The sequence below is a fragment of the Heminiphilus faecis genome (genome assembly GCF_008728965.1).
In the GTDB taxonomy this organism is placed as follows: domain Bacteria; phylum Bacteroidota; class Bacteroidia; order Bacteroidales; family Muribaculaceae; genus Muribaculum; species Muribaculum faecis.
The window spans coordinates 1-57,671 of record NZ_VSMC01000013.1; the positions used below are offsets into that span (position 1 = coordinate 1).

At 50.2% G+C, this 57,671-nt stretch carries 51 protein-coding genes and 5 tRNA genes (1 of these 56 running past the window's edge); 14 read left to right on the plus strand and 42 right to left on the minus strand.

Going from position 1 to position 57,671, the window contains the following annotated elements:
* Window positions 1-306 precede the first annotated feature (306 nt).
* The 6 genes from FW767_RS06925 (at window position 307) to FW767_RS06945 (ending at window position 3,346) form a co-directional block, all read left to right on the plus strand.
* Entirely contained in the window at window positions 307-546 is a 240-nt protein-coding gene (locus FW767_RS06925; protein ID WP_121699975.1) for a hypothetical protein, read from the plus strand.
* 229 nt (window positions 547-775) lie between these two features.
* Window positions 776-1,093, plus strand: a complete 318-nt coding sequence (locus tag FW767_RS06930; protein WP_121699974.1) for a hypothetical protein — start codon at window positions 776-778, stop codon at window positions 1,091-1,093.
* Between the two features lie 5 nt (window positions 1,094-1,098).
* Window positions 1,099-1,248 carry a hypothetical protein gene (locus FW767_RS13130; RefSeq protein WP_205523850.1) on the plus strand — a complete coding sequence of 50 codons (150 nt, stop codon included), beginning with the start codon at window positions 1,099-1,101 and terminating at the stop codon, window positions 1,246-1,248.
* A gap of 328 nt (window positions 1,249-1,576) precedes the next feature.
* Complete coding sequence (locus FW767_RS06935) at window positions 1,577-1,846, plus strand: hypothetical protein (RefSeq protein WP_121699973.1); 270 nt, start codon at window positions 1,577-1,579, stop codon at window positions 1,844-1,846.
* Between the two features lie 29 nt (window positions 1,847-1,875).
* Window positions 1,876-2,517, plus strand: a complete 642-nt coding sequence (locus FW767_RS06940) for a hypothetical protein (protein ID WP_121699972.1) — start codon at window positions 1,876-1,878, stop codon at window positions 2,515-2,517.
* Between the two features lie 4 nt (window positions 2,518-2,521).
* Window positions 2,522-3,346 carry a hypothetical protein gene (locus tag FW767_RS06945; protein WP_121699971.1) on the plus strand — a complete coding sequence of 275 codons (825 nt, stop codon included), beginning with the start codon at window positions 2,522-2,524 and terminating at the stop codon, window positions 3,344-3,346.
* Window positions 3,347-4,125: 779 nt separating this feature from the next.
* Here the strand turns inward: FW767_RS06945 and rpoC are convergent.
* The 14 genes from rpoC to FW767_RS07015 form a co-directional block, all read right to left on the minus strand.
* On the minus strand, window positions 4,126-8,415 hold the full coding sequence (gene rpoC, locus FW767_RS06950) for a DNA-directed RNA polymerase subunit beta' (RefSeq protein ID WP_121699970.1): 4,290 nt from the start codon (window positions 8,413-8,415) through the stop codon (window positions 4,126-4,128).
* Between the two features lie 34 nt (window positions 8,416-8,449).
* The gene (gene rpoB, locus FW767_RS06955; RefSeq protein WP_121699969.1) at window positions 8,450-12,262 is read right to left on the minus strand and encodes a DNA-directed RNA polymerase subunit beta; all 3,813 of its coding nucleotides are present in this window, start codon (window positions 12,260-12,262) and stop codon (window positions 8,450-8,452) included.
* A 103-nt stretch (window positions 12,263-12,365) separates the two neighbouring features.
* Window positions 12,366-12,740 carry a 50S ribosomal protein L7/L12 gene (gene rplL, locus FW767_RS06960; protein ID WP_121699968.1) on the minus strand — a complete coding sequence of 125 codons (375 nt, stop codon included), beginning with the start codon at window positions 12,738-12,740 and terminating at the stop codon, window positions 12,366-12,368.
* A 37-nt stretch (window positions 12,741-12,777) separates the two neighbouring features.
* Entirely contained in the window at window positions 12,778-13,305 is a 528-nt protein-coding gene (rplJ, locus tag FW767_RS06965; RefSeq protein ID WP_121699967.1) for a 50S ribosomal protein L10, read from the minus strand.
* Window positions 13,306-13,325: 20 nt separating this feature from the next.
* Window positions 13,326-14,021 carry a 50S ribosomal protein L1 gene (gene rplA / locus FW767_RS06970; RefSeq protein ID WP_121699966.1) on the minus strand — a complete coding sequence of 232 codons (696 nt, stop codon included), beginning with the start codon at window positions 14,019-14,021 and terminating at the stop codon, window positions 13,326-13,328.
* Between the two features lie 15 nt (window positions 14,022-14,036).
* Window positions 14,037-14,480: a 50S ribosomal protein L11 gene (gene rplK, locus FW767_RS06975; protein WP_121699965.1), complete on the minus strand. Its 444-nt coding sequence runs from the start codon at window positions 14,478-14,480 to the stop codon at window positions 14,037-14,039.
* A gap of 58 nt (window positions 14,481-14,538) precedes the next feature.
* Window positions 14,539-15,099: a transcription termination/antitermination protein NusG gene (gene nusG / locus FW767_RS06980; RefSeq protein WP_121699964.1), complete on the minus strand. Its 561-nt coding sequence runs from the start codon at window positions 15,097-15,099 to the stop codon at window positions 14,539-14,541.
* Window positions 15,100-15,119: 20 nt separating this feature from the next.
* Window positions 15,120-15,314, minus strand: a complete 195-nt coding sequence (gene secE, locus FW767_RS06985) for a preprotein translocase subunit SecE (protein WP_121699963.1) — start codon at window positions 15,312-15,314, stop codon at window positions 15,120-15,122.
* Window positions 15,315-15,328: 14 nt separating this feature from the next.
* Window positions 15,329-15,401: transfer RNA gene (locus tag FW767_RS06990), tRNA-Trp, on the minus strand.
* 49 nt (window positions 15,402-15,450) lie between these two features.
* A complete protein-coding gene (gene tuf, locus FW767_RS06995) occupies window positions 15,451-16,635 on the minus strand; it encodes an elongation factor Tu (protein WP_121699962.1) in 1,185 nt (394 codons plus the stop codon).
* A 93-nt stretch (window positions 16,636-16,728) separates the two neighbouring features.
* A tRNA-Thr gene (locus FW767_RS07000) sits at window positions 16,729-16,800 on the minus strand.
* Between the two features lie 12 nt (window positions 16,801-16,812).
* Window positions 16,813-16,885 (minus strand) — tRNA-Gly (locus tag FW767_RS07005).
* A gap of 7 nt (window positions 16,886-16,892) precedes the next feature.
* Window positions 16,893-16,975, minus strand: a tRNA-Tyr gene (locus tag FW767_RS07010).
* 53 nt (window positions 16,976-17,028) lie between these two features.
* Window positions 17,029-17,102: transfer RNA gene (locus FW767_RS07015), tRNA-Thr, on the minus strand.
* Between the two features lie 228 nt (window positions 17,103-17,330).
* Here FW767_RS07015 and FW767_RS07020 point away from each other — a divergent pair.
* Both FW767_RS07020 and FW767_RS07025 read left to right on the plus strand, forming a co-directional pair.
* Window positions 17,331-19,133, plus strand: a complete 1,803-nt coding sequence (locus tag FW767_RS07020) for an aminopeptidase P family protein (protein ID WP_121699961.1) — start codon at window positions 17,331-17,333, stop codon at window positions 19,131-19,133.
* A gap of 15 nt (window positions 19,134-19,148) precedes the next feature.
* Window positions 19,149-19,706 carry a gamma carbonic anhydrase family protein gene (locus FW767_RS07025; RefSeq protein WP_121699960.1) on the plus strand — a complete coding sequence of 186 codons (558 nt, stop codon included), beginning with the start codon at window positions 19,149-19,151 and terminating at the stop codon, window positions 19,704-19,706.
* 98 nt (window positions 19,707-19,804) lie between these two features.
* On the opposite strand, the gene trpS is transcribed toward FW767_RS07025, so the two are convergent.
* The 11 genes from trpS to FW767_RS07080 all read right to left on the minus strand — a co-directional run bounded on the left by trpS (window position 19,805) and on the right by FW767_RS07080 (window position 34,574).
* On the minus strand, window positions 19,805-20,893 hold the full coding sequence (trpS, locus tag FW767_RS07030; RefSeq protein WP_121699959.1) for a tryptophan--tRNA ligase: 1,089 nt from the start codon (window positions 20,891-20,893) through the stop codon (window positions 19,805-19,807).
* Between the two features lie 323 nt (window positions 20,894-21,216).
* Window positions 21,217-22,146: a DUF5106 domain-containing protein gene (locus FW767_RS07035; RefSeq protein ID WP_150980422.1), complete on the minus strand. Its 930-nt coding sequence runs from the start codon at window positions 22,144-22,146 to the stop codon at window positions 21,217-21,219.
* Between the two features lie 8 nt (window positions 22,147-22,154).
* Window positions 22,155-25,469 carry a DUF4906 domain-containing protein gene (locus FW767_RS07040; protein ID WP_121699957.1) on the minus strand — a complete coding sequence of 1,105 codons (3,315 nt, stop codon included), beginning with the start codon at window positions 25,467-25,469 and terminating at the stop codon, window positions 22,155-22,157.
* 20 nt (window positions 25,470-25,489) lie between these two features.
* Entirely contained in the window at window positions 25,490-26,857 is a 1,368-nt protein-coding gene (locus FW767_RS07045) for a hypothetical protein (RefSeq protein ID WP_121699956.1), read from the minus strand.
* A 27-nt stretch (window positions 26,858-26,884) separates the two neighbouring features.
* A complete protein-coding gene (locus FW767_RS07050; protein WP_121699955.1) occupies window positions 26,885-27,943 on the minus strand; it encodes a FimB/Mfa2 family fimbrial subunit in 1,059 nt (352 codons plus the stop codon).
* Window positions 27,944-28,210: 267 nt separating this feature from the next.
* On the minus strand, window positions 28,211-30,211 hold the full coding sequence (locus tag FW767_RS07055) for a fimbria major subunit (RefSeq protein ID WP_121699954.1): 2,001 nt from the start codon (window positions 30,209-30,211) through the stop codon (window positions 28,211-28,213).
* A 41-nt stretch (window positions 30,212-30,252) separates the two neighbouring features.
* The gene (locus FW767_RS07060) at window positions 30,253-31,683 is read right to left on the minus strand and encodes a DUF3868 domain-containing protein (protein WP_205523851.1); all 1,431 of its coding nucleotides are present in this window, start codon (window positions 31,681-31,683) and stop codon (window positions 30,253-30,255) included.
* Window positions 31,684-31,713: 30 nt separating this feature from the next.
* Window positions 31,714-32,295 carry a DUF3575 domain-containing protein gene (locus FW767_RS07065; RefSeq protein ID WP_121699977.1) on the minus strand — a complete coding sequence of 194 codons (582 nt, stop codon included), beginning with the start codon at window positions 32,293-32,295 and terminating at the stop codon, window positions 31,714-31,716.
* Window positions 32,296-32,848: 553 nt separating this feature from the next.
* Window positions 32,849-33,235 carry a YkvA family protein gene (locus tag FW767_RS07070; protein WP_121699952.1) on the minus strand — a complete coding sequence of 129 codons (387 nt, stop codon included), beginning with the start codon at window positions 33,233-33,235 and terminating at the stop codon, window positions 32,849-32,851.
* A 27-nt stretch (window positions 33,236-33,262) separates the two neighbouring features.
* Window positions 33,263-34,045: an inositol monophosphatase family protein gene (locus tag FW767_RS07075; RefSeq protein ID WP_121699951.1), complete on the minus strand. Its 783-nt coding sequence runs from the start codon at window positions 34,043-34,045 to the stop codon at window positions 33,263-33,265.
* 58 nt (window positions 34,046-34,103) lie between these two features.
* Complete coding sequence (locus FW767_RS07080) at window positions 34,104-34,574, minus strand: Lrp/AsnC family transcriptional regulator (RefSeq protein ID WP_121699950.1); 471 nt, start codon at window positions 34,572-34,574, stop codon at window positions 34,104-34,106.
* Window positions 34,575-34,710: 136 nt separating this feature from the next.
* On the opposite strand from FW767_RS07080, the gene FW767_RS07085 reads away from it, so the two are divergent.
* From FW767_RS07085 to FW767_RS07095, 3 genes are read left to right on the plus strand one after another with little or no spacing between them, the layout of a single operon-like run.
* Window positions 34,711-35,241 carry a GNAT family N-acetyltransferase gene (locus tag FW767_RS07085; RefSeq protein ID WP_121699949.1) on the plus strand — a complete coding sequence of 177 codons (531 nt, stop codon included), beginning with the start codon at window positions 34,711-34,713 and terminating at the stop codon, window positions 35,239-35,241.
* A 22-nt stretch (window positions 35,242-35,263) separates the two neighbouring features.
* Window positions 35,264-36,163, plus strand: a complete 900-nt coding sequence (locus FW767_RS07090) for a metal ABC transporter solute-binding protein, Zn/Mn family (RefSeq protein WP_121699948.1) — start codon at window positions 35,264-35,266, stop codon at window positions 36,161-36,163.
* A complete protein-coding gene (locus FW767_RS07095; RefSeq protein WP_121699947.1) occupies window positions 36,147-36,842 on the plus strand; it encodes a metal ABC transporter ATP-binding protein in 696 nt (231 codons plus the stop codon). Before FW767_RS07090 ends, FW767_RS07095 begins: the two co-directional genes overlap by 17 nt.
* Before the next feature lie 8 nt (window positions 36,843-36,850).
* Here the strand turns inward: FW767_RS07095 and FW767_RS07100 are convergent, their stop codons facing one another.
* From FW767_RS07100 to rplM, 9 genes are all read right to left on the minus strand, one after another.
* Entirely contained in the window at window positions 36,851-37,726 is an 876-nt protein-coding gene (locus tag FW767_RS07100) for a DMT family transporter (RefSeq protein ID WP_121699946.1), read from the minus strand.
* A 9-nt stretch (window positions 37,727-37,735) separates the two neighbouring features.
* On the minus strand, window positions 37,736-40,024 hold the full coding sequence (locus tag FW767_RS07105) for a cation:proton antiporter (RefSeq protein ID WP_121699945.1): 2,289 nt from the start codon (window positions 40,022-40,024) through the stop codon (window positions 37,736-37,738).
* 16 nt (window positions 40,025-40,040) lie between these two features.
* Window positions 40,041-40,766 carry an MgtC/SapB family protein gene (locus FW767_RS07110; protein WP_121699944.1) on the minus strand — a complete coding sequence of 242 codons (726 nt, stop codon included), beginning with the start codon at window positions 40,764-40,766 and terminating at the stop codon, window positions 40,041-40,043.
* 9 nt (window positions 40,767-40,775) lie between these two features.
* Window positions 40,776-41,696, minus strand: coding sequence for a hypothetical protein (locus FW767_RS07115; RefSeq protein ID WP_121699943.1), 921 nt, complete (start codon window positions 41,694-41,696; stop codon window positions 40,776-40,778).
* 79 nt (window positions 41,697-41,775) lie between these two features.
* Complete coding sequence (locus FW767_RS07120; protein ID WP_150980425.1) at window positions 41,776-42,429, minus strand: DUF6291 domain-containing protein; 654 nt, start codon at window positions 42,427-42,429, stop codon at window positions 41,776-41,778.
* A gap of 242 nt (window positions 42,430-42,671) precedes the next feature.
* Complete coding sequence (gene tsf, locus FW767_RS07125; RefSeq protein WP_121699939.1) at window positions 42,672-43,664, minus strand: translation elongation factor Ts; 993 nt, start codon at window positions 43,662-43,664, stop codon at window positions 42,672-42,674.
* A gap of 43 nt (window positions 43,665-43,707) precedes the next feature.
* Entirely contained in the window at window positions 43,708-44,541 is an 834-nt protein-coding gene (rpsB, locus tag FW767_RS07130) for a 30S ribosomal protein S2 (protein WP_121699938.1), read from the minus strand.
* A gap of 132 nt (window positions 44,542-44,673) precedes the next feature.
* On the minus strand, window positions 44,674-45,060 hold the full coding sequence (gene rpsI, locus FW767_RS07135) for a 30S ribosomal protein S9 (RefSeq protein ID WP_121699937.1): 387 nt from the start codon (window positions 45,058-45,060) through the stop codon (window positions 44,674-44,676).
* Between the two features lie 5 nt (window positions 45,061-45,065).
* Complete coding sequence (rplM, locus tag FW767_RS07140) at window positions 45,066-45,545, minus strand: 50S ribosomal protein L13 (RefSeq protein ID WP_121699936.1); 480 nt, start codon at window positions 45,543-45,545, stop codon at window positions 45,066-45,068.
* 379 nt (window positions 45,546-45,924) lie between these two features.
* Between rplM and FW767_RS07145 the strand changes: the two genes are divergently transcribed.
* The 3 genes from FW767_RS07145 to FW767_RS07155 all read left to right on the plus strand — a co-directional run bounded on the left by FW767_RS07145 (window position 45,925) and on the right by FW767_RS07155 (window position 49,273).
* Window positions 45,925-46,995: an SGNH/GDSL hydrolase family protein gene (locus tag FW767_RS07145; RefSeq protein ID WP_121699935.1), complete on the plus strand. Its 1,071-nt coding sequence runs from the start codon at window positions 45,925-45,927 to the stop codon at window positions 46,993-46,995.
* A gap of 231 nt (window positions 46,996-47,226) precedes the next feature.
* Entirely contained in the window at window positions 47,227-48,318 is a 1,092-nt protein-coding gene (locus FW767_RS07150; RefSeq protein WP_121699934.1) for an SGNH/GDSL hydrolase family protein, read from the plus strand.
* A 58-nt stretch (window positions 48,319-48,376) separates the two neighbouring features.
* Complete coding sequence (locus FW767_RS07155) at window positions 48,377-49,273, plus strand: glycerophosphodiester phosphodiesterase family protein (RefSeq protein WP_150980429.1); 897 nt, start codon at window positions 48,377-48,379, stop codon at window positions 49,271-49,273.
* 90 nt (window positions 49,274-49,363) lie between these two features.
* Here FW767_RS07155 and FW767_RS07160 read toward each other — a convergent pair whose 3' ends face one another.
* The 8 genes in view from FW767_RS07160 to FW767_RS07195 are tightly spaced (at most 45 nt apart) and all read right to left on the minus strand, a layout consistent with a single transcriptional unit that may run on beyond the window.
* Window positions 49,364-49,846: a hypothetical protein gene (locus FW767_RS07160; protein ID WP_121699932.1), complete on the minus strand. Its 483-nt coding sequence runs from the start codon at window positions 49,844-49,846 to the stop codon at window positions 49,364-49,366.
* A gap of 2 nt (window positions 49,847-49,848) precedes the next feature.
* Window positions 49,849-51,009, minus strand: coding sequence for an esterase (locus tag FW767_RS07165; protein ID WP_121699931.1), 1,161 nt, complete (start codon window positions 51,007-51,009; stop codon window positions 49,849-49,851).
* Window positions 51,010-51,054: 45 nt separating this feature from the next.
* Entirely contained in the window at window positions 51,055-52,014 is a 960-nt protein-coding gene (locus FW767_RS07170; RefSeq protein WP_121699930.1) for a type I phosphomannose isomerase catalytic subunit, read from the minus strand.
* Between the two features lie 38 nt (window positions 52,015-52,052).
* A complete protein-coding gene (locus FW767_RS07175) occupies window positions 52,053-53,237 on the minus strand; it encodes an AGE family epimerase/isomerase (protein WP_121699942.1) in 1,185 nt (394 codons plus the stop codon).
* 9 nt (window positions 53,238-53,246) lie between these two features.
* A complete protein-coding gene (locus FW767_RS07180) occupies window positions 53,247-54,686 on the minus strand; it encodes an MFS transporter (RefSeq protein WP_121699929.1) in 1,440 nt (479 codons plus the stop codon).
* A gap of 5 nt (window positions 54,687-54,691) precedes the next feature.
* Complete coding sequence (locus FW767_RS07185; protein ID WP_205523852.1) at window positions 54,692-55,861, minus strand: glycoside hydrolase family 130 protein; 1,170 nt, start codon at window positions 55,859-55,861, stop codon at window positions 54,692-54,694.
* A 35-nt stretch (window positions 55,862-55,896) separates the two neighbouring features.
* Window positions 55,897-57,039 (minus strand): glycoside hydrolase family 26 protein, encoded by a 1,143-nt coding sequence (locus tag FW767_RS07190; protein ID WP_121699927.1) that lies wholly within the window; start codon window positions 57,037-57,039, stop codon window positions 55,897-55,899.
* A 23-nt stretch (window positions 57,040-57,062) separates the two neighbouring features.
* Window positions 57,063-57,671: the 3' end of a GH36-type glycosyl hydrolase domain-containing protein gene (locus FW767_RS07195; protein ID WP_121699926.1), read on the minus strand. It continues 1,830 nt past the right edge of the window; 609 of the gene's 2,439 nt are visible here — the last part of the coding sequence; its start codon lies off the right edge, out of view; the stop codon is at window positions 57,063-57,065.

Genomic DNA, 57,671 nt, shown 5'->3' on the forward strand with positions numbered 1-57,671 from the left:
TAGAGAATTAAAAGGGTAAAATAAAATTGACCCCTAACACCAGGACTTTAAAGGGTCAATCATATTATGGCCAAGGTGGGTAAATTCTGTTTGGCCAAAAGGGTCAAAGTAGAGTGGCTTTTCCATACGGTTATGGAACGGAATTTACACCCTCATAAGGTTGACTGCGAGATAAACGATGGTGACGGTTTCGATGATTGCATACTGCGATATGTTGCCGATGGCAAAGAGATATGGAACTTGATATGCACTTGTTATGGCTATCACGGTCAATGGAAAATTGTTTAACCCTAATATGATATGACTATGTGGAAATATCACACGATGATGTACGCCGGCCGCTATCCGATTCAGTTCCGGCAGAACTTGGCCTGCGGCGAGATTGAGATGCGAATTGACAATGCGATGGCGCAAGCTAACGGCTTTGCCGACCTCAACGAGTTAAAGGCTCTCATAGCGGAGCATGACCCCTCAATGCCGGTTCCCGAATGGCTGCGAGTCGATGATTGGGATTCGCCTCTGCGGATGCCGTTCAACCTCAACTGACCTATGAAATGCAGGATTGCCGTGGTTACGGCTTCGGCAGTCCTGTTTTACCCATGCGGTCAAACATGACCCTCTCGCTAATCAATAGAATCATTGTCGAAAGTCAATATAAATCTGGGCGGCAAGCAATGTAATTGATTGAGGGTTAAGTTTGACACCGAAAATGATAGGTCAATAAACTCAACAAAATCAGACTACAACAACAATCAACAATTTTATTTTTAGACTTATGGCACGCAAGAAAACAGGAAAATCAGCTAAGAAAACACCGTGGGAAGTGGCGTGGGAGCTTCGCAAATACCCTGCACAACTGCCCGAAGCGAAGCATAAGAATATGACGAGAGCAGATGTGGTATTCGCCTTGATGATGTGGCTCGGAATGTCAAAAGTTGATGCCTACCTCACGGCATACCCGACCAATGCAAGCCGTGTCAGCGTGGCGGCTATGGCTACTCGCAAATCACAGGAAGATTGGATTGCTGACTACCTCGATGCTCTGTGGAAAGCGGAGTTGAATGGAGAAATTAAGTTTAACCCAATACCTTGATTATTATGAACAAAAAGACAAACGACAAACAGACAGAAACATTTGAATCAATCCGCGAAGAGATTGAGGCACTCACAAATGCAGTAAGAGAACTTATTATTCCCATCTGTGAAATATCCTCATCGCTCCACGAAATCAGCCAAAAGATGGATTGAAGGCTATGTAAGCGTATCAAGTTATGTTTTAGAACATAAGAACGTGCAAAACCAAGCGAAACACTTTGCCAATCGGCGAAATATGACTAAATTTGCGGTGCAGTCCTTCTTTGGGGTATTGCACCCTTACATATTAGCTCAATGCGCCTCTGAATCACCACCTCGGAATGTAACGAGCTAAACAATACACATTGAGAACGTGCCTTACGGCGCGGGCTTTCTCATAGTGTATTAAGGCTTGTGGTGAGCCAAGAGGCGTATGGCGAAAGTCTGCGCTTTTGTTTTATCGGCAAGTGCGCACAGTATTAACATATAATTCATTCTGACAATGGAAGAAGAACAGAAAACACCACTTACCGATTATTACTCCAAACCATATCAAGGTAAGCGATATAGAGAGAATAGCAGCGAATCATTCATAGTTCCTGCCGCTATCAAAATTATTGCGTGGCTTTCCTTGATAGTAGGAATACTTGGTCTTTTCAGTGATATTGAAAACGGCTCTTGGAAATATGGACTTGGTATAATAGCATTCTCTGTTTTCCTATTTGGCTTTACTGCCATTGTGAAGGCTGCCTATAAGTATCTTGATGAATAACCCAATTAACAACTAAAACCTATAACAAAATGGGCTGGATTATATTTTTGATACTCTTAATTCTCGCCATTATACTTGGCGTGAGACATCTTTCTAAAGAGGGCGACAAGATAATGGAGCAACAAAAGGCTCGCGAAGAAAGACAAAAACAAAGACGATTAGCCGCTTGCGAAGAATACGAAAAACAATTAGTCGAACTATCCTCTCGATTGGGAGAGTGTGCCATAAATGAGAATTTAGATGATTGGCGTGAATATAACATATCTTCAAGGGTGCTGATTTTTGAACAGTCAAGTGTTATAATAATCAAATCAAAAGAGTTCAAGTTCTCGGATATATTAGACTATTCATTGGTTGATGATGCCACGAGCGAAACAATCACAACATCAACGGGTACGGCAAAGACTTCTACAGGCAGCATGATAGGTCGTGCAGTTGTAGGCGGTGTACTTACGGGCGGATTGGGAGCAGTCGCAGGAGCGGCTACGGCAAAAAAGAATACCTCTGACAACGCTACAAGTCAAACCATAACAAAGCATAAATACACACTATATATCAACGTGAACAGCTTACAAGAGCCTACCATATCGTTACAGATAGGCGATAACGTTGCAAAGGCTCAAAAACTCGCAGGAATTATCAACGTAATTATTGAACGTAATAAAAACTAAAATCATGAAGAATATAATTGCAATAGCATTATTTGTCGTAGTCTTAAGTGCCTGTACTCAATCATCTCAAAATCCGTTGATAGGACAATGGGAGAGCAATGAAACTTTCGGAGAGGGAAAAGATACGGTTAACTCAAATTTAATCTTTGTTTTTGATGTTGATGGAACTGGATTTGCTGAATTCAAAATCCGAAGTGCATTTTTAGACCCGATATATCGTAAAATGAATTTCTCATACGAATTAGTTGGGGATTCTCTGCAACTGCAATATGTGGGACATGAAGAAAAACTTAATAGCAGAATAAGTGATATTACTGAAAGCAGCTTTGACTTGATTGGTTTTGATGGCGAGGGTCGGAAGTTACATTTTATAAAAAAAGGAGAAGTGCCAGCAAATGCAAAAGACCATAAAATTGCTAAAGATAACCCCAATAAAATATGGATTCTTACATTAGGGCAATCTCTTGATGCAGCAAAAGAAGTTCTTATTGCTAATAATTATGACTATACGGAAGATGAATATGGACTCAAAGGTTCACAAATGCTTAATTACATGGGTGTAGATTGGGATAGATTTTCTATTGCAAAAGACTCACATAACAATGTTAAGCGCATTCTTCTATATAAAGAAGTCTATCCATTATTAACAGAAGATGAAAAACAAAGCCTTGTAGCCTCAGTTGATGAAATATACGGAGAGCATAGATTAGACCAATCTTCTCACGCCAAATTTGGCAATAAGTTTTGGAGTTGGCAAAACGGAGAGTATCATGTGTCGTTTTCTTGTTTGGAAGATATAGGGCATCAAGAACTTGTGTTTGAAAAATAAAAAATTTTTCTGACTCGCACCCCTGCGCCAACGAGAGGGCGACCCGTTACCCCCGGCACCCCTTATGGGGCTGACCTCGACAATCATTCAGAAACTATAAGGCGAGGCTTCCGCATCTGTGGAGGCTTCGCTTCTTTTGATTGATTTCCCTGCGATTCTATGCGTCAAAGATGATGGGTAGTGTTGCGTTTGGCTACCCTTTGGCTACCCGACAAAATAAAAATAGCTGAAAACCATAGGGTTAACAGCTATTTGTGGTGCCCAGAACAATAACTTAACCTTAACACCTATTACACCAATAACAGTAATTAAAAACGCTAAATAACAATTTCTTACATTGCAAAGATAACTCAACGCATTCAAATATTCATTTCATTTTCACATAATATATAATTCAAACCGTACGATTGGTTCACAAGCATACCATATATATCATTCATTCATATACACCAAATCAATCTGCCCGAATCAACAGGTGGCTGTGTCAAAATCAACTGCCCCTTTTTGACTTAGGTCTATAACTGCATATAGATAATTTAATCGTCAAAAGGTATCAATAATTTTTTGATTAAACTATGTTCTGAATAAAATTCATATACAGATTTTTTGAAAGGGTCAAAGAACGGAAGGTGTATTTGCTTTCATAAGAAAATACATGCCGAGGCTTTTCTCAGACGCAAAGCCGACGGAAGATATGACAATATCATAGAACAAAAAAATAACGAGGGGCGATAATCATATGATTATCGCCCCTCGTTATTTATATGAGAAAATAGATTTTATCTTACCTCCTGATGTACGATATCCACAACATCGGGAGCGTCGAATACGGTATCTATGTCGTCTTTACCGGCTACAACGAGATTATTGTACTCGCGAAGACCAGTACCGGCAGGTATCAGATGACCGCAGATGACATTCTCTTTCATACCTTCGAGGGTGTCGACCTTGCCATTTATGGCTGCCTCGTTGAGGACCTTGGTGGTCTCTTGGAATGATGCGGCCGACATGAAGCTCGATGTCTGAAGAGCGGCACGGGTAATACCCTGCAGTATCTGTTCTGAAGTAGCAGGCACTGCATCGCGTACAACAACGACCTTGAGGTCGCGGCGCTTCAGAGCCGAATTCTCGTCACGGAGCTTGCGCGCCGTAATGATCTGACCGGGCTTAACGTTTTCGCTGTCGCCTGCGTCAACCACTACTTTCTTACCCCAGATACGATCATTCTCTTCCATGAACTCACGTTTGTCAACCACCTGCTGCTCAAGGAAACAGGTGTCGCCCGGATCAAGGATATTGACTTTACGCATCATCTGACGCACAATCACTTCAAAGTGCTTATCGTTGATCTTCACACCCTGCATGCGGTATACGTCCTGAACTTCGTTTACGATATATTCCTGCACGGCAGTGGGACCCATGATATTCAGGATGTCAGCCGGAGTGATGGCACCGTCAGACAAAGGAGTACCGGCACGTACATAGTCGTTTTCCTGAACAAGTATCTGCTTGGACAGGGGCACAAGGTACTTCTTGATTTCGCCAAGTTTGGAAGTTACCGAAATCTCACGGTTACCACGCTTAACCTTGCCGAACTTAACCTCACCGTCGATCTCCGATACGATAGCGGGATTAGACGGGTTACGGGCCTCGAACAACTCGGTAACACGGGGCAGACCACCGGTGATATCACCGGCATTACCAGCCGAACGCGGTATCTTGACAAATACCTCACCGGGCTTAACTTCTGCTCCATCCTCAACCATCAGGTGAGCTCCCACAGGAAGCGCATAGGTCTTTAGAACCTGACCGTTGGCATCAAGTATATTGGCTTCAGGCACGCGGGTACGATCTTTAGACTCGATGATAATCTTGTCTTCAAGACCTGTCTGCTCGTCGTAGTCCACGCGATAAGTGATATTGTCGATAAGGTTCTGGAAGCTTATCTTACCGCCTACTTCCGATATGATGACCGCATTGAAGGGGTCCCATTCGCATATCACATCACCTTTGGTAACGGTAGCTCCATTGCTGAAATAGAGCTTGGAACCGTAAGGTATGTTGGCGTTAGTAAGCATCATCTTGGTATTCGGATCGATAATGCGCATTTCGGCAAGACGACCGATGACAACCTCCACTGGCTTACCGTTAGGAGCGACCTCATCAGTGGTTACGGTACGAAGTTCCTCGATTTCGAGAGTACCCTCGTAGCGTGAAGTGATGGTAGATACGGCAGCGATATTGGATGCCACACCACCGACGTGGAACGTACGGAGTGTAAGCTGAGTACCCGGCTCACCGATTGACTGCGCGGCGATGACACCGACAGCCTCGCCCTTCTGCACAAGGCGGTTGTTGGAGAGATTGCGGCCATAGCACTTGGCGCATACGCCTTTCTTAGATTCACAAGTGAGTACCGAACGTATCTCAACCGACTCGATAGGCGATTCATTGATGCGGTTGGCAGCAACCTCGTCAATCTCCTCGCCGGAAGCCACTATAAGCTCACCGCTAATGGGGTCGATAATATCGTGGACGGATACACGACCGAGTATACGCTCAGCCAGTGAAGCCACAACTTCCTCGTTGTTTTTAATCTCCGTGCATACAAGTCCGCGCAGAGTACCGCAGTCCACCTCATTGATGATAACGTCATGGGCGACGTCAACAAGGCGACGGGTAAGATAACCCGCGTCGGCAGTCTTCAATGCAGTATCGGCAAGACCCTTACGGGCACCGTGGGTAGAGATGAAGTACTCAAGCACCGAAAGGCCCTCCTTAAAGTTGGCCAAAATCGGGTTCTCGATGATCTGACCGCCTTCGGCACCTGCTTTCTGGGGCTTGGCCATAAGACCACGCATACCGGCCAACTGACGAATCTGGTCTTTAGAACCACGGGCACCGGAGTCAAGCATCATAAATACAGAGTTGAAGCCTTGGTTAGCGGCAGTCATCTGCTTCATGAGCGTATCGGTAAGACGCGAGTTAACATGCGTCCATATATCGATTATCTGGTTGTAACGCTCGTTGTTGGTGATGAAACCCATAGCATAGTTGTTCATCACTTCCTGAACCTGCTCGTTACCTTCGGCAACCAACTGCTCTTTCTCGGCAGGGATAAGCACATCACCGAGGTTGAACGAAAGTCCGCCGCGGAATGCCATGTAATAACCGAGGTTCTTGATATCATCAAGGAACTGAGCCGAACGGGTGACACCGCAAGTGTTGATAACCTTACCGATGATGTCGCGCAAAGATTTCTTGGAAAGAATCTGATTGACATAGCCAATCTCCTTGGGCACATACTGATTGACAAGCACACGGCCTACCGAAGTATTATCTACAAGGTGCTTTATCGGATTGCCGTCCTCGTCAACGTCATCAACCATCACCGATACGGGAGCATGCAGGGTAACACGGCCTTCATTGTAGGCAATCTGCGCCTCTTCCGGACCGTAGAACTTCAGGCCCTCTCCCTTATCGCCCTTGCGGAGCTTGGTGATGTAGTAAAGACCGAGCACCATATCCTGCGAAGGCACGGTGATAGGCGCACCGTTGGCAGGATTAAGGATGTTGTGAGCACCGAGCATAAGCATCTGTGCTTCGAGAATGGCCTCGTTGCCAAGAGGGAGGTGCACAGCCATCTGGTCGCCGTCGAAGTCGGCGTTGAATGCCGTACATGCGAGCGGGTGAAGCTGGATAGCCTTTCCTTCAATCATCTTGGGCTGGAATGCCTGAATACCGAGACGGTGGAGTGTCGGGGCACGGTTAAGAAGCACAGGATGGCCTTTCATAACGTGTTCAAGAATGTCCCATACCACCGGTTCCTTGCGGTCAACGATCTTCTTTGCAGACTTCACGGTCTTTACAATGCCTCGTTCGATAAGTTTACGGATAACAAACGGCTTGTAAAGCTCGGCAGCCATATTTTTGGGGATACCGCACTCGTGCATCTTCAACTCGGGACCAACGACGATAACCGAACGAGCGGAATAGTCGACACGCTTACCGAGAAGGTTCTGACGGAAACGTCCCTGCTTACCCTTGAGCGAGTCAGAGAGCGACTTCAGCGGGCGATTGGCCTCGGTCTTGACAGCCGAAGACTTGCGCGAGTTGTCGAGCAATGAATCGACTGCTTCCTGAAGCATACGCTTCTCATTGCGCAATATCACTTCGGGAGCCTTGATTTCGATAAGACGTTTAAGACGGTTGTTACGTATGATGACACGACGGTATAGGTCGTTCAGGTCGGAAGTGGCGAAGCGTCCGCCGTCAAGCGGCACGAGAGGACGAAGTTCAGGCGGTATCACGGGCACAGCCTGAAGTATCATCCATTCAGGCTTGTTGCGGTGCTTGGACGCACGGAACGACTCCACAATCTGAAGACGCTTGAGGGCCTCGGTCTTACGCTGCTGCGAGCCGTCGGTGTTGGCACGGTGCCTCAATTCGTAAGACAAAGAGTCGAGGTCCAGACGGGTGAGCAGGTCGTAGACCGCTTCGGCACCCATCTTGGCTATGAATTTATTGGGATCGGTATCTTCGAGCAACTGATTTTCTTTCGGAAGCTTGTCGAGGATATCGAAGTACTCTTCTTCGGTAAGAAGGTCGAGTTCCTGAACATCTTCGGCAGCACCGGGCTGTATAACTACATAACGCTCGTAGTAGATGACGGCATCAAGTTTCTTGGAGGGGAGTCCGAGAAGATAACCAATCTTGTTGGGCAATGAACGGAAATACCAGATGTGGGCCACGGGCACAACGAGTTTGATGTGTCCCATGCGTTCGCGGCGCACCTTCTTTTCAGTCACCATCACACCGCAACGGTCGCACACGATGCCTTTGTAACGGATGCGCTTGTACTTGCCGCAATGACATTCGTAATCCTTGACAGGACCGAAAATCTTCTCGCAGAAGAGGCCGTCGCGTTCAGGCTTGTAAGTGCGGTAGTTGATAGTCTCAGGCTTAAGTACCTCACCGCTCGACTTCTCGAGGATTTCCTCGGGCGAAGCAAGCCCGATGGAAATCTTTGAGAAACCGGATTTTGATTTATTGTCTTTTCTAAAAGCCATATTTTGTATAGTCCTTTCTTACAAATGAAAACTGTTACTGCTCTAAGTTGATGCTCAGACCGAGACCGCGCAATTCATGCAGAAGCACGTTGAGCGACTCCGGTATACCGGCAGGCGGCATGGGCTCGCCCTTGACGATAGCTTCATAGGCCTTGCTGCGACCGGTGACATCATCACTCTTGATGGTAAGAATCTCCTGAAGGATATGAGATGCGCCGAAAGCTTCAAGCGCCCAAACCTCCATCTCTCCGAAACGCTGACCGCCGAACTGAGCCTTACCTCCGAGAGGCTGCTGAGTAATAAGAGAGTACGGACCGATGCTACGTGCGTGCATCTTGTCCTCGACCATGTGACCGAGCTTAAGCATGTAGATAATACCTACTGTAGCAGGCTGGTCGAAACGCTCACCGGTGCCGCCGTCGTAAAGATATGTCTTACCGTAACGGGGCAGACCGGCCTTATCGGTCCATTCATTGAGGTCATCAAGGCTTGCACCGTCGAAGATAGGAGTAGCGAACTTATCGCCGAGTATTGCTCCCGACCAGCCGAGAACGGTCTCGAATATCTGACCGAGGTTCATACGCGAAGGCACACCCAACGGGTTAAGCACGATGTCGACCGGAGTACCGTCGGCAAGGAAAGGCATATCCTCCTGACGCACGATACGCGACACGATACCCTTGTTACCGTGACGTCCGGCCATCTTGTCGCCCACACTTATCTTACGCTTCTTGGCTATGTATACCTTGGCCATCTGCATGATACCGGAGGGAAGCTCATCACCTATTGAGATATCGAACTTCTTGCGACGCAAATCGGCATCTATCTCCTTTGACTTGCGAAGATAGTTAACAATCGTAGCGCGAATAAGGTCATTTTTATGAGCGTCATTGGTCCACTTGGACAGATTGACGGTATCATAATTGATGCCTTTAAGAGCGGCGGGGGTAAACTTGGCACCCTTGGCTATGATATCGGCGCCGAGGAAATCCTTGACACCCTGCGAAGTCTTGCCTTCGGTAAGCACCATGAGTTTGTCCACGAGCACATCCATGAGCTCGGCCTGCTTTGTTTCGTACTCCTCATCGAGTTTCGGAAGCTGCGCATTTGCGCTCTTGGTCTTTTTCTTTTTGGCAGCACGCGAGAAGAGGTTTGTGCCAATCACGACACCTTTCAGTGAAGGAGTGGCTTTAAGCGAAGCATCCTTCACATCGCCGGCCTTGTCACCGAATATAGCGCGAAGCAGTTTCTCCTCCGGGGTAGGATCAGACTCGCCCTTAGGCGTAATCTTACCTATCATTATATCGCCGGGCTCTACATGAGCTCCGACACGTATTATACCACGCTCGTCAAGGTCCTTGGTGGCATCCTCGCTTACGTTGGGGATATCGCTTGTGAGTTCCTCCATACCGCGCTTGGTCTCGCGTACTTCGAGTGAATACTCATCGACATGCACCGAAGTGAGTATATCCTCACGCACCACGCGCTCGTTGAGCACGATGGCGTCCTCGTAGTTGTAACCCTTCCAAGGCATGAACGCCACTTTGAGGTTACGTCCGAGAGCAAGCTCGCCATTTTCGGTCGAATATCCTTCAGTAAGGATCTGACCGGCAGTAACACGCTGACCCTTCTCACATATAGGACGCAGGTCGATGGTAGTGCTCTGGTTAGTCTTCCGGAACTTGGGTATATGATATTCTTTTACAGAATCTTCAAATGCTACAAACTCCTCATCCTCGGTACGGTCGTAGCGTATGCGGATAACAGTAGCGTCGACAAATTCGATAACACCGTCGCCCTCGGCTGTAATCTGCGTACGAGAGTCGCGGATAAGCTGTCCTTCGAGGCCGGTGCCGACAATCGGCGCCTCGCTGCGCAACAGAGGTACTGCCTGACGCATCATGTTGGAGCCCATCAACGCACGGTTGGCGTCGTCATGCTCAAGGAACGGGATGAGCGATGCGGCTATAGATGCAATCTGCGTAGGCGACACATCCATAAGATTGACCTCGCCGGGAGCCACAATGGGGAAGTCGGCGTCAAGACGCGCTTTCACACGGTCGCGTACAAATGTACCGTCGGGGTTAAGCGGAGCGTTGCCCTGCGCGATAACCTGTCCCTCCTCCACCTCGGCAGTCAAATATACGACTTCGTCGTTGTTGATGTTGACCTTGGCGTCATCGACCTTGCGGTAAGGAGTCTCGATGAATCCGAGGTCGTTGATCTTGGCATAGACGCACAATGACGATATAAGACCGATGTTAGGACCTTCAGGAGTCTCGATAGGACAAAGACGTCCGTAGTGGGTATAGTGCACGTCGCGCACCTCAAAACCGGCACGCTCACGCGACAGACCGCCGGGACCGAGGGCCGACATACGACGCTTGTGAGTCATCTCGGCCAAGGGGTTGGTCTGGTCCATGAACTGTGACAGGGCATTGGTGCCGAAGAATGTATTGATCACCGACGATATGGTCTTGGCATTGATCAAGTCGATGGGAGTGAAGTCCTCGTTGTCGCGGACGTTCATACGCTCGCGTATAGTACGTGACATACGTGCCAAGCCGACACCGAACTGATTGTATAGCTGCTCGCCCACTGTACGCACGCGGCGATTGCTCAGGTGGTCGATATCATCGACATCGGTCTTGGAGTTGATAAGTTCGATCAGATACTTGATAATGGCAATAATGTCCTCTTTTGTGAGAACCTTGACATCCATCGAAGTGCCCAGACCGAGCTTCTTGTTGATGCGGTAACGGCCTACCTCGCCGAGGTCATAACGCTTCTCCGAGAAGAAAAGGTTGGTTATGACTTCGCGGGCCGAAGCATCATCCGGCGGCTCCGCGTTGCGCAGCTGCCTGTATATATATTGTATAGCCTCCTTTTCGGAGTTACTGGTATCTTTCTGCAGAGTGTTGAATATGATCGAGTAATCGCTTGTGTTGGCGTCCTCTTTGTGCAAAAGAATAGTCTGCGCCCCAGACTCGATTATCTCATCTATATGCTCCTCTTCAAGCACGGTCTCACGGTCGATAACCACTTGGTTACGCTCAATCGACACAACCTCGCCGGTATCCTCATCGACGAAGTCCTCCACCCATGTTTTGAGCACACGGGCGGCAAGCTTGCGTCCCACAGCTTTTTTAAGATTGGTCTTGTTGACCTTGATCTCCTCGGCAAGGCCGAAAATCTCGATAATGTCCTTATCGCTTTCAAGACCAATAGCACGAAGCAATGTGGTGACGGGAAGTTTTTTCTTGCGGTCAATGTATGCATACATGACATTGTTGATGTCAGTAGCAAACTCTATCCAAGAACCACGGAACGGTATGATACGTGCCGAGTACAGCTTGGTGCCGTTGGCATGTGTACTTTGTCCGAAGAATACACCGGGCGAACGGTGCAACTGGGATACAACAACACGCTCGGCTCCGTTAATCACAAAGGTGCCTTGCGCAGTCATATAAGGAATCGGGCCAAGGTATACGTCCTGAATCTTCGGGGCGAAATCCTCGTGATCAGGGTCAGTACAATAAAGTTTCAACTTGGCTTTTAGGGGAACGCTGTAAGTAAGACCTCGTTCCAGACACTCCTCGATAGTGTAGCGCGGAGGGTCTATATAATAATCGAGGAATTCGAGCACATAGTTGTTGCGGGTGTCCACGATAGGGAAGTTCTCTGCAAACACTTTGTACAAGCCCTCATTGTTTCTTTTTTCAGGAGGTGTGTCCAGCTGCAGAAAGTCCTGAAACGACTTCAGCTGTACCTCGAGGAAATCAGGGTAAGGAAGCGGGTTCTTTACCGAGGCAAAATTTACACGTGGTTTTGTTAAAGAGACTGACATTTAGAAAAAACGTTAAGAGAAACTCAACTTAAATTATAGCACAAAAAGGTTAAGAATCACTGTTATATGATTCTTAACCTATCTACCTGATTAACAGGCAATATTATTTAAGTTCAACTTCAGCGCCAGCTTCTTCCAACTGCTTTTTGAGTCCTTCGGCGTCAGCCTTGGCGAGACCTTCCTTAACTGTGCTGGGAGCACCGTCAACAAGTTCCTTAGCTTCCTTCAAGCCAAGACCTGTGAGTTCCTTAACGAGCTTAACGACTGCAAGCTTGCTTGCGCCGGCTGATTTAAGGATAACGTCGAAAGAAGACTTCTCTTCAGCGGCGGGTGCACCTGCTGCAGGACCGGCTGCTACAGCAACAGCTGCGGCTGCGGGCTCAATGCCGTACTCGTCCTTAAGGATTTGAGCAAGTTCGTTTACTTCTTTTACTGAGAGGTTAACTAATTGTTCTGCAAAAGCTTTTAAATCTGCCATTTTTGTATGATTTAATTGAGTTATTTTTCTGTTTTAATTATTCTTTGTTGGAGAGTGTCTCGAGGATGCCGTGGAGCTTAGTGCCACCGGAAGTAAGAGCGGAAACCACATTCTTGGCGGGCGACTGGAGAAGAGCGATAACATCGGCGATGAGCTCGTTCTTGCTCTTGATGCTTGCGAGAGTGTCGAGCTGATCTGCGCCGACATATACAGTCTCTTCAACATAAGCAGCCTTCAGGCGGGGAAGTGCGGCGTCCTTGTTTTTCTTCAGGACATCCTTGATAAGTTTGGCGGGAGCATTTCCAACATTTGAAAACATGACGGATGTAGCACCTTCCAAGCAGGGATATAGTTCGGAATAATCTCCTTCAATCTTCTCAAGAGCTTTGTGAAGAAGAGTATTTTTAACTACGAGGAGCTTTATATCGGCTGCATTACACGCACGACGCAGGTCACTTGTCTTCTCGGCGTTAAGACCGGCGGTCTCTACCAGATAGAAGCAAGAGTACTGTTTAAGCGTGTCAGCGATTTTATCTATAATAATTGCTTTATCTTCCTTTCTCATTTTACGTAGTCATTAAAGGGTTAAGCATCGATTGACTTAGAGTCAACCTTGATACCGGGACTCATAGTGCTCGAAAGATAAATACTCTTAATATAGGTGCCTTTAGCTGTAGCGGGCTTAAGCTTGATCAAGGTGTTGATAAACTCGCGGGCATTGTCTTTCATCTGCTCGGGAGTAAACGATACCTTACCTATCGACGAGTGAACAATACCGTTCTTGTCGACCTTGAAGTCTATCTTACCTTTTTTAACCTCCTCAACGGCCTTGGCCACATCGTTGGTCACTGTACCGCTCTTGGGGTTAGGCATCAATCCGCGCGGACCGAGTATACGGCCGAGAGCACCGATTTTACCCATGATAGCCGGCTGAGTGATAATCACGTCAACATCGGTCCATCCACCCTTTATCTTTTCGATATACTCGTCAAGACCGACATAGTCGGCTCCGGCAGCCTTGGCGGCAGACTCGGCATCGGGATTACAGAGCACAAGCACTGTAGTCTGTTTGCCGGTACCGTGAGGAAGAGTAACGACACCACGCACCATTTGATTAGCTTTACGGGGATCTACGCCGAGACGTACATCGATATCAAGCGAAGCGTCAAATTTAGTATAGGTTACTTCCTTTACTTTTTCGGCCGCTTCAGCCAAAGTGTAAGCCTTCCCAGCTTCAATCTTCTGTAAAGCCAACTTTTGATTTTTAGTAAGTTTACCCATGTCAATTGAAGTTTATTAGTTATTTTCAGGGAAAGCTCCCTTTACGGTGATACCCATGCTTCTGGCCGTACCGGCAACCATGCGCATTGCCGACTCCACAGTAAAACAGTTCAAATCGGGCATTTTGTCCTCAGCAATTACCTTTACCTGATCCCAAGTGATTTCGGCTACCTTCTTACGGTTAGGCTCGGCTGAACCGCTTTTGAGTTTAGCCACCTCAAGAAGCTGTATAGCTACCGGAGGAGTCTTTACAATGAAGTCAAAGCTCTTGTCGGTGTAATAAGTGATTACGACCGGAAGCACCTTGCCTGCCTTGTCTTGGGTACGGGCATTGAATTGCTTGCAAAACTCCATGATGTTGATGCCCTTAGAACCCAGCGCGGGACCTACTGGCGGCGATGGATTTGCTGCTCCACCTTTAATCTGCAATTTGATCTGTCCAGCAATTTCTTTAGCCATTTCTTAATACAAATTTTGTTGGGTTAAACGTCGGAATAGACAAAACAGTCCGTAACAACTATTTCGCCAATTCTCGCTCTACTTGCGAAGCCTCCAATTCGAGAGGTGTACTGCGGCCGAATATCTTCACTTCCACTTTCAGTTTGCGCTTCTCCGGGTCGAGATCCACGATCTCGCCGTTGAAGCCGCTGAAAGGTCCGAAAGTGACCTTGACATGCTCGCCGACAAGGAAGTCGCCGAAACCGTCATCATTCGCCTCATTGATCTCGTCGGCAGCGCCTAACATACGCATGACCTCGCTCTGACGGAGGGGTTCCGGCGCGCTGCCTTTACCTCTTCCACCGAGAAAGTCAATAACGTTAGTCGTGTTGCGAAGTTCATGCATTACCTCGCCTTGGAGATCAGCCTCAATAAACACATAACCGGAATAGAGGTTGCGTTCTTTCACAACCCTCTTCCCGTTACGGGTAGTCACTACTTTCTCAGTCGGAATCAACACTTGCGATACGTAGTTGCCTAAGTCGGTATTCTTGATTGCAGCATCGAGAAGTTCCTTAACCTTAGCCTCCTTTCCTGATATGGCACGAAGCACATACCATTCTTTCTTTCTTTCAGCCATTGCGCACTACGTATTAAGTATTAAAGACTGTAGATGAAGTGCATGAAGTAGTTGATAATCTGATCAAAAACAAGAATGATCAATGCTATGATGACGGAAGCTATCAACACAATGCAACTGCTTTTGATCAACTGACTCTTGGTAGGCCAAGAAGTCTTATATCGTAATTCGGTATAAGACTCCTCTATATCCGTAAGTAATTTTAATTTCTTCATTTCTTTTATTTTTGCACGGGATGAGAGACTCGAACTCCCGACACCCGGTTTTGGAGACCGGTGCTCTACCAACTGAGCTAATCCCGTTTGTTATCGCGCCCCGCGTTGATGAACGAGGCGCGATGTATATCGATTATTAGTCGAGGATCTCAGTGATCTGACCAGAACCAACAGTGCGACCGCCTTCACGGATAGCAAAGCGAAGACCTGCATCGCAAGCAACCGGGTTGATGAGCTCAACAATGATCTCAACGTGGTCACCGGGCATTACCATTTCTACACCTTCGGGAAGAGTGATCTCACCGGTCACGTCAAGAGTACGGATGTAGAACTGGGGACGATAGTGGTTGTGGAACGGAGTGTGACGGCCACCCTCTTCTTTCTTCAGGATATAGACAGAAGCCTTGAACTTGCTGTGAGGCTTAACAACACCCGGATGGCAGATTACCATACCGCGCTTGATATCCTTCTTGTCGATACCACGGAGGAGAAGACCTACGTTATCACCGGCTTCACCCTGATCAAGAAGCTTGCGGAACATTTCAACACCGGTAACAACCGACTTCATGTCAGCGCCAAGACCCATGATCTGCACTTCGTCACCAACCTTAACAATACCGGTTTCAATACGGCCGGTAGCAACAGTACCACGACCAGTGATCGAGAACACGTCCTCAACAGGCATCAAGAAAGGTTTGTCGATGTCGCGGGGAGGCAGAGGTATCCATTCGTCAACGGCATCCATAAGCTCCATAACCTTTTCAACCCACTGAGGCTCGCCGTTAAGCGCACCGAGAGCAGAACCGCGGATGATAGGAGTATTGTCACCGTCATATTCGTAAGACGAAAGAAGGTCACGCATTTCCATCTCAACGAGGTCAAACATTTCCTCGTCGTCAACCATATCGCACTTGTTAAGGAAAACAACGATACGGGGAACGTTCACCTGACGAGCGAGAAGGATGTGCTCGCGAGTCTGGGGCATAGGACCGTCGGTTGCAGCACAAACGATGATAGCACCGTCCATCTGAGCAGCACCGGTAACCATGTTCTTAACGTAGTCGGCGTGTCCCGGGCAGTCAACGTGAGCATAGTGACGACTTGCAGTCTCATACTCAACGTGAGAAGTATTAATGGTTATACCACGTTCTTTTTCCTCGGGAGCGTTGTCGATCTGGTCGAACGACTTAACTTCAGAAAGACCCTTCTCTGCAAGCACTTTGGTGATAGCGGCAGTCAAAGTAGTCTTACCATGGTCAACGTGACCGATAGTACCGATGTTAACATGCGGTTTGGTTCTTTCGAATTTCTCTTTAGCCATAACTGTTTTGTTATTTTATTGTAATTATTGAAATTTCTTCTTTTACACAAGCACCGCGAAAGCGAAACTACGCTTTCGTGGGCCGTAATTTTGAGCCGATGGCGGGATTTGAACCCGCGACCTCTTCCTTACCAAGGAAGTGCTCTACCCCTGAGCTACATTGGCGACATTTCTTTGAGCGGAAGACGAGGCTCAAACTCGCGACCCTCAGCTTGGAAGGCTGATGCTCTATCAACTGAGCTACTTCCGCAGTTACGTGGGCGAAGATGGATTCGAACCACCGAAGGCATAAGCCAGCAGATTTACAGTCTGCCCCATTTGGCCACTCTGGTATTCGCCCTGATAAAATTACGCTCCGCAATACAGAAAACGCAAGTTTACTTTTCCATTTTGAGCCTCTTGTCGGATTCGAACCAACGACCCCGAGATTACAAATCACGTGCTCTGGCCAACTGAGCTAAAGAGGCGTTTTATCTTAATGCTTGTGCTCTGTTAGGAGCGTCAAGCGGGTGCAAAGTTACGCAGTATTTTTTTTCTTTCCAAATTTTTTGAAGCTAATTTTCATTAACATCTTTTTTTTGGTTTCGCTGCGTTTTGCGGTCACAAAGGTAGCATTTATTTTTCAACTTAAAGCCTATTGGTTCATCTTTTTTTCGTATGTTTGCAGCACACATTAATTAATATAGCAACCAAATATGACTAAAGAGATAAAAAAACGCCTCGGTACATTGCGGCAAGCCATGGCGGCATCAGGCATAGACCTTACGGTCATACCCCACTCTGACCCTCATCAGAGTGAATACATGTCGCCTCAATGGCATCTGCGCGAGTACTACAGCGGATTCAACGGTTCGGCCGGTGATCTTGTGGTGACACCTGACGAAGCTCTCCTTTGGACCGATTCGCGTTATTTCCTCCAAGCGGCGCAGCAACTCGAAGACACCGGTATAAAACTGATGAAAGCCGGTCTGCCCGACACTCCATCTATAGCCTCCTTCATAATAACCGCACTTAAACCCGGCCATACAGTCGGCATAGACGGACTTATATATTCAGCCGACGAGTCTGAAAGACTTGAGAAGACGCTTGCGCGGCACGATATAAAACTCGCCACCGATTTTACAGCCGCAGCCGACAACCGTACCTACAGACCGGAGCTCCCCGACAGCCCTGTATTTATATATGAGGAGAAATACGCCGGTGAAGGAGCCAAGCATAAAATCGGTAAAATTCTCAATGCCGCGGCCGGCCAAGGCGCAGAAGCGGCATTTGTCACGGCTCTCGACGAAATAGCATGGGCGCTCAACCTCAGAGGCTCCGACGTTGCATACAATCCGGTATTCGCCTCGTTTCTATATCTTTCAGCCAGAGGTTCTACTCTCTTTGTCGACGATATAAAACTCGACGGTCAGGTAAAAGAATATCTTGACGCATTAGACATCACACAGGCGCCATACTCCGAAGCGGCATCTTTCCTTTCGGCATTGCCCTCCGATGTCAGAATACTTGTCGACCCTTCCAAAGCGTCAAGAGCGTTTATCGACGCTCTTGGTGACAAAGCCGTAAAAACCGCCTCTCCGATACCGGAACTCAAGTCACTGCGCAACGAAGTGCAGGTTCAAGGGTTGCACGATGCAATGTTGCGCGACGGTGTGGCCCTCGTCAATGGTTTTGCAGAACTGGAGACGCGGTTGTCGGCAGGCGAACGGGTGACCGAAATGGAAGTCGGACGCATACTGTCAAGATACCGGGCCGAGCAACCGCTCTACTTCGACGACAGCTTTGGCACGATAGCCGGCTTCAAGGAACATGGCGCCATAGTCCACTATGAGGCCGATGTGGCTTCCGACGCCGTAATTGCAGGCGATGGACTTCTGCTTGTCGACTCCGGCGCACAATACCTCGACGGCACTACCGACATAACACGTACCATATCGATCGGAGACCCGTCACCGGAAGAACGCCACGACTTCACGCTCGTGCTGAAAGGCCACATAGCACTTGCCATGGCTGTATTCCCTGAAGGCACACGTGGCGCGCAGCTCGATGCGCTAGCCCGCATGCCTATGTGGGCCGAGGGCAAAGGCTACCTCCACGGCACAGGTCACGGCGTAGGACACTTCCTCAACGTCCATGAAGGGCCGCAGAGCATACGGCTCAACGAAAATCCGGTCACACTCAAGCCGGGCATGCTGACATCCAACGAACCGGGCATATATCTTACAGGCAAGTACGGCATACGCTGCGAGAACCTGATGCTTACCGTACCGGCGTTTACCACCGACTTCGCGCGATTTCTGAAGTTTGACACTGTCACGCTGTTCCCATTCGACCTGCGGCTTGTAGACACCGCCATGCTTACCGATGAAGAGCTCCGTTGGCTTAACGAATACCACAAGCGTGTACACGACACCCTGTCGCCATGCCTTGACGAAAAAGGCCGCGCATGGCTCGACCACAAAACCCGGCCGCTTACAAAAAACGAATACTCCGATTAATATACTCTAACAATTATGGCACTCATAAAAAAAGTAAGGGGCTACACCCCGGTCATAGGCAAAAACTGCTTTCTTGCCGACAACTGCACGATAATAGGCGACGTCATCATGGGCGATGACTGTAGCATATGGTTCAACACAGTTCTGCGCGGCGACGTCAATTCAATCAAAATCGGCAACCGGGTCAATATTCAGGACGGCTCGGTGCTGCACACCTTATATCAGAAATCGACCATAGAGATAGGCAATGACGTGTCGATAGGCCACAATGTGACTGTACACGGAGCCAAAATCCATGATTTTGCGCTAATAGGCATGGGAGCCGTGGTCATGGACGATGCGGTGGTCGGCGAAGGTGCTTTGGTAGCCGCAGGCAGTGTCGTGCTATCACGTACACAGATTGGCCCCAATGAACTGTGGGGAGGCGCTCCGGCAAAATTCATCAAGATGGTCGATCCTGAACAGAGCAAGGAGATAAACCGAAAAATCGCGAAAAACTACCTGATGTACTCCACTTGGTACGACGCCGAAGCTGACAACGAGGCCGGCGTAGAAGCCGAGCGCACCGAATAACGACCAGCCTAAACTTAAACAATAGCGGGCATCGTGACAGCACGATGCCCGCTATTGTTTTATTGGACCAATCAGCCTTATTAGACTAATTGACTCTCTTACTTGCCCGAGTATTTCTTGGACTGCTCGCTTACAAGGTCCATGTCGTCGAAGTAGTTTATGCGCATGGCACGACGCACGTCATCAAGAGTCGACGCAGCCACCCGGCGTGCTTCCTCTGAACCACGCTTCAGTATGTCATACACCGCCGGTATATTCTGCTCCCACTCTTTACGGCGCTCGCGTATCGGGGCAAGTTCCTCCTCGATGACCGCGGCAAGAAACTTTTTCACCGTACCGTCGCCCAGACCGCCACGCGTATAATGGTCCTTCAGCTCCTGAAGATTTTTGTATTCCGGCAGGTAACGTTCAAAATGTTCCTCCTTGCAGAAAGCGTCAAGATATATAAACGGGCAGTTTCCTTCAAGATGTCCCGGGTCACACACATTTAGATGCAACGGATCGGTATACATGCTCTTGACTTTTTTTGACACCTCCTTGGCGCTGTCGCTAAGATAGATGCAGTTGCCGAGCGATTTGCTCATCTTGGCCTTGCCGTCAGTACCCGGCAGACGCTGGCATGCCTCGTTTTCAGGCAACAGTATCTCCGGCTCTACAAGAGTGTCGCCATACACGTTGTTAAACCGGTTTACTATCTCTCGCGTAAGCTCTATCATCGGAGCCTGATCCTCTCCTACCGGCACCGTCGTTGCCCTGAATGCGGTTATGTCTGAAGCCTGACTCACCGGATAGCAGAAAAATCCTACCGGTATGCTCTGTTCGAAGTTGCGCATCTTGATCTCCGTCTTCACTGTAGGATTGCGCTGTACGCGCGACACAGTCACAAGATTCATATAATAAAACGCAAGCTCCGTAAGTTCAGGCACCTGCGACTGGATAAAGATCGTAGTCTTTGAAGGGTCAATACCGACCGACAGGTAGTCGAGAGCCACCTCGATAATGTTCTGGCGCACCTTCTCCGGATTATCGGCGTTGTCGGTAAGAGCCTGTGCATCGGCTATCATGACAAATATCTTGTCAAACTCTCCCGAATTTTGCAGCTCGACTCTACGCTTCAGCGAGCCCACATAATGCCCAAGATGCAATTTTCCTGTGGGCCGGTCGCCCGTAAGTATGATTTTTTCCATTCTGTCAATAGTTTAATTTTCCACAAAATTACATCTTTTGACCCAATATTAAAAACAATTACATCAATTAGCCTATTCTGCCCGATTTCTCCGGCAAAAGGGTGAGACTGACGCCTCACCCTTATCAAAGAACATAAGTATTACATGAGCCTTTTCACAAAGGCGGTTTCGGTCAAGGCACTGATTAAGTCTCAGGTGCCCTTCCCTTCAAAAAAACAGTATCTCACGACACCTTTCCTATTCTCATAAGCACTATGCCGTTCCGCCCCACTAAAAAAATCAAATCTAAAAAACTCTGCATTAAAAACATATATAAAAAATATCTAACATCCTATCGTCTTCAACAGCCGGTCCACCGGAGGGTCATTTAGCACTACACGCCCCTCGCCGTCAAGCAGATAAAACACCGGTAGCGCCGGCAGCGAATAGAGCTCGTCGACAGTCTCGGCGGCAAGTCCCACCGTCCATTGCGGAGGAAATGCATCTATGCCCCTCTCCCATAATGACCTGTCATCTTCCACATCAACCGCTATCATACGCACGCCCTCAGGCAGCCGCAACCCCTGAAGCGCCTGCAGCACGGCTTTGCACCGCTCACAGTCCGGATCATAAAACATAAGCAGTGTCGCCCCTGACCCCGCAGTCCCCTCGTGAAGCCGGTGCCGCTTGCCGTCGCGCGTAATATAGGCAAAGTCGGCCGCCTTCATCCCGGGACGGTTGCGGCTGGCCATGGCAAGCCGATGGGCCGCGCGCAGCCGACCGGCCTCACCGAGCAGATCGTCCACGGCCATACGGTCGAGAAACACCATATACATGTCCTCGTCGCGCATCGGCGAATTAGGATCGGCAAGATACTTCTCCACCACGCCGCACAGAAACTCATACGGCTCCCGGCCACCGGCCGCCGCGCAATCCATCAGCCGCCCCACGGCCACGCTCCTCGCATCATGCCCGGCCATAGCCGCAAGCCCGAGAAAATTGGCGAAGTTCTGCTCCATAAACGCTGTGTCGAGGCTCAACCGACGGTTGCCGAAGTCCATCTCGTCCCAGAAGTGCTCTATGGCATATCCTGCACGGGCCGAAGGTTCCGTCAAAGAGTCCGGCACCTCTGGCAGCGGCAACTCACCCGGCATATCGGCCGCCCGAGCCGTCGGAGCCGCACCCGCATCAGCCGGCGCCGACTTCGGCCCACCCGAGCACCCTGTCCAAATCAGTGCTACAGTAAATAAGATTATCTCAGCCCCAAAGCGCATACACTATATTATCGATTGTTCACAATATCGTTATACGATTTATTGGCCTCGGATGCAGTAAGGTCACGTACGCAGCGTACCACATTAATCCCATTAAACTCCTGCGCTGTAGCCAAACTTGTTCTGACAGTGAGTATTCTATAATTACGACTTACATCACCCGAACCAACAGCCGGAGTTGCATTCGAGTAATACTCTTGTGTACAAGTCATAAACTGACTTGTTGTATTGCCATTATCGCTTAAGATCCCCATTCGGCGCATAATCACAACCTCCGACTGATTCGGAACCCGCCATCCGGTTCTGCCGCTACTCTGATTCAACGTGGCGCATGGAGTAGCATCATTAACCGAATTCTGATAACGGGTGAATCCGGCATTACTATTTGCAAAAGTAACAGTTGCCTCCTCGTTAGATGCAGAGATACCGTTGCCTTTTACAGCTATTTCAAATCCATATCTGCCGAGAGCATTGTTAATACTGTTTGACTTATGCATAGGCAATGGCGTCGTACGATTTTCACGGAGAGCGGTACCATAATACGCCCGGATCTTAACTACACCACCTCCTGTATCGGCGTCCTTATCTTTATCATAATAAGCGGCCTCGACTTTTTCGCCGGAAGAAACGCTTGTAAGGTCAGTACCAAGATTACGTATGCATCTCACCTGCCATGGAGCATAACTATATTGATTAGCAGAACCATAGAAGGAACTTGATGACATGCCTTCATCGGCCCAAACTATAATATTATCACTTGTTATGAAATGATACAACGTATTACCTCCGTTAGTACAAGCATATGTCAATGTACCCTGCTGATAGTCCATAAGCGGCTGCGCCAATGTTCTGCGCCCAAGTATCATACGCACATATTTGCCTGAAGCCGGCACATACCATTTCAATTCAGGCGCGTCAATGATTCCGTTTCCGTTCTCGTCGCGGTTGCGGTTCATGCACGCAAACATTGACTCTACATATTGACGGCTGTTACCGCTAATCTGAGGGTCATACTCGCTCGACACACCGTTATAAAACCCGGCAGTACCATTAAGTCCGGAAGTAATAAGTACTTGATGCGGCACATTATAGGTTCCTGATGCCGTATTGAAATAATCAGCGGCATACTGCATTTGTGCCCTATTGGTTATGGCATTGACGCTTTGAAGAGCGTTCATCGTAAGGTATTCATTCCATCTGCCGGCTGTACTGCCGCCGTTGCGGCCACCGGCTTTCAGCCACACGTTGTAGCGCCCGTTGTCAGGGTCAAGACCGTCACTACCCACCGCACTGGTCCATCGCATATTCATGCCAAACGTCTCATTGGTATGCTCAATGCCCAAAGCGGTGCTTATGTCAGTATCGTCCAAGTTATAATAAGTCTGTATTGATTGTTGCGTCAGAGCATATTTCGACCGGTAATAGACGCTCTCCCCGTCATCCGATGTTTCCTGACTGACATTGAACCAAGCCTGACGCGGTTTTTGGTTCACATAAGCATGCCAGTCATTACCTACCTCATTGCCCCAATCGGTATCACCATAACGCGGCACATAAGCATTCTCGTTGACATATACGGTAAAGTACTGCCCCCTCTCTTCTGAAGTACGCAGCTCACCGGCATAATACTTGACAACATCACCTCCGGCTGTCAAATCGGGATAAAGCGCAAGCCTGCGCTCATTGGCAGTGGATTGACCCGTTATTCCGGTAGGCACAAACTCAATCCAGTCATAGAACCGGAACTCCTCGGAGTCTTTTTCGGGAATATTTCCGGTACCGTCATTAAACTGCTGTATCACATGCTCCTCACCGTTATAGTAGGACCTCATCGTAAAGCTGAAATTCTTTATCTCCTCCTGCGTCAGGTATATGTTAAACACACCGGAATGTGCGTCAAGATGCTCAAGGCGGTCGGTGACATCAGTCACTGTACCTGCGGCACCGGGTTGCCGCTCTCCCATACGGAAAGCCTCAAGAATGACGCTGTTGGCCGTACGTACCCTCACATTATAGGTGTATATTGAATTACGCAGATTGTTAAAGTCGGTAGCCACATTATTTATATAGCCCAGATGCACTATATACACCACCTCAGCCGTGCGACTTTGGACTTCATCAGGAAGTGTGCCCGTTCCGTCACCTGTGCCTATCTCCTCCGGATTATCAAGATTATTGCCATCCCGGTAAGTCACCGTGGCGTAGATCTCCACATAAGTTGCGTTATTATTAAGCGTAGCCGTCTCAGTAGAACACAGACTCTCATACACTCCGGTGTTTTTATTGCCGTTCTTGTATTCAATTTCACGCTTCTGATAGGCATTCTCACCCGTTACACCGTCAAAAAATTCGGAACGTCCCGTGCGCTTGTTTTCCATCATCCAGAAGTCAAAAGAGGTGACTCCGGCCGATGCCACCGGTGCCACATTTGAAAGCGATGTAGGGTAATTTCGGTTTTTTGACGCGTCAGGCTGCATGGCATCGCCGGCATTGGCGTAATCCGTGATTGCAGCCGGAGCATCCGCACTCTGCGAGCGCTCATATAGCCAGCTGTAGGTAGGCACATTGCGCACATAAAATGACTCCACGTTAATATCGACTATATCGCTGCCGGGCTCTACACTTACATTAAACTTCACCTGCGAGTAAGGCCTGCGCAGATGTACCATGCCACTCAACGTCACCTTTTCATCTTGGCCTGCTTCAGGTATCGCCGCAGGCTTGACCGCCGTCCAGTCGGCAGGATCGCTTGTACCCTCATAGTAGACACCGCTCATAGTCATCGGGGCCTGCGGTTCGGAAAGCACGGCCGCATTCTGGAACACACCTCTCTCTATTACGATGCTACGAAAATCGGTCCATGACGAGACTCCCGCGAGTAATTCCGACAGCTTAGCGGCAGCGCCCGGCTCTCCCGATGCATTGAGTTTGTAGCCGTCGTTAACGTCAGGATTGGCCACGGCCACTATATAGCTCATGCCGGAGCGGGTGGTTATATTATTCAGCGTCCATTCATTATGATTCTTGACACCCGACGTAAAGCCGCTGTCACCATCGGTAAACAGATGACTGTAAGTCACATTGCCGGTATTGACGTTAAAGATGCCCACCCAAAGCGAATTTACCCTGAAAAGATCATCTTGCGACATATCGGCTCGCGAAGTCAACTGTGGCATCTCGGGAGTCGATATCTTCAGATTAATTCGGGTATACAAACCCTCCTCCACAGCCGCCCCGGGCACTATATCGTCGGTGCATGACCACATAAGGACCGCCAGCAGAAAGAGCACCGATACATATCTGTTATATAATCTCACTATCATAGCTGTTATTTTCTATACCTTTAATTAAAAGTAGGAATGTCTATGGAATATTCACTCATCGGACACACCGTATACCGCACGTAAAGCTCCGTCTCCGTGCTCACGCTGTTTATCTCATACCTGTATATGCTGTTGCGAAGAATATCCACATATCGGCCTGTGGCTATACCGTTGTTGTACTCGGCAAGCTTCATCTCATATACGGGGTTGTTTTCGTCACCGTCATGACCTCCGGCCATTTTGACAGTCACTTGTACCCATGCCTTCTCACGCCCGTCAAGAGCATAGGGGGCGTATTCCGCTACATAGGCCGAATAGACGCGGCATCCGTCAGCACGCGCCGCCGTAGCCTGACCGTCGTAATAAAATCCCACAACGGCCGCTGAATTCTGCGTTGCCTGACCGTTTCCCCCCTGATGCAGTACGGCAAAGCTAAGCGGCTCATTATAACGGGCATCCGACGGTATGCTCGGAGTACTCACATACTGGGTCTCGACAGTACCGTCCACACTCCAGTTGTCCAAAGCAGGCAATATCGATGCGCGGCTCCAGCATCCGTTCAGCTCTACTTTGTCAATCGACGCCCGGTCCGCCGGATCGGGCTGGATGGTGGCGTCGCCGTCACCTGTGGCGCCTATACGGTCGATGACCTCGATCTTTGCTATGGCTCTAAGCATATTTATATCCTGCGAACCGTCGGCAGCCACCGACAGATTGACCGGTCTGTCCTCCGTACTGTTTACAAGCTCGTCCTTCGATATGCTGAAATACTGTATTCCCGACATGGGTATATACTGTTTGTTCTCTATCGAAGGCTCCCACAGGTAGCCACTGTTGCCATCGTCTTTAGCAAGTGGAAATCCGAATGTACCCACCGTCTTTGCATCGCAGAGTTGCTGTAAATTCATGCCCGGAGCAAAACCGAACCGGCTCGGCGAGTGAGCGGCCTCATTGCCTGTCACCATTATATGGAAGTCTGCATAAGGCCCGTCCGATTCTATAAAATACGACTGCGCTATGCTCGCCTTGACCGTATACTTCACGTAATTGCCTCCGTCCTCCGGCACTACATCGGGCATAAAGGTGGTCATCACATTGCCCTCTCCGTCCAGCAGGATGAAGCGCATCGACGCAAGGTCAAGATAATTTTCATCGGCATACCCCAGTTGGGTTTCGTCAGGCGCCGCAACCGCACGCGAATCACGATGCGCCGCAGGTAGTTTGCGGGTCACTACCGTAAACTGCATTGTCAGTTTCTTGCCCTCATCGGCCGTCACGTCAGGACAATCGGCATTTTCACCGATACATCCCGCGGACGGCATAACGGCTGCAGCAAGCATCGCTGCCGTTACACATGACCAGAGGTGCCTTTTCAATCCGTATTTCATTTTTGATGTTGCCGTATCGTTATACAATTAAAGATCCTCATCCTGTTCAGGCACAATCCGCCAGCCGTTTATGCTGATGCCGCCGGCTGTATACCAGTTCTTGTCGGCATCGATAAAGAACGCGAGAGTATGCTCATCCATGCGGTCAAGATAAGCCTGATCGCTGTAAAGACCCTGATAGTGGCCTTTGACCATGACAAGATACCGTATCAGATCAAGATTGATGATTACAGTCATGTCATCCTTGCGCGTTACGCGGAGCATGGGCCTGCGGTCGGTCATAAAACGTCCGGTAGTCAGTTCCGCCATGAGTCCTGATGGCAACTGACTGTCATCGGCCTTTGACTCGTTGCGGTCGGCTGCGAGCATTCGCGTAGCCCACGGACGATAAGATACCGTGGTGGTACCCATAAGATTGTTGCGATGGTCCATCGCACTGTTGTCGGCCAATATCTCTATCAGAAAATCATCGGCTTTCATCTCGGTACCGTCGATATTTTCAAGCACCACCTTGAGCACATTGGTGTCCTTCATAAGATTTATAACCGGCAGGTCGATATGACCGTATGCACCGGCCTCACACGTCACTCCGCTTACCGTTCCGTAAAATATCGGCTTTATATCCTGATCTACGTAATAATCACCGGCTGCTTCCTTCAGCGGCAAAGTAGCCGACAGGGCGCTCATCGAGGAGGGCTGCGCCCCGCCACCTATGGCAAACACCGCCGGGTCGGCCGTCGGAGAGTCACCGCCGCACCACGCCACCATGTCGTAAGTACCCGGCAGAAGATCGATATCCATCCCGTAGTCGCCCGATTCAAGCGATGCTCCGCTGTCTGACTTGCTGAGCACGAGCTGGCCGTGACGGTCAAAGACATAGAGCGTGACCGACGTGACTTGCGATGCAAAAGCATCGGCATTCAGTATATTGGTTGTAAATGTAAAAGGTACCCGGTAATGAACCGAGCAGTCGCCCTGATCTTCATAAATCATCGAATCACATGAACTTAAACCCAACACCAACGCACTGATCATAGCCAGTGTCGGTGTCGGTTGAGCCATACCGCGCATTGTAGGATGTATCATTTTATAATGTTTTGTTTATTATCTTTATATATAGTGGAGTCTGACATCTGTTTATATGACATGAGACTCTCGTTATGGTCTGTTTCAGTGGTTTCGCTTCCCTTGACGGGATTCTGAAACGGCAGCAGTATGTCTGTTGCGGTAATTTCACCGTTGCCGGTGTTTGCGGCTTACTTGATATGAACCGCTATTCATGATAAAGGCGAGGGAAGCACCAAGGGATGGTTCCCTCGCCTGATTTGAATTATAATGTTAAGAATGAACTCATCATAGCTCGACTCCCTGAATGGGAACGAGTCGCCAAGCGAGTATGTTAAGACGGGCGGCTACATAATAGTTGTCAGGATCCATGGGGGGCACGATAGGCTGGTCGGCGCTGCGAAGACCTACTCCGAGTCCTTTGATACTGCTTACGTTCAGGTTGTATACATGGTTGCGTACAACTCCGAAGTCACCGCGACGCATGTTCTGCCATTTGTATACATTGGATTTTTCGTTGGCGTCCTCTACCACCTCTACGCCGTTAAGGTTCTGGCCGAAGCCCAGATGACGGATAGGAATCGAGAAGAACGCAAGACCGTCGGAGAACATCTGGGCGGTAGATACTGTCTTCCACAACAGACGGTTGGCTGCGGCAAGGTTATCTTCGGTTATGACCTCATAAGCCTTGGTTGTACCGTCGTAGAAGTACAGAGCCTGATTTTCGGGAAGATTATTTTTAAGCTGCAATGTCACAAGACGTCCGGCCACATTCTCCGTGCCGCGTACAGCGGCTTCAGGATGCTCGATTTCAAACCAGTCTCCATTCGTAGCGCTCTGTTCACCATTTTCGTCCAGATAGATCACACTCTGATTGGCAAGCATAGTGGATTTAAGCAGAGCCACATCGCCATAATAATTATCCTTGCCTTCTTTCTTGCCGTAAAGATAAAAATCGGAGTTATCGTCAGCTGTAGCCAGTTTATAATTGCCCACTATGACTGCCGATGCCACAACGGCTTTATTGTTCAATGTCGTCGATATTATATTATCTATGCTGGCGGTTGTCTCGCGCGAGTAGAAGTAACCCGATGCCTCATCATCCTTTGAACCCGCTTCTGTTTTGAAGCCGTCTGTCGCATTCCAAGCTATACCCGGGTCGGAAGGTCTGCTGCCGTCAATGCCGTTGGCTATCTGGTTATAGGTGAAGTAACGCAGATCATACGGAAATGCCGTTTCCCAGTCATTCTTGTCGGTTATGTTGTCTGATACACGGGGATAATCATTTGCATAATACGAAGGCGAGCATGCCCAGAATGAGCGATGGTCGCCATCCAAATTCCATATGGGCATACCTGTATTTTTAAACGCATCCTCCATTTCGGCCCAAGTCGCGGGATTGGTCGGGCCTGCCGCTGCGCTGGTGGAAAATGCCTTCGTGACATAAGTCTCCTCGTCAATAGCATTAGGACGCCAATAAGCGGGTGTGAACTTGATGCTGCCTGCACTGATACTGCCGTCAGCGCCGACTACGTTCACCGCGTTGGGTTCTATGTTGCCGGGCTCCAGCGTAAGACCGATTTTGGCGGCATAACGCTCTACAAAAATATTGACTACCGCATCGTCGCCGGTAGCGGCGTCAGCTTCAGCCTCCGTATCAAAAAGTTTACCGTCTACGATAGGTGTAGCCATCATGCGTACTTTTGACTGGCCCGATATCGGATCAGTACCGTAATAAACGGAGTTGCTCATTGCGAAGTATTCGGTACCGCCCACACTCTTCTTGATGCGCACACGTGTCGCTCCTTCAAGCTCCTTAAGGGTCATAGTCGATATGCCGGTCTCGTCGATAGGGTTCACATAACACATCACATAGGCCGGTTTATTCTGTCCTTGAGTCATCTCGACCGGAATTGTCGACTTCCAGAACCGGGTGACATTACTGTTGCCCCATACATCTGTAGAGGGTGCTTTATCGCTCCATCCGTCGGCAAGTTCGTCGCCTGTCACCGACTTCATGGTAGCCGTAGGATTGCCGGCTCCGTCGTAGAATACGAACACGAGTTTATTGACAGCGCTTTCAGCTGCTGAACCGTCCTGAAAGTCGGCACGGCCGCCTTGATTGACGCCACTCGTAGGATTGCAGATAGCGACAGTCATATACTGCGTCTGATCAGCCTCGACCTTACCGGGGTCCTGCCCTTTCATGGGTTCGTCACCGGAGCACGATGATAAAGCACCCATTGCAAGAAGTGCGGCTGCTCCGGCATAAAATTTAATTGTTTTCATCTTTAAATGAATTAAATGAATAAAAAGAGTATTGATGATGATTATTTATTGTTCAGTTCGAGCCATGATGTGTATTCGTCAAGCTGTGCCATGGCGTCGTCGGCCTCCTTCACGCCTTTCTGCCGTGCTTTTTCAAGTCCGGCACGGGCGGCTGTGTAGTCGCCCTGACGGGCCGCAAGAACGGCGCGGGCATAGACGGCTTCGGGAGTATCGCCTGACTTGGCCAGATACCGCTCAGCGTTGACAAGGTCGCCGAATGACAGCGCTGTCACTCCGGCATTGAGATTGGCCTCGGGAGCGTCGGGATACATACGCACGGCCACTTCGAAGACCTCCCGGAAACGGTCGGAGTCGGCCGGCAGCGACTGTGCCAGTATGTAAAGCTCGTGCAGGCTCAGTTTACGCGGATCGGCGGCCATGACCTCCGCTATCTTGGCCGGATCGCTGAACGACGACACCACGTAGGTTATCGTATAGTCGCTGCGGCGCAAGGCCGGATATACATTGTCGAGCAGATAGCGGTACTGTCCGGGATAAGTACTCTTCAGTTTCCACTCGCGGACGTCGGGAGTGAGGTCGTCTGACGCTATGATGTCAAGTATGCCTTGGCGGTTGTCGATCTGCGACTCCTCGACCCGACGGCGAAGACCGTCCCAGTCCTCGGCCACTGAAGCAGAGCGCAGCAACTCGGGCGAAAACGAATACAGGTCGCGCACATAGCCGGCGAGAGCGGCCGTACGCCCCTCGGCAAGCCGGGCATTGTTCTCGTACGGGCCCTCGGGCGAGGCATGGCCCGTAACGGTTATGCCCTCTATGCGCGAATCCGCGTCGTCCCGCACTGCGTCGATAGTGGCGCGTATGGACCCGAGCTCCTCGGGATTACGACGGTAACCGGCCTCGATATCGGTGCGATTGACCTTGAAGTCGATATAGGCCTGCCCCTTTACAGAGCGTTCTTTACGGGTCTCTACCCGTGGAGTTATGTAGACCCGCTGCGGAGCAAATGTACGCTCGCGGAAGTCGAGTTGAGCCACATCGGTCATAACGGAGCTTATCGGTTCAAAACCGCAGCCACACAGGTCCTCCGACAACGACAGCACCGCACTCTCCATCCACCGGCTGTAGGGTATTATGGCGCTGTACTCCACATCCGAACCCGGCCGCACAAGCATGTCGCCCGGCAAGGCGGTGCGGTGACGGATGTTCTGTATATAACGGTTACGACCCGCTACCGTCACCGACGGCAGAGTCACCGTACTGTCCGCGGCATGCAGTACGGGTATGAAGGTCACCTCGCGGTCACTTTTCAGTTTAAGTCCGGTGAAGTCGAGTGTCATATTGACCAACAGATTGTTGTCGGTACGCTCTACGCTGAGACCCTTCACGCGGCTGTCGGCGCTCTCGAGGATAGCGGCCGGCGATTGGACGGCCACTAAAAGCGCGGCGCCGAGGCTAAGCATTTTTATTGTCATAAAGCAGGCGTTCATGCTGGGTTAAAGAAATCAGAATACATACACAAGGTTGAGTGCAGCCTTCGTGGGGCCGAAGTAATTATGACGGCCCGAGCCTACGGCGCGGCCGCAACCGGCACACTCGTAGCGGTCAAAGCGCGTATGAATCCAGCCTATGCCGAGTTCGGCCTCGAGATTCCAATGACGCCCGAGCAACCAGCTGTAGCCGTAAGCCACACCGACACCGCCGAACCATCCTTGATAACGGTGGTCGTCAAGTGCGCCGAAGTCGGTGCCGAGCAGCTTGAAGTCCAAGTCAAGATGACCGGCATTGTACTGACCGCCGAGCAGATGACCGGCCACAAAGTGACCGCCAAGCGCCTCGCAGAACCAATAGCGCACTTCGGGCTGTACAAGCCAGTGCTTCCACTTCTTGCCCTCGTCGAGAGTCCATGCATTAAGATTGCCCGACAGGTCCACCGACCATCGGGGTGACACTTGAAGCTCCGCGCCGGCATTTACGGTAAGAGCGGCGTCATAGAGCAGATTGGTTTTGACAGCTAAATCCCGGGCTGACGTATGGACACAACCAAGCGCCCACAGCAGGACTGCTGCGAGAATTTTTATTTTCATATGTTTAGGGAATATCGGTCTTATATGCGCATCGCAAGCCTCATGGCATTCACTGGAGATAACCCCGCACCGCGGAGTAGGCGTACAATCGGCGGTGGCGTCAAGATGCTCAGGTGTCATCCGGGCACAGGACATAATCGGCGCCTGACTATCGGCACCGGTACAATGACCCGATTGGATAAAAAAAGTTCGTTGAAGCGTGTAAAAAGGATGGCGGCTCGGAGATAAGCCGCATAAAACACTAACTATCAGTGAGTTAGAGAAAAACGGGGGGGGTAATTTGCCCATTCCCGTTCATAAAGGGGAGTACTATATAAATTATACCTCTTCACAAATGCGATAAATATTGATTCTTTGCGACAGCGTCGCCGTAAATGATGATTATCACCGCAAATTAATGAATCTAATTTTAATTATGCAACTTTTTTAACAATTTTATTACTCATTGTTAACACATTGACTTCTCGACAGCTGCAATAACGCTTACGGCTACACCACGCATGCCCCCACACAGCAGGCCTTATCAGCCTTATGCTCCCGGTCTACACGCCTCTTAGCGGAAATCGGCAGGAAGGTCCTTGTCGGTGACCGCTGGAAACCAGCGGCCGAGGCGCTCCCTCGCACGGGATTTCGCTTCGGGAGTGATATTGCCCTTGATGGCATTGAGCGCGGCGATCACAGCCGCCATATCGTCGGAGAACCCGACAATAGGCATAGCGTCCGGTATAAGGTCCACAGGCAGGATAAAATATCCGAGCGCACCGTATATGATGGCCCGGTCCTTCAGCGGCAGCTTGGAATCAGTAACCACATAATACAGAAGAAGCACAAGATATACCAACGACGCACCGGCCGACTTGCCGATGGCCGACAACTTGTTTTTCAGGCCTTCTACAGAAAAATACTTCTGATAGTCGGCAAACAGCTGTTTGTCATTCATAGTACTTTTTGTATAAAATATGTAAAATCAAAGCTTGGCTCCCGATGAAAGCAGCGCAAGCAGACGGTCGTGTATGTCGGGGGTTCCGGCCACTAACGATATATTGCGGTCATGACGGAAATGCGTATACCGTCCTCCCGCCTCCTCGACCACAAGCAGCCCGGCACACACATCCCAAGCATGTAGATTCATCTCCCAGTAGCCGTCGAGAAATCCCGCCCCTACATAACACAGATCCATAGCGGCCGAACCGAGCCGGCGCAGTCCGCGCACACGCGGCATGACAGCCGCCACATTGTCAAGATTGTTGTCGGGATTACTGTCCTTGTCAACCGGAAAGCCCGTAGCCACAACACTGTGACCGAGCTCCGACTTGCAGGATACCGATATAGGGGTGCCGTTCAGATAAGCGCCCTCGCCTCTGACGGCATGAAACAACTCATTCAGATAAGGAGCGAATACCACGCCTATAAGCGGCTCTCCTTTATACTCCACCCCCACCGATACACTGAACTGCGGCAGTCCCTGACTGAAATTGGTAGTGCCGTCAAGAGGATCTATGACCCAACGGTAATCGCCTGTATGGTCACTCGCACCCGACTCCTCCGACAGTATCGAATGGTCGGGATATTCATCCCTGATATGTCCTATGAGCAACCGCTCGGCAGCCTTGTCGGCGGCCGTGACTATGTCACTGTCATTGAACTTGGATTCCACACCAAGCTCTTTTCCTCTGAAATAACTCATATGCACGGCACCCGCCTCGCGGGCCCATGACATAGCATTCAGCAGTAATTCCGGGCAATCCATATTTCTTCAGTTTTATACTACGTTATACTATATATAAATTGTTACCCGGCAAAAATGTTTATTCCTTGTTCTCAACAATAGGAAGCTGTCGTTTGAAAACCTCTTTAAAGGAAATCAGCGACTCGGTACGGGCCAGTCCGAGACCCTGAAGCTGCTCATGGATAATGTGCAGAAGGTGGTCGTTGTTGCGTGCATATAGTTTGATGAACATGTCATACTGACCGGTAGTGAAGTGCACTTCAACAACCTCGGGTATGGCCTTCAGTTTCTCGACAACCTCGTCAAACTTACTCGGGTCCTTGAGGAAGAAGCCTATGTAAGCGCACGTATCATACCCTACCGACGCCGGGTTGATAAGACATTCCGAGCCCCGGAGCACTCCAAGGGCCATAAGTTTCTGTATGCGCTGATGGATAGCAGCCCCCGAGACATTGCATTCGCGCGCTATCTCAAGAAATGGTTTACGTCCGTTTGTCGACAAAGTCTGAAGAATTTTGTAGTCCAAGGAGTCCAACTGTGCTTTAGCCATAAACTTATGATTTTAGTTCTTTGTTATATTTTGAAACTGTTAACTTTCGGAAAGCAAAATTACACATTTATATAATAATTCTATCAATTTTCAAATAAAAATTGTTTCTTTTTTCTTTTTAGACTAACTTTACGACATGAATATTACACTGATAAAGGCACACGGCACCGACATAAGCCTCGAACACTTCAGGAAAGTATATTTTGAAGCCTTTCCTGCCGACGAGCGCCGACCGTGGGATGACATGACCGACAAAATACACAACGGCCACGACATGTTCTCGGCCTATATGATTATGGACGGTGACACTTCCGTGGGCTTCATTACAGCATGGCAGTTTCCCGAAGTCGCCTACATAGAGCACTTCGCCATTGACCGCGCCTACAGACAGCACGGACTTGGTGCACTGGCCATTGACCGCTTCCTTTCGCTTACGTCAACTCCTGTGGTGCTTGAAGTGGAGCTTCCTGACTCCGGACCCATGGCCCGACGCCGCATCGACTTCTACCGTCGCCACGGCTTCACGGCGCAGCCCCGTTTCGAATACATACAACCGCCCTACACCGATGAGCTTCAGGAAGTGCCGATGATGCTTATGACCCGCGGCGACATAGATCTTGACAAGGCACGCCATCTGCTTCATCATTTCGTTTACGAAGCGATATGAAATATATGATTTTATAACGAAAATGAACAACTCGCACAAATACAACGGCACATACGCACACACGCTCGCCACAGCGGTCATGGCTCTGACAATCATAGCCGCAGTAATATTCACGTCCTGTGCGCGACAGCAATACAGCCGACCCACAATCACGGTAAGCATACAGCCGCAGAAGTATCTGCTGGAGAAAATCGTCGGCGACAAGTGGGACGTCAAGTGCCTGCTATCCAACGGCGCCAATCCCGAGTCCTACGACCCGAGCCTCACCCATCTGCTGAACCTTGAAAACAGCAAGGCATACTTCCGCATGGGCAACATACCTTTCGAGAGCGCCATCATAAACAAGGTACACAACAACAATCCGGCATTGAAGCTGTACAACAACTCCGAAGGCATATCGCTCATTACAGGAACCCATAGCCACGGCTCCGGACAGCGCGACGAAGAACCAGACCCGCACACATGGACCTCCGTGGTCAACGCACGCAAGATAGCGAGCAACATGTATAACGCCATGGTCGACCTCGACCCCGACAACAAAGGCTACTACGCCGACAATCTACGTTCGCTCCTGACCGAACTCGACGCGCTGCAAGATACGATAGCGGCAGGTCTGGCCGACAAGCGGGGCACGGCTTTTGTCGTATGGCACCCATCGCTGAGCTACTTCGCCCGCGACTACGGCCTTACCCAGATATCGCTCAGTCCCGAGGGCAAAGAGGCCTCCATAGGCATGCTTCAGGAAACTATCGATGACGCAAAAGCCCATGACGCAAAAGTCATGTTTTTCCAGAAAGACATCGACTCCCGGCAGGCGCAGGTAGCCAACGAACAGATCGGCGCCACTCTCGTAAACATAAATCCGCTCAGCTACCACTGGGACAAAGAAATGCTCAACATAGCCGATGCACTCTCAAAATGACATACTGATATCGCTCAGCGACATATATATGCAGTATGACCGCAAAATCATACTGCGTGACATAAACATCGACATCCGGCGCAACGACTTCCTCGCGATAACCGGCCCCAACGGAGGGGGCAAGACGACACTTCTGCGGCTCATACTCCGGCTTGCGCATCCCACCCGCGGACAGGTGCGTTACCTCAACCGCGGAGTGCCGGTAAAAAATCTGTCTATCGGCTATCTTCCGCAAAAGAATCTTATTGACAGCCGGTTTCCCATCACGGTAAAAGAGGTTATTGAGCTCGGTCTGCTCGCCGACAAGAACATAAACGACGCAGAGCGCAGAAAAAGGATATTCGACACAATCGAACTGATGGGCCTTCAGGACCACGCCGGCCACGCCATAGGAGAGCTGTCGGGCGGACAGCTTCAGCGTACCCTGATAGGCAGGGCGCTCATATCGCATCCTGACATACTCGTGCTTGACGAACCGCTAAGCTATCTTGACAAGCACTACGAGCATGAACTATACAATATAATTGCCGGATTGGCGGCCGACACGACAATAATACTCGTGTCACACGAGATGTCGACCATAGCCGGAATGGCCAACCGCCACATAATAGTAGACCATGAACTGCATGAATGCCAAGCAACGCGCCACTATGCCCACGCTTCATGCGACGAAGAGTGACCGGCACGTCAGCGGCTGCCCACCACAAGGAAAGCAAGACCTACAAGCAGAACGGAAAGGTCGACCAGCTTCAGACGTATGTTTTTCTCTCTCAGCACCGTCACTCCGTAAAGAAACGACACGATGACGCTGCCGCGGCGTATCATCGACACAACGGCTATCATAGAGCCGTCGATTGACAACGAATAAAAGTAGGCAATGTCGGCAACGGTCAGGAATATCGATATAAAAGGTATGGCCCAGCTCCAGCGGAATGGCACCGACGAGCCTTTCACTTTCAGAAGCACGGCTATAGTGGCCCCCATGATCAGCAACTGATAAAACGAATACCATGCCTGAACCTCCAACGGTTCATAAAAACGAAGCAGAAACTTATCATATAGAGCGCTGACCGCACCCATAAACGTGGCGCCGATGCTAAACCAAAGCCACCGGCTCTCTTTCAAAGAGAATCCCTCGCGTCCTCCTATGCGGCTTATGAAGTACAACGACACAAAACCGAGCGCTATACCGGTCCACTGCATCCAGTTAAGACGCTCGCCAAATATAATCAACGCACCCACAAGCACTATCACCGGGCGGGCAGCATTCACAGGTCCGACTATAGTGAGAGGCAGATGCTTGATGCCGAAGTAACCGAGCAGCCATGATGACAGCACGATAAATGACTTCAGCACGATAAGCATATGGCCCGACACGGTATTTCCGAGGCCGTAATTGCCCGCCCACAACCCGGCTATGATGACCGGCGACATGAGCAGAGCGCTGAAAAGAGTATTGAAAAACAGTACTACAAGCACATTATTGCCTGCGACCGAAATCTTCTTGAATATATCGTAAGCGCCGAGACACAGCGCCGACAGTATGGCAAGAGCAATCCACATGGCAACAGTTTACTTAAGTTTGGCTATGCGTTTTGGGTCGCCCACTATCCACAATATATCATCGGGACGAAATACGGTACTGCCAGTAGGATGATCATAAGTACCGTCGGGATGCTGTATGGCCACGAGGAGCGCGCTATACTTGTCGCGTATCTGCGCAGAGGCCGAAGTCTGCCCGATAAGTGGCGACGTTTCAGACAGCTGTATATTCGTAAACTTCATGTCATTGACCGAACTGTCTATTACCGAGTCTGGATTAGCTTCAAGAATAGGCAGCAGTTTTTCAATCTGCTCGTCGGTGCCTATGACACCCACCACGTCGCCGGGAAACAGGCGCATGTTTCCGTTAGGCACCGCGATTGTGGTACCGGCACGCTGTATACTGGCCACATTCACCCCATAACGGCGGCGCAGGTCGGAATCGACAAGACGCTCACCTACATAAGGATAATTGTACCCTACCTCAATATAGGCCATGTGCATGTCGCTCACAAGATTGTTGTTCTTACCGCTTCGCCGGAGCTCACGCTCGTTCAGATTGTTAAAAAACCTCGACTCGATGACCCTCATCTGTTTTTTAAGTCTTCCCGACCAAGCTCCTATAAGTATGAAGAATATCACAAAACCCACTATCCAGCCCACTCTCGCCGAGTGTATGACACTGAGAGTATATATGATGAAACCAAGCGACAACACAGCCCTGAACACACCCATCACTATAAGCGGCACGTCAAAATGCGCATTGGCGGCGATAAGACGCTCACGCTCGGTCCTGCGAGAGGCCGGCATGGCAAGCGCCAGCAAGAAAGGCGACATCATCACCAAAGCAGTGGCGCTGCATATGAAACGTCCCCATGAGGGAGTCACCTCAAGCATCCACGGAAGAAGATACTTGACACATACGAGTATTATGGCGATTATGACACTTGAATAAAGCAGAATACGCCACATATAACGCTTCAGCACCGACATCCACAAAGCCTTTGTCTCACTCTCGGAGGAAGCCTTGTCGCTGTACCGGTCGATAAGGAAATGCCACCGCTCGGGCAGCACCCGCTCCACAATCTTGTAAAACGGACCGGCCATGCGTATGAAGTAAGGCGTGGTAAAAGTCGTAATGACCGACACGGCAACCACTATCGGATATATGACAGGGTCAAGCACACCCAACGACATACCGAGCGAAGCGATGATAAACGCGAACTCTCCTATCTGAGTCAGCGAAAATCCCGACTCGATAGCTATTTTCAGCGACTGTCCGGTTATAAGCATACCGAAAGTGCCGAACACAATCATGCCCACGACGACAACAGCAGAGAGTATGAGTATAGGCGAACTGTACTCTACGATGATATGCGGGTTCACCATCATGCCCACGGAGATAAAAAACACCGCTCCGAACAGGTCTTTGACCGGCGTTATCACCTGTTCTATACGCTCGGCGTAGCTTATGCCGGCTATTATCGACCCCATGACAAATGCACCGAGTGCGAGCGAGAAACCGCAGTATACAGAAAACACAGCCATGCCGAAACACAAACCCACGGAAATAATAAGCAGTGTCTCGTTATTAAGATACCTGCGTATGGCATTAAGAAGCGACGGAAGCACATAAACACCGACAAGAAACCATATGACAAGGAAAAACACGAGCTTGCTTATGCTGAAAAGCATCTCGGTACCCTCGACGCTCTTGTTGATAGCTATAGATGACAGTATGACCATCATCAATACCGCAAAAAGGTCCTCCACGATAAGCACGGCAAACACAAGCGAAGCGAACTTCTTCTGCCGCAGATTGAGATCGGTAAACGCCTTGATGATTATAGTGGTGGATGACATAGACAGCATGCCGCCGAGAAACAGGCTGTTCATGTGCGAGAAGTGAAGCACATGTCCTATGGCAAATCCTGAAGCCATCATGCCGGTGACTATGACAAGCGCAGTGACTACTGCCGACCCGCCCACATTAAGCAGTTTCTTGAAACTGAACTCCAACCCGAGCGAAAAGAGCAGCACCACGATACCAAGTTGCGCCCAAAACTCAATATTGCTCTCGGTAGTCACCGAAGGGAGGTACTCGAAGTGTGGACTTGCCAGAAATCCGGCCACGATATATCCCAGTACCACAGGCTGCTTCATCCACTTGAACAGCACGGTGACCACAGCACCGAGTATTAGTATAAACGCAAGATCCGACACGAGATTCTCCACCTGTATGTCGGAAATAACCTCGGCAGTATCCGATGCAGCTCCTTCGGCGGCGGGAATCAATGCCGATATAATAGATAGTATCATCGTATGAAATCTCTTTTTATATGCTTACTTGATTGGCCATCGATATGGCGTCTGTAGGCTTGACCTGACGCAACTCGGAAAAAAGCTTAAGATAATTGGTGCTCTCGCGTATCAACACCACAAGATTGAGCCGTGTGACCGGCCCCGTATAGTCATACTCCACGTAAACATTGGTCAGATGCACTCCATGCCGCATGAGCACCTCCCGGTAGCCCTCTATATCCTCGGCTATGACCGACAGCTTGATCCTTATTATACGCGATTCGACCCCGACGTTTATACGATGCTCCCAGCGCTCGATAACGACAAGAATGAGCAATATGAGTCCGGTGGCTATGATAGACAGCAGATACAGGCCTACACCTACAGCCATGCCTATGGCTGCTATCATCCATATGCCGGCGGCAGTCGTAAGACCGCGCACCGAACCTTTCATCTGTATTATGGCTCCGGCACCGAGAAAACCGATACCTGTCACAACCTGCGCGGCTATACGCCCCGGGTCGCCGTTTTTAAGTCCCATGTATTCCTGCGGGACATATATCGACAGAAGCATGGCGAGAGTGGCGCCCATTGATATAAGAGCGAAAGTGCGCACACCGGCTATCTGTCCCTTGCGCTTGCGCTCAAAACCCACACAACACCCCAAGATAAGACTGAGACACAGCTTGAAAATCGACGAAACCGTGTTGACTTCGATGGAGTTTATGTCCTCGATAACAGTTGTCCAGAGCCCGGCCATAAAATGCTGTTATTTACGCAGTGTGAAACGACGCGAAGCCAGACGGAAATCATCGGCAAACAGCTCGACAAGATAGTCACCCGGAGTAAGAGTCGTGTTTACATCCCAATATATATGTATGCCGGGTATCTCCTCGCCGGAATACTCGATAGTCTTACGGGCCGTGCATTGCAGCGAGCCTCCTTCAAACGAAAACGAACCGCCGGCTCCGAGAAGCGAACCTTCAGGACTGATTATGCGGAGGTATATCACTTTTTCACCCACAGGAGTGGAGTTGTTCTGCGGTATGGTAAACGACACATCAAGCTGGCGTGCCTTTGTCACGTTTTTCTCTACCTTTCCGTTTTTCTTCAAGGCCACAAGGCTTACTCCCGTGACGTTGAGCTTCTCGGCAAGCGTCATGCGCTCCGACAGTACCTCGTTGCGCTTGGTCTCATTGGCCACACGGGTCGTCAGTTGCTGATTGCGCTGCTTAATCTCGGCATTTTCGGCTCTAAGTCCGGCATTTTCCTTGCCGAGCGAGTCTATCTGCGACACATAGTGACGCAGGATATTTTTCAGGGTTCCTATCTCGTCCTGAAGCTGCTTTATACGCTGCGCGCTCTTCTGCTTCTCGGAATTAAGCTCCTGAAGGAGTTTTTCGACCTTGCTCTTCGCTGCGGCATACTTGGTTACGAGCGAGTCGTTGACAAGGAGTTGCGACTGGTTTTCATACTGCGCATACTCCGTATTAAGTGCCTGATACTCATTGGCGAGCTGAAGCTGCTCGTTGGTGAGCTGCAACTGCTCGTTGGCAAGCGTGGCCTCTTCGACTTTCTTGTTCATAGTAGTCGCTGTAAATACAAACGCGAGTATCGCTATAAGCAGCAACGCACCTAAAACTATGACTCCGATAAAAAGTTTTTTTGAATTCTTTGTATTATCTTCCATATCATACGCAATTTAAGCCACAAATTTACAAAATTTCTACAAATTATCAGACATGCAGCTTAATATACCTCATTTATCATCAGTACTCCATGCGCTGGAAGCGTCGGCTCCTGCGCCCCATCATCAGCATCGACGACATCATGTAGCGCTCAAACTCGAGACGGTAGTCTTCGAGGCAGTCGACGGCAACGCGCCTGTTATTGAGCAGGTACGTGTCGTAAGTGGGGATGTGGCCGGTGATGAAGTCTACACCCACATGGTGGTAATCGGCCAGACCCTGAAGGAAAGAGGTGTCGCGGAGCATGAGCGGACGCCAAGCCTCAATCATGTCCCAGTCGTTGCACACCTCCTGACCCGGATAGCTGAGCGAGTGACTGCGGCGGTAACCCGGCAAGGCCTTGTAGTAGTCGGCGGTGACGGGGGACGAGGGTGCAGGAGCAGCGGGGGCGGTGGATTCAGTGGGTTTTATAGGACTAATTGGTCTAATTGGACTAATAGGTCTAATAGAGGTCGAGAGGGCTTTCTGACGGCGGCGTTCGCGGGCCCGGGCGTTGACACGCTTGCGGCGGTCGATGACGGCCTTGGCGAAGAGAAAGCCCATCATAGAGGCGGGGTCGAGGTCGACGGGCATGGTGTCGGTATTCTGATAGTGGCGGATGGCCTCGGTGAGACGGGCCTGACTGCGGGCGTCGAGGTGTGAGATGGCCTCGCTCCATTCTTGGTCAAATTTCATAGCACGGCGGGATTTATGGGTGTGTTTTCAACCACAAAGATAATACACGCGAGGACCCTATTTATGCACAATCGGGCGTAAAGGGCAGTTTTAACACTTACAGGGGGGCAATTAGACTAATTGGTCTAATTAGGCTAATAAGCGTGGTTGTGGGGCTGCGGTGTGCATCCATAAAAGAGTGAGGGTCACAACGGAAATTACCATTGTGACCCTCTATAAAAAATGTTATGACTATCTTGTGATTAGTCTTGGTTGAGATTGACACGCTTGAAGTCAACAGCGACAAGACCTTTCTGCACGCTGTCAAGATACTGTCCTACAGTCACTTTCTCATCCTGAACGAACTCCTGCTCCATAAGGCAAGATTCCTTGAAGAACTTGTTGAGACGTCCCTGTGCGATGTTCTGTATCATCTGCTCGGGAAGGTTTGCAGCCTTAGCTTCTGCAGTTTCCTTAGCTATGACGCGAGCCTTGGCAGCCTCATCTTCGGAAAGCCAACCCTTGGCGATATTGGACTCGATGTGAGCTTCGCTGTCAACGAGGTTGGGGTTTATGCCGGCTTTCTTGAGAGCCGCTTCAACAGCTTTCTTAACCTGCTCTTCCTTGGTCTTCTCGACAGCTACGCTGTACTCTGCATCCTTAACGGCCTGCGGTACGCTTTCACGGTTGAGAGCCACGGGGTTCATAGAAGCTACCTGCATGGCAACCTCACGACCCACTTTCTCATCAAGGCCTTCAACGTTGAAACCTACGATAGTAGCGAGTTTCTTATTGAAGTGGTTGTAAGCGGCGGTATTGGGAGCCACGACAACTTCGTAAGCGCTGATTTCGGTCTTTTCACCGGTCTTGCCACCCTCTTCGATTACAAGAGCCTCAACTGTCTGGCCATCAATAACGAGAGCCTTTAGCTCATCAAGAGTCTTGACTTCAGCAGCTACCGCAGCATCAAGAAGTTTTTCGGTAAGACCGACGAAACCTGCGTTCTGAGCCACGAAGTCAGTCTCACAGTTAAGAGCCACGATAGCGGCAAACTTGCCGGTGCTCTTGGCGAGCACACAGCCTTCAGCAGCTTTACGGTCTTCACGCTTTGCTGCCACGGCCTGTCCTTTCTTGCGGAGTATCTCGACTGCGGCCTGAATGTCACCGTCGGTCTCGGCAAGAGCTTTTTTGCAGTCCATCAAACCGGCGCTTGTGAGAGCGCGAAGCTTGGTGATATCTGCCATTGTTACTGCCATATAGTAATAGTTTTATTGCTTGTTAATAAAATGTTTTCAAGGCTTAAGCCTCAGCTGCGGGAGCCTCCTCAGCTGCGGGAGCTTCAGCAGGCGCAGCTTCTTCGTTACGGCGGTTTACGCGGCGACGGCCACCCTTGGCGGGAGCGCCTTCCTCATCGCCTTCGGCGGCGGGAGCGTCAACCTTTTCAGCCTTACGTTCTTCAAGACCTTCGGCCATAGCCTTAACCACGGTGTCGAGGATGATCTCGATAGACTTCGATGCGTCGTCGTTGGCGGGGATCACGAAATCGATGTTGGTGGGGTCAGAATTGGTATCCACCATTGCGAATACGGGTATGCCAAGACGGTTGGCTTCAGCAACTGCGATGCGCTCTTTAAGAACGTCAACGACAAAAAGAGCCGAGGGAAGACGGTTAAGGTCGGCGATAGAGCCGAGAGTCTTCTCAAGTTTGGCACGTTGACGCGAAATCTGGAGCTTCTCGCGCTTCGAAAGATTATCGAAAGTACCGTCCTTAGTCATCTTGTCGATCGACGCCATCTTCTTCACGGCCTTGCGGATAGTGGGGAAGTTGGTAAGCATACCACCGGGCCAGCGCTCGATAACGTAGGGCATGTTGATGGATGAAGCCTTGTCGGCTACAACTTGTTTGGCCTGTTTTTTAGTGGCAACGAAGAGTACCTTCTTGCCGGATTTTGCTATGCTCTTGAGAGCAGCAGCGGCCTCGTCGACCTTAGCGGCGGTCTTGTAGAGGTCTATGATGTGGATACCGTTGCGCTCCATAAATATATAGGGCGCCATAGCAGGATTCCATTTTCTCTTGAGGTGACCGAAATGGCAACCTGCTTCCAAAAGTTGGTCAAATGTAGGTGTTGACATTGTCTGTTTAAAAAGTTGTTTACGTTCTTCTGATAATTACAATCTCGAGGTAGGGAACGTGTCCATCTTCGGGATTTAGATACTAAACACAATATATCGACGACTGCCGCACAAACTGCAGCAACCGCAATATTAACGCTTGGAGAACTGGAAGCGCTTGCGGGCTTTGGGCTGACCGGGCTTTTTACGCTCTACGGCACGCGGGTCGCGGGTCATGAAGCCTTCCACGCGGAGAGCGTGCTTGTCCTCGGGGTTGATTTTAACCAAAGCGCGGGCGATAGCCAGACGCAAAGCCTCGGCCTGACCTTTGTAACCGCCACCGTCGAGATTGACATTGATGTCATACTTGCCGGCTGCGTCAAGGGTGTTGAGAGGCTGCTTAACAATGTACTGAAGTATGGAAGAGGGGAAATATACTTCCAAGGGGCGCTTGTTGATAGTGATCACGCCGGTGCCTTCACCTACGATTACGCGAGCGATGGCGGCCTTACGACGGCCTACTGCATTTACCTTTTCCATAATTCTTATTTAATAGTGTTGATGTCGATTACTTTGGGGTTCTGAGCGGCATGAGGATGCTCGGGACCGTTGTATACATGCACGTTCTCGATTATGCTACGACCGAGACGGTTCTTGGGAAGCATGCCCTTGAGCACTTTAGTGTAAAGAGGGTTGTAACCTGCTTTTACGTGCTTGTTGAACGACTTCTTCAAAAGAAGTTCGGGAGTCGATACGCGCTGTCCGCCGGGATAACCGGTATAGCGGAGATATTCGCGGTCGGTCCACTTGTTGCCGGTAAGGCGCACCTTGTCGGCATTGATGATAATCACATGATCGCCACACTCAACAAAGGGAGAGTAAGTGGGCTTGTTTTTGCCTCTCAGGATGTAGGCAACAACTGAACAGAGACGGCCGAGCACTTGGTCGGTAGCATCGATGACTACCCACTCACGGTCGCAGCTCTGCTCGTTGGGAGTAAGAGTTTTGTAGCTTAAAGTATCCACGTTAAATGTTTAATTAATAGTTTACTAAGCGATTGACACCACAGCTTTCATTCGGCCAAAAATGTCGGCGGAGCATCAATCAGATCATTAATTTGGACATAATCGGTGCGCAAAGGTACGACTTTTTTCCCTGTCAGCCAAATAATTTTAATTTTTCACTGTGTTTTCCGTTTTCAGCATCACCATCGCTGAATTATTTCACTAATAACTGAATCATACTAAACGTGCGATTGCATATGCCCGAATTTATATCGCACTATTACATGGCGGCGTCTTATTTTTTACTAAATTTGCAATCGACATCTTAACACCCGCTCTGACAATGTATAAAACCACATTCAAAGTCACCTACACCAATCATATATAAAACATCAAGACCATGTCGACACTTCTGCTAACAGCCTTAACAGCCGCAGCGATTACCTGCGCGGCACAGGCGCCCGACACCCTCATCACTCCCGACAACGAACACATATATTATATGGGCCGCATAGACAAGAGCGACCCCGCGGCCTACCGCTTCACCTATCCCGGCACCACGGCCATGTTTGACTTCAAAGGATCGAGCCTGAAAATGGAGGCCAAGCCCGGGAGCGGCCGCTTTGTCGTCGAGATTGACTCCATGCAGCCATTCACCGTCAATTTTACCGCCACAGACTCGGTCATAACACTCGCCGAAAACATGACCGACGCACCTCACAAAGCGCGCATCACCTATGCCATCGAGGGCTACGAGTTTATTCCGGAATTCCGTGGCTTCCACATAAATCACGGAGGCTCAATGCTGGCCAACGCCCATAGGCCGAGCATGAAAATAGAGTTTATAGGCAACTCTATCACATGCGGCTACGGCATCGAGGACAGCATTCCGTCCAACGACTTCAGCTACGATACGGAGAACCACACCCTCACCTACGCCCATCTTGCCGGCAGGGCGCTCAACGCCGATGTCAACATAGTGGCACGTTCAGGCATAGGCATATACCGCAATTTCGGAGGCGACCGCAAAGGCACCGACCACACCATGCCGTCGGAATATGACAACACCATGCTCTATCGCCCCGAGGTGAAATGGGACTTCACACAGTTCACCCCCGACATAATATGCATAAACCTCGGCACCAACGACACATCGCTCGACAACTACGACATAGCCATATACGAGCGTGAGTACCGCAAATTTCTCGCACGGCTGCGCGGTCTCTATCCCCAAGCCAAGATAGTGCTCCTGACCGGCTCAATGCTGGGCGGAAAAGCGCTTGACGACGTAAAAAGCGTGCTCGACCGCATAGCCGCCGACAACGACCGTGTATACCGCTTCGACATGTCGCCTCAGACAGGCGACTTGGGCTATGGCGCCGCCTATCATCCCTCGGCAGCACAAGCCCGGAAAATGGCCGACGAGCTTATCAGATACCTCCGCACCTCGGTCATAACGCCTACAGAATAAGACTTCCGGCTCATAACGACAGATAAAAAAGCTCTGTCAACACCGTTCAGCCGGCGACGTAGCATCCGGCAGGCCGTGTAATTTCGAAACAACACGGCCGCATTACGAAACGAAACATTTATTTTGCATAATTTCACTCTTTATATTACTTTTGCGTGAAATACCGATAGCGTCGCGGCCATATGCCCCGAAATTATGCAATCGACAAAACGACCGTATCAACCTTACGTTATGAGCATGAAATATTACCTGCTGTGCGCGCTTATTATCTTGGCAGGAGCCACCGCCGCCGCAGCGCCAAAAAAACTGAGATGGACCGATGCCTCCACACTTACCGTAATAAACAAAGCGCAGACCGACACTGTCATGTGGCAGCGTATCGACACCACACGCTACGACAACCTCACAAAGACAGCGGCAAGATACCTGTCGTTTTCGACAGGCATAGCCGTGGCGTTCAGAACCGACAGCCGCAACATATATGCGCGGTGGACCACTTCAGGACGTAAACCTGCGGCCAACAACACGCTTATCAACCAGTCGGGCCTTGACATGTACATACTTGACAACGGCCAATGGATATTTGCCGGCACAGGATCGCCCAAAGCCGGCAAGACCGAGCATGAAGCCCCGGTGACATGCGACATGACCGACAGCATGAAGTATTGTCTGCTCTATCTGCCGCTCTTTGATACGGTCAAAGACCTTCAGATAGGCATCGACCCCGGCGCCACGATAGAGAAAGCCCCGGGGCTGTTTCAGGGCCGGCTTGCCGTGATAGGCTCCTCAATAACCCACGGGTCATCGGCATCACGACCCGGCATGACCTATCCGGCACGACTCGGACGGGCCTTGGGCATGGAGGCAGTCAACATAGGGCTGTCGGGGCAGTGCAAGCTCGACAAGTATTTCTCGGACATAGCCTCCGACACCGAAGCCGACGCATTCATATTCGACACATTCTCCAACCCCACACCTGAACAGATCGAGGAGCGGCTCCGAGGTTTTATAGAGACCGTACGCAAAGCCCACCCCGGCACTCCGCTCATATTTCTGCAAACCGAAGTAAGGGAGACCGGCAACTTCGACCTTAAAAAACGGGAATTAGAACGCCGCAAACGCGCTACCGCCGAGAGAATGATGAACGAAATAATAGCATCGGGAGAACAGAACATATATTTCATAAACCCGGGCATGCCCATAGGCGATGACCATGAAGCCACCGTAGACGGCGTACATCCGACCGACCTCGGCTTTACCCGCATACTTGAGCATATACAGCCGCGCATAACGGAAATACTGCACATGCACGGCATAAAATAATGGCAAAACGGGCGATTACGGAAAGGACCAACAATAACCTCAATAATACAGAACAGTTATGAAATGCTTGCTTACAGCGCTCTGCGCACTCTTCATGTGCGGCCTGACGTCGGCACAGGACAGAGCGTCGGATATCAGAGAACGGCTACTCAAAGGTGACAAAAGTTCAGTCATCGTGGCCGCGCACCGAGGCGACTGGCGCAATTTTCCCGAAAATTCACTTGAAGCCATCGACAACGCCATAGCCATGGGCGTGGACATTGTGGAACTTGACGTGCACCGCACACAGGACAGCGTGCTGATACTAATGCATGACCCCAGACTCGACCGCACAACCACAGGCAAAGGTCTCATAGCGGAGTCGACCATAGACTACATCAGAACTCTTAATCTTAAAAACGGATGCAACATACGCACCATACACAAAGTGCCTACTCTTGAAGAGGCCCTGCTGCATGCCAAAGGCAAAATCATGATCAATCTCGACAAAGCCGACCGGTATTTCGATCAGGTATATGACCTTCTGCAAAAGACCGGCACCACCCGGCAGATAATAATGAAAGGCACAAAATCGGCCGAAAAGACAAAAGCCAAGTACGGTGAATATCTAAACGAGGTAATATACATGCCCATCGTCAACCTCGACAAAAAGAACGCGGAGCAACATATAGAGAAGTTTATCGGCGACATGCACCCGGTGGCATTTGAGCTGCTGTATAAATCAGACACCAACCCTCTGCCCAAGAAGCTGAAAGAAAGCCTTGACGGGCGCACCCTCATATGGTACAACACACTGTGGGACACTATGGCCGGCGGACATGACGACGACGCATCGCTCAAAGACTTCGACAACGGCTACGGATATCTCATCGACGAGCTCGGCGCACGCATAATACAGACCGACCGTCCGCAATTTCTTCTCGATTATCTGCGCAGCCGCAATTTACACGACTGACAGCCATAATTGAAAACACCCGTGCGGTCACTTCAGACTGCACGGGTGTTTTTTATTCTATTTCTCTTAGTCAGGATGATTCAGAAATAATCAACGGGGCTGCTGGGTCAGTTCAATGTCGCGCTTGCTGTACCACACGCCGCCGAGGGTCATGTCGATGTGCCTCGGGGCACCGCTTTCGTTGGGCGATATGGTGAACGACAACTTGAACGGAGGCTTGTCGGTAAGGTATTTCACACTTCCCCACTCTCCCGACACCACCGGCTCTGTCAGTGATATAGGGTCGGAGTCTGTGACAGTACCGCGCCATATGTTCTCGTCATTAAGCGAGAGCGAGGTCATGAAAGCAAACTGCGCTCCGTCGCCTATACCCTGCAAGGTAAAAGAGCCTCCTCCGGGCGGAATAGAGCCATGAAGAATATCAGATCCGTCCAGTGTTATGCCCGACGCCTCTATCTCAATCAGCTTCCATCGTTCGAGATGCTCAGAGCCGTGACATCCAGAAAGGCAGACCAACAGACAGAGAAACGGAGCAAAAACCGAACGACGGACAAGACCAGCTACAGTATACATAATCAATGGCGTTTAAATAGTTGAGGAACAAACTTGGCGAGATAGATACGCCAGTTTTTCCATATGTGGCCGTCGGGACTCTCATAATAAGTATAAGGGTATCCGTTGGCATCCAATACCTTGCGGAACTCGGTGTTGGCTTCGTAAAGGAAGTCCTTGTCGCCGATGGCTATCCAGTATAGTGCAGGCGCATTATCAAACTGGCGTTTCAACTTGGCCTCCAGATCAGCATATACAGGCGAAGTCTTTGACTTATCGGGGAATATAGCCGCGGAGAAAAGTCCTACGTAGTCAAACATATCGGGATACTGCTTTGAGATGTGCATCGAATGATATCCGCCCATCGACAGTCCCGCGATGGCCCGCGCGCTCTTTGACGGCAGCGTGCGGTAGTTGCGGTCGACAAACTCAACCACTTCGGGAAAAGCCTCCTCGAAGGTACCGTCCATAGTATGGGGCAGCTGTATAGTGGGAGCCACAAGTCCGGCAGAGGTCTCGCCGGGCGCCGCCTGCATGTCAACATTGCCGTTGGTCATCACCACAATCATAGGCTCAGCCTCGCCGCGGGCTATGAGGTTGTCAAGTATCTGTGCGGCCCTTCCGAGTTCGGTCCACGCATTCTCATCACCACCCATGCCATGCAGCAGATAGAGCACCGGATAACGGCGGTCGCCCTTCTCGTAACCGGCAGGGGTATATACGGTCATGCGACGGTCATTGCCTGTACGAGAGCACGGATACCACACCTTTGACACAGTACCGTGGGGCACGTCGTTGACCTTATACAGATCGGCCAACTGTCCGCCTATAATGAATATGTCAGACACGGTGCTGACATCACGCAGTTTATACACATTGTTCGGGTCACTCACCTTAAGAGAGTCGACATAGAACGTGTAGCTGTACAACTCCGGTGCAAGAGACGCGGGAGTCGTGTAGGTCCATATGCCGTCGGCATCCTTTGTCATCAATTCAAAACCACGGGGAGAAAAATCGCCAGCCACCACAACAGAGGAAGCTTTCGGCGCATCAAGACGGAAGGTCACGGTATTGTCGGCTTTTACCTCAGGTGAAATCATCGTCGGTACGCCCCACAGTGCTTGCTGTGCAAGCACAACGGCGGCTGTCATGACAGCCGCCGTCAGCAAAAACAGTCTTTTCATTTAGCTAAATATAGGTTAATTATAGGTATCCTCCCGGATGGGGACTCATGCCGTGGCGGTAAGCAACGTAGCCTTTCCGTCGGCCGACACTGCCTTTGCCGAAGCCGGAACGAGCAGAGTTTCACCGCGACGCACAGGAGTAGCCTCGCCGTCGGTTATGATGTCGCACTCACCGTCAAGACACATAACCACCATAAAAGAGTCATCGGCCGCAGGCATCTCGATACCGCCGTCCAACACGACACGCTTCACGTCGAAGTGGCTGCACTCCACAAGCCCGGTAACTCCAGAGGCATTCTTGTCATAAGCCCCCTTGTACTCCGGATATACGGTATAGTCGATAGCATCCTTGGCGAGTTCGGTATGAAGCTGACGCGGATTGCCATCGGCATCGCGACGGTCAAAGTCATACACACGATAAGTTATGTCGCTCGTCTCTTGAATCTCGGCGAGCAGGTTGCCTGCACCGATAGCGTGAATACGACCGGCCGGAAGGAAAAACATGTCGCCGGCATGCGAATCATGAGCAGCCACAACATCCATAATCTTTTTCTCCTCCACAAGACGCATATAGCCGTCGGGAGTTATCGACTCTGAAAGGCCGGCATATATACGTGCTCCGGGCTCGGCATCTATTATGTACCACATCTCGGTCTTACCCAAAGAATTGTGGCGCACTGCGGCCAAAGCATCATCGGGATGAACCTGCACCGACAGATCTTTCTTGGCATCGATAATCTTTATCAAGAGCGGGAAAGTTTCGCCATACTTATCCATGACATGGGCACCGACAAGATCAGCGCCGTACTTACCGATAAGCTGCGGAAGGGTGAGTCCTTTGTCATCGCCCTCGGCAACTACCGATTCATGACCGGGCACACCGGATATTTCCCAACTTTCGCCGATATTATCATCTTCAACGTCAACGCCCTTGAAAGGGGCTATCTTCTCACCTCCCCAAAGCACGGGCTTGAGGTATGGAACAAATTTAAACGGTCGTATCATAATGTGTATTTTAACACATCAAAGTTACTAAGAATATTTCATTCCGACAAAGCACGTATGATTTCGGTGCACATACGGCTGTTATGGTAGGGACATTTCCAAAATCCGGCTTTGTCCTCATCACGATTAACCGTACCGTCGGGACGCCGGCTCCAGAACCACTCGCCGCCGTCATTGTCAACTATGTTATCCTTAATATAATTCCAAGTCATAACGGCGTTTTTGAATGCGCCGGCAACTCCGTGATACTTGTACAGATATATCTGACCTATCATATTCTCAGCCTGTACCCACCAATGCCGGTCATTGTCAAACTCGCCGGAACCGAGGCGTTCGTAGACCATGGAACCGTCAGCACAACAACCTTCAAGGGCGGCTTCGGCTATAGCCTTCGTATGAGCGAGAGCCCGAGCCTCGACGACATGGTCGCCGAGCACCTGCGCGGTCTCAAGCAGAAGCCATGAAGCCTCAATATCGTGACCATAGGAGGTGTCTTTGTCGTGACGTTTCCAGTCCTCGTCAAAGAAGAGTCCGAGATGATGCGAACGCTTATCCTCCATTATGTCAAAGAATATGTCGAGCAAAGACAGGATGGCCTCGCGCAACGACGCATCAGGCCACACTCTATAAAGATTGGTATATGGTTCGATAATGTGTAGATGGGTGTTCATGGTCTTGGCCATGTTCTCGTCCTTGTCGCTAAGACGCATATCATCTATCGGACCCCACTCGCGCGTGCAGGCCTCGATGTAGCCTCCGCGCTTGCGGTCGCGGCTATGGGTCTCTATGTCATGGAAGAGTCTTACGGCATAATCAAGAGCTTCCCTGTCGCCTGTAGCACGCACATACTCCGACAGTCCGTATATGACAAAACCTATGGCATAAAACTGTTTTTTCGAGTCAAGAGGAGTGCCGTCAGGATTAAGCGACCAATATATGCCTCCATACTCGCTGTCATAGAAATGCTCAAGAATATAGTCCTTGGCTCTTGCAGCCATATCAAGATACTCCTTGCGGCCGGTTGTACGAAAAGCCGACGCAAAGCACCAAAGAAGACGACCGTTAAGTATAGCGCCTTTTGGCGCATCGGCGTCAAGACGGTCATACCCGTCGCGACGGCCGTAAAAACCGCCGCGCGGGTCAACCATTTTATTCATCCAGTAAGGGAGTATGCAATCGTTAAGATTGTCGAGCAACTCCGTTTTTAAAGCTTGTTCAGTCATTGTCATGAATCAGACGGGTTCCACTTCACTATTGCCGGGTTCCTCCACGGGGTTAAGGCGCTGTTGCTTCAGTTTAGCCACAATATCGTCCATGCGCTTTGTCGTGAGCGGATAGAGCCACACTATTACAAGCGACAACAAAGCCACGCCCGCGGGAATGAATGTCATAAGCATCCACAGACAGGTAATAGCGCTATCAGGCTGCACTATATCCACCGACTGCACACCTTCGGGACGCTCAACATAGCCGTAGCCGTGCAGAAGCCACATAACTGCGGCACCGCCTATGGCACCGCCGAACTTCTGCGCCATCGAAGCCGACGAGAATATCAGACCTGTCGAAGCCGAACGATATTTCAACTCCGAATAATCGCTTACGTCAGCGTACATAGACCATACAAGGGGCGACATGATACCTGTAAGTACTGAAATCACCACCTGCAGCAACAGCATGACAAGCAATCCGGCATTGCTCTCTGGCGAACATGTAAAGAAGATAATACTGAAGACAATGAGCAGGGCATCGACCAATATAAACGTGGGTTTCTTACCCAGTTTCTTCGTGATAGCCACAGCAAGAGCCACTCCCACCATATTGGCGACCTCACCCACACCGAGGAACAGACCGGAGTAGAAGAGCATCGACACGGAGAATATGACGATGTGCTGTTCTCCTCCGATAATATCGGCGAAGAAGAAGGCCACGGTAGCGCCACGCACTGTGTTGAAAAGATTGAAGCACAACGAAGCACCGTTAAGCAACCACCACGGTTTGTTGGTGACGAGTGCCTTCAGGTCCTTTCCCAGCGAGGCGGCGCTCACAGTAGTGAGCTGCTCGCGGGTAAGACGGAAGCACAGGAGGAACAGTATGAAACAGCATGAAGCAATGACAATCATGGCAAACTGCCAGCTTGACTGCAACGAAAATCCGAAGCCGTCCTGAAACATCCTGCACAGGGGGTCCCAAGCGAATAGAGCTATAAATGAACCTCCGTAGGCGAAAAACATGCGGAAAGACGAGAACACGGTCTTTTCCTGAGAATTGTCGGTCATAACACCGAGCATAGCGCCATAAGGCACATTGATGCCGGTGTACACGGTCATCATAAGTATATAGGTCACATAAGCCCATATGAGACGAGCCGCATATCCCCAGTCAGGGGTGGTGAACAACAATATGCCGCATATAGAGAAGGGAGCGGCCACCCATAGAAGATAGGGGCGATATTTACCCCAACGTGTTTTTGTACGATCGGCGACAGCCCCCATCATGGGGTCGCTCACAGCATCCCAGATACGGGTTACGAGAAGGAGCACACCGGTGTCGATCAACGACAAGCCGAAAACATTGGCATAGAAGAAGGGCAGATAGTAACTGAAAACTTTCCAGAACATGGACGAAGCCATGTCGCCGAAGCCATATCCGATTTTTTCGCGTAACGGAGCCATTGTAATTACTTCTTATTAATTATTGCAAGATTATGATCAATCAGAGCGTTGAGAGTCTTTACGGACTCACCGGTAGTGAGACGGTCGACAGGAGTATTCATGCAGTAATCGACAAGACGGTCAACGGTAGAGGTAGCCACATGCATGCGGGTATCGCTCGAAGCATAGTATATGAACACCTTGCCGTCCTCGTCGGCTATCCATCCGTTGGTGAAGAGCACATTCATGACATCGCCCATATACTCCTCGCCCACGGGGGCCATGAAGTAACCGCCGGGGGTGGCTATTGGTCGCCACGGTTCGTCAAGAGCAGTCATATACATATACAGCACGTAACGCAGCCCCGAGGCACAACCGCGCACGCCATGGGCGAGATGAAGCCAGCCTTTAGAGGTCTTTATAGGATGAGGTCCCTCGCCGTTCTTTACCTCTTTAATAGTATGATAATAACGGCTGTCCACAATGAGTTCATCGGTGATTTCGGCATGAGTCATATCATCGACAAGCGCCCAGCCGATACCCCCTCCGCTACCGGCGTCTATAAAACCGTCCTGCGGACGGGTGTAAAGCGCGTACTTACCGTTGACAAATTCGGGATGCAGCACAACGTTGCGCTGCTGGCTGCGGCTCTTCAAATCGGGCAGACGCTCCCAGTTCACAAGATCCTTAGTACGGGCAATGCCGCAAGTAGCCGTAGCCGCCGAGAGGTTGCCCGGCTGCTCATCATCATGGCGTTCGACGCAGAAGAGACCGTATATCCAGCCGTCCTCATGGCGAGTAAGTCGCATGTCATATATATTCGTGCCGGGTACCTCATCCTCGGGCATGGTGACGGGGTGATCCCAGAAACGGAAATTATCAACGCCGTTAGGACTCTCGGCCACAGCAAAAAACGACTTGCGGTCAGACCCTTCGACACGCACCACGAACACGTATTTGTCGCCCCATTTTATAGCGCCTGAGTTCAGAGTAGCGTTAACTCCGATGCGCTCCTCAAAAAAAGGATTGGCCTCCTTGTCGTAATCATAGCGCCAGAACGGAGGAGCCATCTCGGCGGTAATGACCGGATTTTTATAACGGCAAAATATGCCGTTGCCCTCTATAGGCTCATTTTTGCGGGTTACGAGTTCCTCGTATTTCGTCTCGACAAAATTCTTTCTTTCTTCAAAAGTCATGATTGGTAATTCTATTTACAGTTTAGGGAGAATCTTTATTTTATTTCAGATATATCTTTGGCAAAAAGTGTTATGGAGTCGTTATAGAACGCCTTGAACGACTCTTCAGCGGGATGTCCGGGATAAGGAGTGTAGAAATGGCGCGGTATATTGTCAGCATTTCGCCATACAGAAACATATACCACCGGAAATTCCTTAACAAGCGGCATGAGTACGTCGGTGTACCAAGCGGGCACCGTGATGCTCTCGAGGCCGGTCTCGGTAAATGCCGCGAGTTTTCCGCGGGCTTCGGCCTGCGAAACGGCCGCGCTCAGGGTCGACTTCACCTTGGCGGCATACTGCTCCAGACCGTCTTTACCGTCAAAGCAATATACGTCGGCGCCCATTATGTCAACATACTCGTCACCGGGATAACGCTCCATGTATTGCTCCACGGTATCGACCTTATCAGGGGAATAAGCCCATACGACATTGTCAATGCCCTTGGCGTCGAAAACTTCACGGGTCATGTGCCACAGCTTGCGGTAGCTCTCGGTGTCAGTGTTGTCGCCTCCCCACCAGAACCAAGATCCGGTGTGCTCGTGCCACGGGCGGAACACGACCGGAATACGGTTGCCGGCCGCATCCCTGATGGATCCTATGAAGTCGGCCGCACGCCCTATCCACTCGCGGACAGTGTCATTGAGAGCGGAGCCCCCGGTGACAGCTTCTTTCACGACATTACCGCCGGCAGTGTCCCACGAGTCGCCTTTGGTGGCCGGATTGCGAGGATGCCAACTGAAGGTATTGATGCCGCCGCGTGCATCCTGCTTCACGGCTTCATTATGAATCAGTTCAAACGGCACACCGTCGAGCTGTTTACCGGCACCCCACTCCACAAGGCCAAGGTCCCAGTTCATTATGGCGGGATAGTCGCCGGTCACTTCCTTTACATCGCTGCGACCATCTTCGCCCCGCCAAGTATGGCCGTAAGCCGTATCATCATGATGGCCGAAAGCGAACTTGCCGGTATCGCGCACCTTGCCGAGACGCTCGATAAGCTGCACGCGCGGAGTAACCGCCGCCACAGTGTCGGCGGCTTCGGCTTCAGCTGACGCATTGTTTTTACCGCCGGAACATCCGGTAACGGTAAAAACTCCCGCCAATGCCACTGATATTATAGTTGCAATGTATTTCATCGGTTATAAATTATAAATTATGTTTATCCTAATGTAACTCTCACTTCATTGACAGACCCCTCGGGCCGTACGGGCACCACATTGCCCTCCACGGGAGAGCCGTTGAGCATAAGGCTCTTCACTCCGCGGCATACTCCGTCAGGGTTGTCGACCGTAATACGATATTCGGCTCCACGGAAGCGACGTGTCACCTCATAGTGCCTACAGTCGGAAGGGATACAGGGGTCTATCTCAAGACCGTCATACCCGGGTCTTATGCCAAGTATGAACTGCGTTATAGCATACCAGTTCCAAGCGGCCGTGCCAGTGAGCCAAGAGTTCTTTGCCTCGCCGGGACGGAAAGCATCCTTGCCGGCAGTCATCTGACAGTATACATAAGGCTCCACCTTATGGAGGTCGCTCTTATCTTCAAGATATGCGGGGCATATCTTACGGTAGTATTCCCACGCGCGGTCACCGCGTCCGAGCACGGTCTCGCCGATGATAACCCACGGATTGTTATGAGCAAAGATACCGGCATTTTCCTTATAGCCGGCGGGATAGGTGGAAATCTCACCATACTCCATGACATACTCCGTAAAGGCCGGATGATTCAGCACAATGCCGTGCTCGCAGTCAAGGTACTTCTTCAC

Coding starts and splice junctions, on each gene's coding strand:
- FW767_RS07100 (WP_121699946.1), bottom strand. CDS start 37,726: ATGTGGATTGCTCTTGCCATACTGTCGGCGCTGTGTCTCGGCGCTTAC.
- rplJ (WP_121699967.1), bottom strand. CDS start 13,305: ATGAGAAAGGAAGATAAAGCAATTATTATAGATAAAATCGCTGACACG.
- rpoB (WP_121699969.1), bottom strand. CDS start 12,262: ATGTCAGTCTCTTTAACAAAACCACGTGTAAATTTTGCCTCGGTAAAG.
- FW767_RS07095 (WP_121699947.1), top strand. CDS start 36,147: ATGCACTCTCAAAATGACATACTGATATCGCTCAGCGACATATATATG.
- FW767_RS07155 (WP_150980429.1), top strand. CDS start 48,377: ATGAAATGCTTGCTTACAGCGCTCTGCGCACTCTTCATGTGCGGCCTG.
- nusG (WP_121699964.1), bottom strand. CDS start 15,099: ATGGCTGAAAGAAAGAAAGAATGGTATGTGCTTCGTGCCATATCAGGA.
- FW767_RS06945 (WP_121699971.1), top strand. CDS start 2,522: ATGAAGAATATAATTGCAATAGCATTATTTGTCGTAGTCTTAAGTGCC.
- FW767_RS07025 (WP_121699960.1), top strand. CDS start 19,149: ATGGCACTCATAAAAAAAGTAAGGGGCTACACCCCGGTCATAGGCAAA.
- FW767_RS06925 (WP_121699975.1), top strand. CDS start 307: ATGTGGAAATATCACACGATGATGTACGCCGGCCGCTATCCGATTCAG.
- rplL (WP_121699968.1), bottom strand. CDS start 12,740: ATGGCAGATTTAAAAGCTTTTGCAGAACAATTAGTTAACCTCTCAGTA.
- rpoC (WP_121699970.1), bottom strand. CDS start 8,415: ATGGCTTTTAGAAAAGACAATAAATCAAAATCCGGTTTCTCAAAGATT.
- FW767_RS07145 (WP_121699935.1), top strand. CDS start 45,925: ATGTCGACACTTCTGCTAACAGCCTTAACAGCCGCAGCGATTACCTGC.
- secE (WP_121699963.1), bottom strand. CDS start 15,314: ATGAAGAAATTAAAATTACTTACGGATATAGAGGAGTCTTATACCGAA.
- FW767_RS07075 (WP_121699951.1), bottom strand. CDS start 34,045: ATGGATTGCCCGGAATTACTGCTGAATGCTATGTCATGGGCCCGCGAG.
- FW767_RS07150 (WP_121699934.1), top strand. CDS start 47,227: ATGAGCATGAAATATTACCTGCTGTGCGCGCTTATTATCTTGGCAGGA.
- FW767_RS07165 (WP_121699931.1), bottom strand. CDS start 51,009: ATGAAAAGACTGTTTTTGCTGACGGCGGCTGTCATGACAGCCGCCGTT.
- FW767_RS07185 (WP_205523852.1), bottom strand. CDS start 55,861: ATGACTTTTGAAGAAAGAAAGAATTTTGTCGAGACGAAATACGAGGAA.
- FW767_RS07085 (WP_121699949.1), top strand. CDS start 34,711: ATGAATATTACACTGATAAAGGCACACGGCACCGACATAAGCCTCGAA.
- FW767_RS07110 (WP_121699944.1), bottom strand. CDS start 40,766: ATGGCCGGGCTCTGGACAACTGTTATCGAGGACATAAACTCCATCGAA.
- FW767_RS07160 (WP_121699932.1), bottom strand. CDS start 49,846: ATGTATACTGTAGCTGGTCTTGTCCGTCGTTCGGTTTTTGCTCCGTTT.
- FW767_RS06930 (WP_121699974.1), top strand. CDS start 776: ATGGCACGCAAGAAAACAGGAAAATCAGCTAAGAAAACACCGTGGGAA.
- FW767_RS06935 (WP_121699973.1), top strand. CDS start 1,577: ATGGAAGAAGAACAGAAAACACCACTTACCGATTATTACTCCAAACCA.
- FW767_RS07090 (WP_121699948.1), top strand. CDS start 35,264: ATGAACAACTCGCACAAATACAACGGCACATACGCACACACGCTCGCC.
- FW767_RS07035 (WP_150980422.1), bottom strand. CDS start 22,146: ATGCGCTTTGGGGCTGAGATAATCTTATTTACTGTAGCACTGATTTGG.
- FW767_RS07060 (WP_205523851.1), bottom strand. CDS start 31,683: ATGACAATAAAAATGCTTAGCCTCGGCGCCGCGCTTTTAGTGGCCGTC.
- rpsB (WP_121699938.1), bottom strand. CDS start 44,541: ATGTCAACACCTACATTTGACCAACTTTTGGAAGCAGGTTGCCATTTC.
- FW767_RS07045 (WP_121699956.1), bottom strand. CDS start 26,857: ATGAAATACGGATTGAAAAGGCACCTCTGGTCATGTGTAACGGCAGCG.
- FW767_RS07040 (WP_121699957.1), bottom strand. CDS start 25,469: ATGATAGTGAGATTATATAACAGATATGTATCGGTGCTCTTTCTGCTG.
- FW767_RS13130 (WP_205523850.1), top strand. CDS start 1,099: ATGAACAAAAAGACAAACGACAAACAGACAGAAACATTTGAATCAATC.
- FW767_RS07050 (WP_121699955.1), bottom strand. CDS start 27,943: ATGATACATCCTACAATGCGCGGTATGGCTCAACCGACACCGACACTG.
- FW767_RS07065 (WP_121699977.1), bottom strand. CDS start 32,295: ATGAAAATAAAAATTCTCGCAGCAGTCCTGCTGTGGGCGCTTGGTTGT.
- rpsI (WP_121699937.1), bottom strand. CDS start 45,060: ATGGAAAAGGTAAATGCAGTAGGCCGTCGTAAGGCCGCCATCGCTCGC.
- rplK (WP_121699965.1), bottom strand. CDS start 14,480: ATGGCTAAAGAAATTGCTGGACAGATCAAATTGCAGATTAAAGGTGGA.
- FW767_RS07175 (WP_121699942.1), bottom strand. CDS start 53,237: ATGACTGAACAAGCTTTAAAAACGGAGTTGCTCGACAATCTTAACGAT.
- FW767_RS07190 (WP_121699927.1), bottom strand. CDS start 57,039: ATGAAATACATTGCAACTATAATATCAGTGGCATTGGCGGGAGTTTTT.
- FW767_RS07115 (WP_121699943.1), bottom strand. CDS start 41,696: ATGGAAGATAATACAAAGAATTCAAAAAAACTTTTTATCGGAGTCATA.
- FW767_RS07080 (WP_121699950.1), bottom strand. CDS start 34,574: ATGGCTAAAGCACAGTTGGACTCCTTGGACTACAAAATTCTTCAGACT.
- tuf (WP_121699962.1), bottom strand. CDS start 16,635: ATGGCTAAAGAGAAATTCGAAAGAACCAAACCGCATGTTAACATCGGT.
- rplA (WP_121699966.1), bottom strand. CDS start 14,021: ATGGGTAAACTTACTAAAAATCAAAAGTTGGCTTTACAGAAGATTGAA.
- trpS (WP_121699959.1), bottom strand. CDS start 20,893: ATGGAAAAAATCATACTTACGGGCGACCGGCCCACAGGAAAATTGCAT.
- FW767_RS07170 (WP_121699930.1), bottom strand. CDS start 52,014: ATGATACGACCGTTTAAATTTGTTCCATACCTCAAGCCCGTGCTTTGG.
- FW767_RS07055 (WP_121699954.1), bottom strand. CDS start 30,211: ATGAAAACAATTAAATTTTATGCCGGAGCAGCCGCACTTCTTGCAATG.
- FW767_RS07020 (WP_121699961.1), top strand. CDS start 17,331: ATGACTAAAGAGATAAAAAAACGCCTCGGTACATTGCGGCAAGCCATG.
- FW767_RS07105 (WP_121699945.1), bottom strand. CDS start 40,024: ATGATACTATCTATTATATCGGCATTGATTCCCGCCGCCGAAGGAGCT.
- FW767_RS06940 (WP_121699972.1), top strand. CDS start 1,876: ATGGGCTGGATTATATTTTTGATACTCTTAATTCTCGCCATTATACTT.
- FW767_RS07120 (WP_150980425.1), bottom strand. CDS start 42,429: ATGAAATTTGACCAAGAATGGAGCGAGGCCATCTCACACCTCGACGCC.
- tsf (WP_121699939.1), bottom strand. CDS start 43,664: ATGGCAGTAACAATGGCAGATATCACCAAGCTTCGCGCTCTCACAAGC.
- FW767_RS07180 (WP_121699929.1), bottom strand. CDS start 54,686: ATGGCTCCGTTACGCGAAAAAATCGGATATGGCTTCGGCGACATGGCT.
- FW767_RS07070 (WP_121699952.1), bottom strand. CDS start 33,235: ATGAATGACAAACAGCTGTTTGCCGACTATCAGAAGTATTTTTCTGTA.